The organism is Mesorhizobium sp. M7A.F.Ca.CA.001.04.2.1 (assembly GCF_003998485.1).
GTDB classification, from domain to species: domain Bacteria; phylum Pseudomonadota; class Alphaproteobacteria; order Rhizobiales; family Rhizobiaceae; genus Mesorhizobium; species Mesorhizobium ciceri.
In genome coordinates this window covers 1-57,550 of record NZ_RZQT01000008.1, presented here as the reverse complement: position 1 = coordinate 57,550, position 57,550 = coordinate 1, and the positions used below count along the sequence as shown (strand labels likewise).

Here is a 57,550-nt window from a genome sequence, read left to right as displayed (position 1 = left end):
CGTGCAAGGATCGCTGGCCTAAGCCATCCGGCCAACAAGTAAGTCCCGACAGGGCACCTTTTTTCGCAGCCGGACGAAACTCCGTTCGGAAATGTGCCGGCTCGCGCGGCGTAGGAGCCTGCTCAGGTTCAGATGTCATGAAGGCACCTAACGCCCGATCTGCCGCGCAACTTCGGTCCCATATTCATTGCCGACGGGGTATCTGAGGGCGACGTTTTTTTGCGGGTTTTTCCTGGTCGGCGCTTTGGAGGTGATGCTGGCGCCGATTGTCACAGGCTACTTCACTATCTGTTCCTTGACCGATGAGATCTTTTGCACTGCGGCGCTCCCCGTCTTTGTTGTGGGTCACCTTCTGACCCAAGCCCCAACGTACACACGCGGGAGTGTCCTACAAGCCGTCGGTTTCGACAGATCGGATGGATTGGGCAGGCGAGCCCAAAAGCCGCGAGCTTAGAGTGGTTATAAATCGTAGTTGTAGCTGTGTAACAAACTGTGTAACAAAAAGCGCGAAAAGATTAGTATTTTCAGTATCATATGGGTGAAAAGGAATCCCTCCCTCTCCGCCATTCAATCCCGAGAAAACCGGACATTTCCTGGGCCGCCTGCCGCATATCCGCAGCAGGACAAAGCCGCCCAAGCCGGGACACTCTGGCCTTCGCGGAGGCCGTAAAGCTTCGGCGATGGGCAGGCCCATCCGGCATCTCCGCACATCGCTTCTGTCCGCAAGCGCAGCCATGCCGCTTTACCAGCCGCTTTAGCCCAAATGGGGAAGAGGCCCGGCCCACGATCTCGTAACGGTTGGTTCGCCGAACCCAGTTAGGAGACCACGATGCGCAAAGCCTCTCTCGCCATCGCAGCTTTCTTCAGCCTTGCCACTGTTGCATAGGCATGCGTGTCGATGGACGGCAACGTCGTCGTGAACAACTGCAATTATCGCGTCATCGGAAATTACAAAGGCTCGGATGGCAGTTGGGGTGGCTTCGGACCCATCCGCGCGGGCGGCCGTGAGGCAATTTCCAAAAGGCGCGATGCCGGCTGGGACATCAGCTATTGCAACTACGATTCCTGGGTGGCAGGCACATGTCGGCCGAAGGATCCCAGGCAGATGTAAGCTTTCAAGCACGTCCCTTCGCGCGCTTGGCCCTTTGCCGACGATGTGGCCGGCATCGTACGCCTGCCACTCTGTCGGCGCACGATAAATCCGTTACTGCTCCTTCTTGAACAGGTCCTGGAAGATCAGCTGGCCCCAAGTGCGGCCGCGTGCGTGCACCAGCGTGCCGCCCTCGTTGAGCTTCCCCAGCTTGACCGGTGCGAACCCGAGTTGTCTGGCCAAGGCCGCCACGGGAGCGATCGCGTCCTCGTCGTCGCTCGACAGAAAGACGACCCGGTGCCCGCCCTCGACGATCGGATCGGCAGCCAGGGTGGCCGCAATCAGGTGATTGAAGCCTTTGACGAGCTTGGCGCCGGTGAACGCCTTCGCGACGAAGGCGGAGGACGGCAGACCGTCCAGCTCTTCGGGGACTGGAAACACGTTCGTCGCGTCGATGATCGTCTTGCCTTCCCAGCTTGGCAGCGCCTTCGCGACATCCGGGTGCGATTCAAAGCGGACAGCCAAAAAGATGATGTCCGCCTTGACGGCGTCCGCCAGTGTTTTCGGGATGATCGTGGGTCCGATCGCGGCCGCGTCGGATGCAAAGCTTTCCGGGTCGCGCGTGGTTGCCACGGACACTTCGAGGCCCTTGCGGGCAAATGCCTTGGCAAGAGCCTGGCCGATCTTGCCGAAGCCGATAATTGCGTAGCTCATGTATACTCTCCTTCAGTTTACCAGGCCCTGCGGGCTCGGGATATCGAATGGAATGAACGGCGGGGCGTAGCGGGTCAGATTTGCGCCAAGCCCCCGTCGACGGCGACCTCGCTGGCAGTCATGAAGCTGCTGTCGGGCGACGCGAGAAACGCAGCCGCCGCCCCGATCTCCGCTGGATCGGCCATACGCTGAAGCGGATTCATCGAGGCGAAGACCTTCAAGCCCTCCTCGCCTATCGCTGCCTTCGCGAGTTCGGTCGCCGTCGGCCCGGGCGACAGCACGTTTACCCGGATGCCGGTGCCTTTCAAGTCTTCCGCCCAGGTCCGCGCGAGGTTGCGCACGGCCGCCTTGCTCGCGCTATAGACGCTGAATGCGGGCGCGCCCGTGGTGCCGGCGCTCGATCCGGTCAGGATAATCGAACCGCCCTCGCCCATCAGCGGCAGCGCCTTCTGGACCGTGAAGATCGTACCCTTCACATTGGTGTTGAAGGTTTCGTCAATGTGCTCGGCGGTGAGCTTGCCGAGCGGAAGCAGGCTTCCCACCCCGGCGTTGGCGAAGATGATGTCGAGGCTTCCGCGCTCGGCCTTCACCGCCGCGTAGAGCCGATCAAGGTCGGCCTCATCCGAGACCGAGCCCTTCACCGCGCGGGCATTGGGCCCGAGCTCGGCCACAGCGGCGTCTAGCGCTTCCTGCCGGCGGCCGAAGATGAAGACGAAGGCGCCCTCCTCGATGAAGCGCTTTGCAGCGGCGAGGCCGATGCCGGTGGCACCACCCGTTATAACCGCAACCTTACCGTCCAGTTTTCCCATGACTTAATCCTTCCAGGCTCTGTCTTTGGTCGTTCGGGGACGCCCCGAGAACCTCTAGATGGGCCCGCCGGGGTCGCGCGGTGAGTGCGGAAGCGCGCACATCGGTGGTGCAGAATCGATCCGCTTTCAGGATTGACGCCAGCCCGCGACGATCCGTGTCCGCCGTTCGGAATAGCGTCGCCCTTGTCGACACAAGCCACGATATCCCGCCCCTACTGCTGTAGGATGTGTTAGATACGGGCTTTGGAAGGCGCACCGCGCGGTGCCGGATTGCACCATGATCGACTGGGATGACGTTCGCTACTTTCTAGCCGTCGCACGCGGAGGCTCGGTGCGGGCTGCCGGCGCGCGGCTCGGGGTGAATCACTCGACCGTGCTGCGACGCATCGCACAGCTTGAGGAACGCCTCGGGGCGCAAATGTTCGAAAAGCTGCCTTCGGGCTACCGCCTGACCGCTGCGGGCGAGGAGGTCCTCGAGCTCGCGAACCAGATGGAAGCGTCGTCGCACCAGCTGGAGACGCGCGTCTTCGGGCGCGACCAGAGCGTACGCGGACTTCTGCGGGTGACGCTGGCACCGCCCCTCGCGACGCACCTGCTCATGCCGGACTTCGCCGATTTCGCGCACCTGCATCCAGACATCGAGATGGAAATCCTGTCGTCCGGCGAACTGGCAAATCTGACCAACCGAGAGGCCGACGTGGCGATCCGCGTCGTCTACGACCGCAAAACCCTGCCGCTCAATCTTCACGGCCTGAAGGGAGCGGAGGTGTTTGGCGGCGTCTACATGTCCCGCGACCGCCTGGCCGCGTGGCGTGCGGGCGCACCTGATCCCATCCGGTGGATCGTCATAAGCGTTCATGGAATTCCAGAGTGGGCCAGCGCGGGTGAGGTTGGCACCACGGGAGTTCCATTCAGGATCACGGACGCCGAAGCGCAGATCGTTGCCGTACGGCAAGGTCTCGGGATCACGACACTGCCGTGCTTCGTCGGAGATGCCGACCCCCTGCTGGTGAGGGTGCCGGGCACCGACCTGCACCTGTACGGAACGCTCTGGCTTCTCACACATGGGGAGACACGCAAGACGAAGCGCGTGCGGCTCTTCACTGAGTTCGTATCCCGCAGGCTCGCCGCCCACGCTCCGCTTCTCGCGGGACTGTTCATATCGCGCGACTGACGCCCGGCGGGTCGCCCGCGACGCTTGCAGTGGATAGGTGCCTGCAAGCGGACAGCGGCATCTATTGCGGTTGCAAATGCTCGGCCATGAAGTCGATGCACGCCTCAGTCTGGGCCTGATCTGTCGACCGGCCGGCCAGAAAACGTTGAACTAATCGGTCCCTGGGGGGCATGGGCGGTGGAGGAATGGGCGGCGGCGGCACAGGAGGTTTCGGAACGGATGCCTTCTCCGAAGATCCCTCTGCTTCACGGCGCGTGACCAGTCGCTGATCTGACCTCAGGCCGCCTCACCCGACCGGTGCTCGGCAATCGCACTCAGAAAAACCTGGCCGAATTCCTTGAGCTTTGCCGCCCCAACCCCATTCACTTCGGCGAAGGCGTCGAGATCGTGCGGGCGGCGCTCGGCCATGTCGATCAGCGTACGATCCGAGAACACCACATAGGCCGGCACCTGGCGCTCCTTGGCGAGCCGCAGGCGCAAGGATTTGAGCGCGGCCAGTAGCCCGGTGTCCACAGCCGATTGCCCGAGATCCTGCCCGGAGCGCATCTTGCCGCGCAAGGCGCGGCTGCGTACCTCGACACGATAATGGAACGGCACCTCGCCACGGCCAAGCGCATGACCCTTTTCGGCGATGGCGAGGCCGCCATGACCGGCCGGATCCGGCATCAGGAACCCGCCGGCGACGAGTTGCCGGATCAGCGATAGCCAGAAATCCTTCTTGTGCGCCAGACCGCTGCCGAAACTCGTGAGCCTCTGGTGGTTCCTGGCAAGCACCTTCTCGGTTTCATGGCCGAGCAGGATGTCGATGATATGGCCGGCACCGAAACGCTCACCGCTCTGGGCGATCGCCGTCAGGATGATCCGACCCTCGGCTCCGCCATCGGCGCGCGGTGCCTGGTCGAGGCAGGTGTCGCAATTGCCGCAAGGCTGCGCTTCCTCGCCGAAATAGCCGAGCAGCACCTGGCGGCGGCACTGCGCCGTCTCGCAATAGCCTATCAGCGTGTCGAGCCGGCCATGCGAGCGCCTCTTGTGCTCGGGCGGCGCATCCTCGTCGTCGATGAACATCCTGCGCATGCGGATATCGCCCAGGCCGAACAGCATATGCGCCTCGGCGTCCCGCCCATCGCGGCCGGCGCGGCCTATCTCCTGGTAGTAGGCCTCCAGGCTGCCCGGCATGTCGGTGTGGAAGACATAGGCGACGTCAGGCTTGTCGATGCCCATGCCGAAGGCGATGGTCGCCACCATGACGACGCCGGACAAGGTCATGAAGCTGTTCTGGTTGGCGTCACGCGCCTCCTTGCTCATGCCGGCATGATAGGCGAGCGCGGTGACACCGTTCTTCTCGAGGAAGGCCGCCATCTCCTCCGTCTTCTTGCGCGACAGGCAATAGACGATGCCGCTTCGGCCGGGATGGCGCTCGACGAAGCGCAGCAATTGCCGCTTGCTGTCCTGCTTGGCCTCGATGGCAAGCTTGATGTTCGGCCTGTCGAAGCCCAGCACCAGGGTCTCGACGCGCTCGGCAAACAGCCGGGATTCGATGTCGGTGCGCGTGCCTTCGTCCGCCGTCGCCGTCAGCGCGATGACCGGCACGCTGGGAAAGATGCCGCGCAGACGCGACAGGTCCTCGTATTCGCGCCGGAACGCCGGCCCCCATTGCGAAATGCAATGCGCCTCGTCGACGGCGATCAGGCTGATATCGAGCCTGGCCAGCGCCTCGAGCATGCGCTCAGTCATCAACCGCTCCGGCGCGAGATAGAGCAGGCGCGTCTGGCCCGAGGCGACGCGACGCCATGCGGCGATATTGGCATCGCGGTCGATCGAGGAATTGATCGTATCGGCGGCCACGCCGGCCAGCCGCAAGGCGGCGACCTGATCCTGCATCAGCGCCACCAGCGGCGAGACGACAATGGTGAGCCCGCCCAGGACAAGCGCCGGCACCTGGTAGCAAAGCGATTTGCCCGCACCAGTCGGCATCACAGCCAGCACATGACGCCCGGCCAGCAGCGCGTCCATGACATCGGCCTGCCCGGGGCGAAAATCATCGAAGCCGAACACGTCCTTGAGCACGCGCCGCTTGGGATCCAGCTCTTCTGTCGCGAGGGCCGCCGGTGCCTGCATCACCGCGCGTCCACGGTCGGCGTGCTTATTGGCATGTCATAGCCGAACTCGGCGCAGAAACGTTGGACGCGGGCGAGAAATGCCGGGGGCAGGCCGCCGAGATAGGTCCTGAATTCTTCATTCCGTTCCCATTTTCTCAACGAAGCCACCCGGATCAGATTGTCCGGGTCCTCGCTGAAACGAATGCGCGGTGTCAGTCCGAATGACTGCGCGATTCTGTCCTGCTGCGCATCGGGCGCGCCGATCATGTCTTCGTAGCGGACGAAAAGGATCTGCCGGTGCGGTTGTGCCTTCTTCAGCCGGATCAGCGCGTCGTATTCGGTCAGCCAGCGTTGCGGCGTGACGTGGAACCGACGCTGGTTGCGTGTTTGCGGATGCGAACTTGTCAGCGTGTCGAATGGATGGCGCATGCAATAGATCAAGCCGATGGAGGTCGGTAGCTTCGCCAGATGCGCAAAACCGCGCGCATCGCGCTTGACGACGAGGTTCGATTCCGGCCGGTCCAACATGTCCAGCATTGCGTATCGCGCTTCGGGCGGATGGACGAAAATGTCCTCGAAACACCTCATCAGCCGCTGTGTCAGCGTCGTCCCGCTGCGTGCGCAGCCCGAAATGAAAATTCTGTTGGCGGGCGTCGCGCGTGCATATCTGCGTCTTTGCATGCGCTGTCTCAGAGACAGCGGCACGAACCGCAGGAACTCAAGCCTGTGAGCGCCCTTCATCCGCAATTCCGCTGGGCCGCGCGGCGCGGAACGCGCCGCTTGGGGTCCATGGCCAAGATGCTCGTCGCCGATATCAGCATCAGGCGGACACCGGGCTGGAATTTCGTAGACTGGAGAGGATGTGGAAACCGGTCAAGACGACTCTCTGGCGTGACGCTTTGGAGTAGCGCAGCCGTCATCCAACCACAACGCCCCCTTTGCAGGAACCTGTCGTTGATGCGGCCATCGGCGCCTGCCAGCCGGATGCCGTGCACATCCGAAAGCGGCTTCCCCTAGGACACCTGCACCCCCGCTGGATTCCGCCACGCACCACGATGTAAGCTCCGTCCGGCAAGCCAGGGAGGGCGTGATGCTGCAGACCAGACAGAATGTTCTCGGCGAGCGGTTCCACCTGCAGCGCGCCGCCTTCGAGGCGCAGCCTTTCCCCAACTTTGACGTTCGCAAGGATCGCCTCAAACGCCTGCTCGCGCTGACCGAGCGGCATGAAGCCGACATCTGCACCGCCATAGACACCGACTTTGGCGGCCGTTCCGCGCATGAGACGCGTCTTGCGGAACTGTTCGTCGTACGCGCCGGCATCCGCCACGCGCTGTCGCACCTCAGGGGCTGGATGCGCGAACGCCGCGTTGCCACCACCATGCCGTTCCTGCCCGGCAGAAATCGCCTCATCCCGCAGCCGCTCGGTGTCATCGGCATCGTGTCGCCCTGGAATTATCCTTTCCAGCTCGCCGTCGCGCCGGTCATCGCGGCACTCGCGGCCGGCAACCGCGTGCTCATCAAACCTTCCGAATTGACGCCGGCATTTTCCGCGCTGCTGGCCAAACTCGTTGCCGAGCATTTCGCAGCCGATGAGCTCAGCGTCATCAGCGGCGATGCGGAGATGGGAAAGGCCTTCGTGTCGATGCCTTTCGATCATTTGCTGTTCACCGGCTCGACCGCGGTTGGACGCCAGGTCGCGATCGCCGCGGCCGCCAATCTGACCCCGGTCACGCTCGAACTGGGCGGCAAGTCGCCGGCAATCTTCGATCCGTCATGCGACCTCGACGCGGCAGTATCGAGCATTGCCTACGGTAAGCTGTTGAATGCCGGGCAGACCTGTATCGCGCCGGATTACCTTCTGGTGCCGAAGGGGCAAGCAGGCACGGTCGCTGCCAGGCTCGCAACGGCGATCGCGAAGCTCTACCCGACCCTGCGCGACAACCCCGACTATACCGCCATCATCAGCGATCGGCACCACCAGCGCCTGCGCGACATGGTCACTGAAGCGCGTGACGCCGGCGCCGATATCACCGAAATCAACCCGGCCCACGAGGAACTCGGCGCCACCAGCCGGAAACTACCGCCGACCCTGGTCCGCAATGCCGGCTCCAACCTGCGGCTGATGCGCGAAGAGATCTTTGGGCCGGTGCTGCCCATCGTAGAATACACCGGGATCGACGAGGCGATCGCCCATGTGAACGGGGCCGACCGCCCGCTGGCACTCTACTGGTTCGGCCGCGACAGCGGCAACCGTCAACGCATCCTGCACGAGACAATTGCCGGCGGCGTCACCGTCAACGACTGCATGCTGCATCTGGTACAGGAAAACCAGCCCTTCGGCGGCGTCGGCGCCAGCGGCATGGGCGCCTATCACGGCGAATGGGGATTTCGCACCTTCAGCAAGGAGAAACCGGTTTTCATGCAGTCGCGGCTGAGCGCGGGAAGCCTGCTGCGCCCGCCCTACGGCAAGACGTTCGAACGGCTTTTCAGCCTCCTGCGGCACATCACCTGACCGACCGAGCTACGCAGCCCCGGTGCATTAAGACTATCTTCACCACGGTGCGGCAGGGTCCTCATCCTGCGGTGATGTCTTGAGTACCGCGGCGCCACAAGCGCCCAGGCAACAGACCCGCGCCTCCTTTGAGGTGCGGGTCATTCCACACACGACTCGATCTTCTACCCGCCTGCCAGCCACCTACCACCCGAAACACCGCGCTATGCATATGGCCGGACGCCGACGCTAGCAGGAAACGCGGCGGCGTCGCCAATATCGCTCACTTAACCCGGCGGCTGCCTGGATACGTGCCGCGATCGCGGCGGCGCGAGATGACCAAATTCGTTGACGAGTGCGCCTCCTTGATATCAAGGAATCCTGTGGAGTGTCGATCGCAGCGCTGTGTTGCTAGGGGTCCGGAATGCGAGTGGCTATTTTAGGTGGGGGGCTTCAAGGCTGCTGCGCAGCTCTAGCTTTGGGCGAGCGAGGCATGGACGTAGTCCTTTTCGATAGAAACGATGCGATTCTCAGTCGAACAGCTGTCGCGAACGAGGGGAAGATCCATCTTGGATACATGTATGCGGGTGACCCGTCCCTATCGACAGCTCGGATCATGATGAAGGGTGCTCTCGCCTTCGCACCGTTCATGCATCGGCACCTAGGCATAGAGACGCACGCCTTAGCAACCTCGGTTCCCGCGGCTTACGTCGTCCATCGAGACAGCCAACATTCGGCCCAAGCGGTTGAGGATTATCTCCGGGACGTTCATGAGTTGATTGTGAAAGCATCAACTGGACGCGAGTTCGACTACTTCGGATTGGATATTTCAGCGCCTCCGCGAGCATGGACCAGCAGCGAGCGGGATACAAGATTCAACCCGGACGCAGCGCTTGCAGCTTTCGACACGCCGGAAGTCGCCATCAATCCGGTAGCGTTGGCATCGGTCCTTAGGAGAGCAATTGCCGACCATCGCCGCATCGAAGTGCGTCACGGACATCAGGTTTCAAAGGTTGACAGCGTCGATGATAGGTTGTGCGTTACGAGTGAGAAGGCTGGTTTCGTTCAAGTAGATGCTTTCGATCACGTAGTGAACGCTCTTTGGGACGGGCGTTTGGCGATTGATGCGACAATGGGGCTGAAACCGACACGGCCTTGGCTTCATCGCTTAAAATACGGAATCAGCTTCACCTTGCCGGACGGACTTGAGCGTCCTCCCAGTGCGACCTTTGTCTCTGGACCATTCGGGGAAGTGGTCAGTTATCCTGATCGGCTGACATATCTTACCTGGTACCCGGAATGCATCCATGGGTATTCAACCGAGGTGACGCCGCCGGTCTGGGATACCTTTCCGCCAGAGCCGCTCCGCACAAAAATCCTCACACGAACAATTGCCGCCATGACGGAGATCGTCCCCTCGCTAGCCGCAGTCGATGCGGCGAACTTGCCGGATGCCTTGGTCAAAGGTGGACTTATCGTTGCTTGGGGCGAAACGGACATCTACGATACCAACAGCGAACTGCATCAACGATATCAGATTGGAATTACTTCGAAGGACAAATATCACTCAATAGATCCAGGCAAACTCACCATGGCACCATATTTTGCCGACCAGTGTGCGACCAGGATAGCGGGTGACGTCTGAACACCTCAAAGGATCGCGAATGAAACGTTTGACGCCGACAATTACGGTAGGGATGCCCGTATATAACGGTACGAAATACATCGAGGGAGCACTCAAATGTCTTCAGCAACAGACTTTCCGTGACTTCGAGGTCATAATTTCAGTCGACGGAAACGACCTCGCAACGGCCGAGAAATGCCGGCCATTCCTCGACGACAATCGGTTTAGAATGATTGTCCATCAAGAACGGCTCGACTGGTTTGGAAATCTTAACTGGTTGCTGAAACAGCCACTCGGCGAGTTCTTCTGCTATCGTCAGCACGACGACACAACCACAGCGGACTTCTTCGAAAGATTGGTTCGTACCGCCTGGGAAAAGCCAGATGCGGCGGCCGTTTACGCCGACTGTAAATGGATGGGTGGACGGACCGGTATGGATATAGCCGCGTCGATCGAGGGGGACACACTTCACCGCCTCCGGCAGCACATTGAGCAAAAGGAGCCTATGGCCGTGCGGGGTCTGCTCCGTCGCGACGCCATCAGGCAGGCCGGGCTCATTCGAGCCGATGAGTATCGTGGGCTTTCCGAAATATTTGTATGGTTGGCAAAGGTCTTGCGGTGGGGCAGTTTCATTCGGATTCCGGAGACGCTCTACTATCGCCTGGACCATGAAGAAAACTATCACAAACAGTGGTTTGAATGGCCCGATGAGCGCAAACGCGGGTCCTGGACCACGTTATACACCGGGCTTCTTGAGGCTGTAATGCCGGTCTGTAGCACCGCTGAAGAGCGTTTCTTTTTCCACCAGTTTATCCTTGATCGGATTGCTGTTATCAGGCCAAATCAGAGCTATCACTATTTGGCACATTCACCTCACGCAGGTGGCTCGCTTATGATCGAATGCCTTCAACGCCTTGCGACCGAAGGGAGCATGCATCTTTTGGAACTCCCTGCCATCCTGCAATCCAATGAATACGATCGGGCGCTCTCTGCTGAGATCAAAACGCTAAGAGAAAAGAACTCCAAACTGGAAGCCGATCTTTTAGCCTTCCGGCGTGAACAGATGAGGCCAAGAGAAAAAATTCGCCGTTTCTTTGGAATCCGCTAACCGGGCAACCGAAACCCAAGAGAGCAGCACGAGCGGGCACGCGTGGCGCTGGCGCGCTCAGACGAGGAAATCGGCCCGGTGCGGCGTAAAGCTGTCGACCAGCCGCCCCGCTTCCAGCGCCTTGACACCGTGCATCAGGCCCGACGGCACGATGAAGCTCCCGCCCGTCCCAACGATTTCGCTCCGGCCGTCGATGGTCACCTCGAAGCGGCCTTCGGCGACGTAGCTTGCCTGGACATGCGGGTGCGAATGCAGGGCGCCGACGCCACCCTTGTCGAAGCCGAATTCGACCAGCATCAGCTCGTCGGTGTGCAGGAGAACGCGTCGCCTGTTGCCGTCCGGCGTTGTCGTCCAGGCGCCCTCGCCGGCATGCGCGAAAATCTTCGGCTTCGTCATCGTTGTCTCCTCAGAGCAATTCCAGGAAAAGTGTGAAACGGTTTTCCGTCCGGAATTGCGTTAAAACAATGAGATAGCGCGGTTCAGCGTTTCCGCGAAACGACGAACCACGCTAGCGCGCCAGCCAGCCGCCATCCACCGGCACCACCGCGCCATGCATATAGTTGGACGCCGGCGCCAGCAGGAAGACGGCGGCGTCGCCAATGTCGCCCGCCTCGCCCCAGCGGCCGGCCGGGATACGCGCCAAGATGGCGGCGCTGCGGTCGGGATCGGCGCGCAGCGCCTGCGTGTTGTTGGTTTCGATATAGCCTGGCGCGATAGCGTTGACGTTGATGCCTTTTTGCGCCCATTCGCAGGCAAGCAGCCGGGTGATGCCCAGCACGCCATGCTTCGAGGCGGTGTAGGACGCCACGCGAATGCCGCCCTGGAAGCTCAGCACCGAGGCAATGTTGACGATCTTGCCTTTCCGCTCAGCGGCCAAGGCACGCATGGCAAAGCTTTGGCAGAGCAAAAAAACCGCCTTCAGATTGACATCCATGACGTCGTCCCAATCGGCCTCGCTGAGATCGACGGCATCGGCGCGCCGGATGATGCCGGCATTGTTGACCAGCCCGTCGAGCGGGCCGCTTTCGTCCCAGACGCGGTCGAGCAAGGGGCCGGCGGCTGACGTGTCGGCAAGATCGGCGCTCACCGCCTCGAATTGCCCGCCCATCGTTGCGATCTTTCTGGCCGTATCGTCCATCGACGAGCGACCGACGCCGATCACCGTGCCGCCGGCGCGTGCGATCGATACGGCGATGCCCTGGCCGATGCCGGTGTTGGCGCCGGTGACCAGGATACGTTTTCCGGCAAGGCTGAAGGGGTCGCTCACCGCAGATCGCCCAACGCCACCGGGTCGACATCGGTGTAGTCGACATTGTCGCCGGCCATCGCCCAGATGAACGCATAATTGGAAGTGCCGGCGCCGGAGTGGATCGACCAGCCCGGCGACAGCACGGCCTCTTCGTTGGCCATGACGATATGGCGCGTTTCGTCCGGCTCGCCCATGAAGTGGAAGACGCGCGCCGTCTCGGCCAGGTCGAAATAGAGATAGGCCTCCATGCGCCGGTCATGCACATGGCAAGGCATGGTGTTCCAGATAGAGCCCGGCGCCAGCTGGGTCATACCGACCACCAGCTGGCAGGTCTTTGCGCCATCGGCATGGATGAACTGGAAGATCGAACGCTCGTTGCAGGCATCCTTGCTGCCAAGATCGAGGCGCTTTGCATCGCCGATGCGGATCAGCCGGCTGGGATGAGCCAGATGCGCCGGCGCGCTGAGCAGATAGAACTTCGCCGGCGCCCCCTCGTCCGCTGAGGCGAAGGACACATCCTGTGTGCCCATGCCGAGATAGAGCATGTCGCGCGCCTGCAATTCGAAGGACTGGCCGCCGGTCGTGATGACGCCCACGCCACCGATGTTGACGGCGATCAACTCGCGCCGGTCGAGGAAACCTTTGGTGCCGGTCGGCTTGATCGCCTCCAGTTGGAGCGGCGAGCCTATCGGCACGGCGCCGCCGACGATCATGCGGTCGTAGTGGGTGTAGGTCAGGCTGATGCGGCCGGACTGGAACAGGCCGTCAATGTGGAAATTGTGACGGAGTTCATCGGTTCCCATCGCCGCGGCGGCAACCGGGTCTATGGCAAAGCGGGATGTGTAATCGGTATGGCTCTGGCTCATTTTCGTCCTGACTTGAAATGGGTCATTCGCCGGCGGCGGCCCTGACCGAACTGGCATAGAAAGCCTGACGCGCATGCAGGCGCTCGCGGTAGCGCTGCTGGCTGGCTGTGAGGTGCGCGCGCATTGCCTCGCGCGCCGCTTCGGCATCGCCCGATGTGATCGCATTGAGGATCACCAGATGTTCGCGCTGCAGCCCGCGCTGGTAGCTGTCGGATTGCGCCAGTTCGGTCGACCAGGGCGAGGTCACGTCGCACGGAATGGCGCGCCGGCCGAGCACGTCGAGCATCTCGACATAGAATGGGTTGTTGGTCGCGCTGGCGATGGCGCGGTGGAAAGCGAGGTCGGCCGGGCCGGTCGGCTCGCTGGCAAGCAGCAGCCGCTCGAATTCGAAGAAGGCTTCCTGGATCGCCGCCTCCTGCGCGGCGTTGCGGCGAATAGCGGCGATCCCGGCCGACTCGATCTCGATTGCCAGGCGTACCTCGAGCACGTTGAGCGCGATCGAATCCTTGGCTCCCATGTCGGCGGCAAGCGCTCCGAACATCGTCGAGATATGCTCGGTGACGAAGACGCCGGCGCCTTGACGCGACTCGACCAGGCCGTCGGCGGCAAGCTTGGCCAGCGCCTCGCGGATGACGGTGCGGCTGACGCCGAAGGTCTCGGTCAGCTGGCCCTCGGTCGGCAATTTGTGGCCAGGCAGGATTTCGCCCGCCTGCAGCTGCTTGCGGATCGCCGCAACGACGGTCTCCGACAGCTTGGGTTTTCTCTCGACCCTGAGATCGGCGGATGCAGCGGACACGTGATGGTCTCCTAAAGCAATTCCAGGAAAAATGTGAAACGGTTTCCGTCCGGAATTGCGTCAAAACAAAGGGTTAGAGCAGTTCGCCGTTCCCGTGAACTGCTCTAGTGGAACAGGTGCGGCAACCACAACGAAATTTCCGGCACGTAGGTGACAAGCATCAACACAGCGAAAGCCGCCCCATAGAATGGCCAGATCGAACGCATCGCCGTCCAGATCGGGATCCGGCCGATCGCACAGCTGACGAACAGCACTGCCCCCACCGGTGGTGTGCACAAGCCGATGCCGAGATTGAGAATGAGGATCACGCCGAAATGCACCGGATCGACGCCGTAGGCCATGACCACCGGCAGGAAGATCGGCGTGGTGATGATGATCAGCGGCGACATGTCCATGAACGTGCCGAGGATGAGAAGTACGACGTTGATCAACAGCAGGATGACCAGCCTGTTGTCGGATACGGACTGCAGGAAGGCGACCAGAGCGGCCGGCACCCGGAGATAGGCCAGCAGCCAGCCAAAGGCGGCGGCGCAGCCGATGATCATCAGCACCATTGCGGTTGTGCGCACGGCAGCGGTGGTCGCGGTGACGAAGTCGTTCCAGCTCATTGAGCGATAGATCAGCAGGGTCACCAGGAAAGCATAGACGATGGCGATGCAGGAGCTTTCGGTGGCGGTGAAGACGCCGGAGCGAACGCCGCCGAAGATGATGCCGATCAGGATCAGCCCGGGAATTGCGGCAACGAGCAATTGCAGCGCCCTGCCGAAGCCGGCGAACGGCTCGGTCGGATAGGCGCGGCGGCTGGCGACCCAATAGGCCGTGACCATCAGAGATAGCGCCAGCAGCAGGCCCGGTATGATGCCGGCGGTGAACAGATCGGCGATCGAGATCCGGCCGCCGGCCGAAATCGAATAAATGATCATGTTGTGCGAAGGCGGTATCAGCAGCGCAATGATGGCGCCGACTGAAGTGATGTTGACAGCATAATCGACGCCGTAGCCGCGCGCCTTCATCTGCGGGATCATCAGCCCGCCGACCGCCGAGGCATCGGCCACCGCCGAGCCGGAAATGCCGCCGAACATGGTCGAGGCGGCGATGTTGACCTGGCCGAGCCCGCCTCTCAGGTGGCCGACCAACGCCCCGGCGAGCGCAACAAGGCGAGCGGCAATGCCGCCGCGCACCATCAGGTCACCGGCGAAGATGAAGAACGGGATGGCCATCAGCGAAAACACGCTGACACCGGAGTTGAGGCGCTGGAACACCACCAGCGGCGGCAGCCCCAGCACCAGAACCGTGGCGAAGCTGGCGACACCGAGGCAGAAGGCGATCGGTGTGCCGATGATCAGAAGAAAGACGAAGGTGCCGAACAGAACCGTCAATGCCATCTAGAGACCCTCCTCGCCCGTGGCGTATTGATCGGCATCGACCGGCAGTCCGGCAAAGCGCCCGGCAAGCCGCTCGAGCGAAAACAGGCAGACAAGCGCGCCGCCCAGGATGACCGGCAGGAAACTGACGCCGCCCGGGAAAGCGAGAGACGGCATCACCGTGTTCCATGTCAGCCGGGTGAGCTGGGCGCCGTAGACGATCATGCCGAGACCGAAGGCGAGCACGACGACATCCGAAATGCTGCGCAGTACCGCCTTTGCGGCGGGCGGCAGGAAATAGAGCAGCACATCGAAGCCCAGATGCGTGCGTTCGCGGACACCGACGGCCGCGCCCAAAAAGATGAACCACCCCATCAAAATCACCGAGAAGGGTTCCGTCCAGCTTGGCGAACTGTTGAGCACATAGCGTGAGAACACCTGCCAGAAGATGATCACGGTCATCAGCGTCAGGCCGATGCCGCTGACCCACAGCGCAAGCCTCGCCAGCATTGACAGCAGCCGTTCTATTGCCAGCCAGAATGGTTTCATATGCGCGCTTCCCCCTGGACGGTGGCGCGCAAGCTCGCGCCACCATTGCCGCGAACGGATTATTTGGTCGCCTGGATGCGCGCGGCGAGATCTTTCAACTCGGGGGTCGAGAGATATTTCTCGTAGACCGGCTTCATCGCATCGATCAGCGGCTGCTTGTCGATCTCACTGACCTTGACGCCGGCTTTCTCGACGATGTCGCGCGACTTCTTCTCCTGCGCGTCCCACAATTCACGCATCTTGACGACGCTGTCCTTGGCCGCCTGCCGCACGATCGCCTGGTCTTCCGGGGCGAGCTTGTCCCAGCTCGCCTTCGACATCACCAGAACCTCGGGCACGATCTGGTGCTGGTCGAGCGTGTAGTGCTTGGCGACCTCGAAATGCTTGGCGGATTCGAAGCTCGGCCAGTTGTTCTCGGCGCCGTCGATGACGCCTGTCTGCAAAGCCGAATAGACCTCGCCATAGGCCATCGGCGTGGCGTTGGCGCCCAACGCATTGACCATGTCGACGAACACGTCGGACTGGATGACGCGGAACTTCATGCCCTTCATGTCGGCCATCGAGGTGATGTCCTTCTTGGTGTTGTAGAAGGAGCGTGCCCCGGAATCGTAGAAGGCGAGACCGACAAGGTCGTGAGTCTCAAAGGCTTTCAGGATCTCGTCCCCGATCGGCCCGTCCATGACATGGCGCATATGCTCGACGGAGCGGAACATGTAGGGCAGCGACGGCACCGCGGTTTGCGGAACGATGCCGTTGAACGGCCCCATCGAGACGCGGTTGAGATCGATGACGCCGGTTTGCGTCTGCTCGATCGTGTCCTTCTCCTCGCCGAGCTGCGCCGAATGATAGACCTCGACCGAATAGCGGCCATTGGTGCGCTGCTTGATCAGCTCGCCCATATATTTGACCGCTTCGACGGTTGGATAGCCGTCGGGATGGGTATCGGACGACCGCAGCACGGTTTCGGCGTTGGCGATGCCGACCAGCAACGAGCCGAAAACGAATGTTACTGCCGTCAATTTCGAAAGATGCAACATGACTTCCTCCCTATGAAACCAAAACGCCCGGCTCAGAGCCGGTAGGCCTTTTTCGCAAGTGTATAAGCAAGCTCCCGCGCCAGCTCATGCGCCTCGTCCTCGCGCAGCCGATGCTCGGCGACGAGACGCGCCAGGAACGCGCAGTCGACCCGCCGCGCCACATCGTGGCGCGCCGGGATCGAGGGAAAGGCACGGGTGTCATCGTTGAAGCCGACGGTGTTGTAGAAGCCGGCGGTCTCGGTGGTCATCTCGCGGAAGCGCCGCATGCCTTCCGGGCTGTCGTGGAACCACCAGGCCGGCCCGAGCTTCAGCGCCGGGTAGACACCGGCGAGTGGCGCCAGTTCGCGCGCATAGCTTGTTTCGTCGAGCGTGAAGAGAACGATTGTGAGGTCGCGCTCAAGTCCGACGCAGTCGAGCAGTGGCTTCAGCGCCGTGACATAGTCGGTCCGGGTCGGGATATCGAAACCCTTGTCGCGGCCGAATTTTTGGAAAACAGCCGACGAATGATTGCGCCAGGAGCCGGGATGGATCTGCAGCACCAGCCCGTCGTCGAGGCTCATCTTGGCCATCTCGGTCAGCATCTGGGCGCGGAACAGTTTCCGTTCGCGCTCGTCGTCGGAGCCACGGCGAACGCGATTGAACAGCTCCTGCGCTGCAGCATCCGAAAGATTGGCGGTCTCGGCCGTCGGATGGCCATGGTCGGACGAGGTCGCGCCGAAGCTTTTGAAGAAGGCGCGCCGCTGGCGATGCGCATCGAGATAGCCTGCCCAGCTGCCGGTGTCGCAGCCGGTGATCTCGCCGAGCCGGTCGAGATTGGTTGAAAACCCCTCGAAGTCGGGATCGACGACGGCGTCGGGGCGATAAGCGGTGACCACACGGCCCTGCCAGCCGCTGTCGCGGATCATCTGGTGCCATTTGAGATCGTCGAGCGCGCCTTCGGTGGTCGCGATGACCTCGATGTTGAAGCGCTCGAACAGGGCGCGCGGGCGGAAATTCTCCCACTGCAGCAGCGTCGCGATGGCGTCGTAGTGGCGGTCGGCGGTCGCTGCGGTCAGCGGCTCGTCGATGCCGAACAGATCGGCAAGCACATGATCGAACCACAGCCGGGTCGGTGTGCCCCGAAACAGATAATAGTGCTCGGCAAAACGACGCCAGATCGTCCGGCCGTCTGTCTCGACAGGCGCGCCGTCCAGCGTCGCCACGCCGAGATCCTCAAGGCGGATGCCTTGGCTGAACAGCATGCGGAAAATGTAGTGGTCCGGAACGATGAGCAGTTGCGCCGGATCCGTAAAAGGCTCGTTCAGCGCATACCAACGCGGATCCGTGTGGCCATGCGGGCTGACCAGGGGCAGGTCCTTGATCCCGGCATAGAGATCGCGGGCAACCGAGCGCGAATGCGCATCGGCGGGAAACAGCAGATCCGCATCGGTCAGTGGCACGGCAATCCTCCCAGGGCCGCTATCGGTAGGGGCGGCAAGAAATAATGTCAACATACAAAAATTAGATTGTTGTATGATGACTTTTCGGCCCATTGTGTGGCGGGAAATCGAATGTTACGCCGCTTTGCCGATCCCTGCCGAGGCCACTCATGTCATCCGACCAGACCAGTCGCACCACGACGACCGAACGCCTTTCCACGAAGACGGTGCGCGCACTGCCGGCTTCGATCGCGACGCCTTCGTATGACCGCAGCCGCATCGTCCCGGGCATCGTGCATCTTGGCGTCGGCGCCTTCCATCGCGCCCACCAGGCCGCCTATGTCGACGATTGCCTGGCGGCCGGCGAGACGGATTGGGGCATAACAGGCGTTTCGCTGCGCAGCGCCGACACGCGCGACGCACTCACGCCGCAGGATGGGCTCTACACGCTGGCGATCAGAAGCAGTGGAACCGAAAAACTTCAGGTCATCGGCTCGATTACCGCGATGCTGGTTGCGCCGGAGGATCCGGGCGCGGTGCTGGCCGCGCTGACCGATCCGCGCACCCGCATCGTCACACTTACGATCACCGAAAAGGCCTATCTGAGGGCGGCTGGCGGCGGATTGGACGCTGCTCATCCCGATATCGCCCATGATCTGGCCAATCCGCAGATGCCGAAGACAGCGCATGGTTTCCTGACCGAGGCGCTTGCCCGGCGACGCGCCGCCGGCACGCCGCCCTTTACCGTGCTCTGTTGCGACAATCTGCCGGCCAACGGCGCCACGCTGCATCGGCTGTTGGTTGAATTCGCCCAGTTGCGAGATGCCGGGCTCGCCCAATCGAGTGATGTCGGAATTGCCGATCACATCGCCCATCAGGTCGCCTTTCCTTCAAGCATGGTCGACCGCATCGTGCCGGCAACCACCGATGCCGATCGGGCGCGGATCGCTGAAGAACTCGGTGCCGAGGACGCTTGGCCTGTCATGACCGAGCCGTTCTGCCAATGGGTGGTCGAAGACAATTTCCCAGCGGGCCGCCCGGACTGGGAACAGTTCGGCGTCACCATGGTTCGCGACGTCGGCCCGTTCGAGGACATGAAGCTCAGGCTGCTCAACGGCTCGCATTCGGCCATCGCCTATCTTGGCCTGCTCAGCGGTCATGCCACCGTCGACCGCGCCTTCGCCGACCCGGCGATCCGGCAATTCGTCGATGCATTGTGGGCGGAAGCCATCCCGACCCTGCCCGAGGATGCCGGGCTCGACCCGAGCGCTTACACCGCGGAGCTCGCTGAGCGTTTTTCCAACACTGCACTTGCCCACCGTACGGCTCAGATCGCCAATGACGGCAGCCAGAAATTGCCGCAGCGCATCGTCGCTTCCGCCATTGAATGTCTAGAAGCCGGTACCGAGCTGGTCCATCTCACGTTGGTGGTGGCTGCCTGGATCGCTGCTTGCGCCGCACGAGGAAAAACCTTGCCGGAGGGCCATTTCACCGACCCACTCGACGCGGCGTTGACGGCACTTTTGGGCGAGCAACTGCCGGCGAACGAAACCGTGACCGCGGTGTTCGACCTCGCCGGCTTCGCCAGGGACCATGCCGAGCGCCAGACCTTGATCGAGCTCGTGGCCGTGCATCTCGTCCACCTGCGACGAGACGGCCCGACATTGGCTTTCGCAGCCTTGGGCATTTGAACAAAAAAGCGAGGCAAGGCCCCGCTTTTTACTCTTTCATCGAACCGAATTTCAAGCCGGCAGGATGGCGCCTTCCAGCGTGGTGAGCTGGCTAAGGAACTGTTCCGCCTTGCTGCGAGCCTCGTCGTCCTTGGCATCAGTGGCGTCTTCTTTGGCTTCCTGGATGCGGCGCGCGAGATCGGCGCGGTCGACATCCTTCACCGCGACAGCCGATTCCGCCAGCAGCGTGCAGCCGGCCGGAACGATGTCGGCGAAGCCGCCGAACACCACATAGCGTTCTTCGCCGCCCGCTGCGGTCTTTACGGTGACGACACCCGGCTTGATCGTGGTCATGACCGGCGCGTGATGCGCCATCACGGTCATCTCGCCTTCGGCTCCCGGAATGACGACGGATTCAACCTGCTCGGAAACAAGCAGGCGCTCCGGCGAGACCAGTTCGAACTTGAAAGCTTCAGCCATGATCAATTTAGCGAATAGCGAATAGCGAGCAGCGAGTAGTCAGAAGAAGAATTCGCCGGCCCATATTCCCTATTCGCTACTCCCTATTCGCTATTCGCTTGATTACGCCGCTTCAGCCGCGAGGCGCTGTGCTTTCTCGACCGCTTCCTCGATGCCGCCGACCATGTAGAAGGCAGCTTCCGGAAGGTGATCGTAGTCGCCGTTGCAGAGGCCCTTGAAGCCCTTGATGGTGTCGGCGAGGTCGACCAGCTTGCCCGGGGCGCCGGTGAACACTTCGGCGACGAAGAAGGGCTGCGACAGGAAGCGCTCGATCTTGCGGGCGCGGGCCACGGTCTGCTTGTCTTCTTCCGACAGCTCGTCCATGCCCAGGATGGCGATGATGTCCTGCAGCGACTTGTAGCGCTGGAGGATCGACTGCACCTGGCGGGCGACGCCATAATGCTCGTCGCCGACGACCAGCGGGTCGAGCATGCGCGAGGTCGAATCCAGCGGATCGACGGCCGGATAGATGCCCTTTTCGGCGATGGCGCGGTTCAGCGTCGTGGTCGCGTCAAGGTGGGCGAACGAGGTCGCCGGCGCCGGATCGGTCAAGTCGTCGGCGGGCACGTAAATGGCCTGCACGGAGGTGATCGAGCCCTTGGTGGTGGTGGTGATGCGTTCCTGCAGCGCGCCCATGTCCGTGGCGAGCGTCGGCTGATAGCCCACGGCCGAAGGAATACGGCCGAGCAGAGCCGACACTTCCGAACCCGCCTGCGTGAAGCGGAAGATGTTGTCGACGAAGAACAACACGTCCTGGCCCTGGTCGCGGAAATACTCCGCAACCGTCAGGCCAGTCAGGCCGACGCGGGCGCGCGCGCCCGGCGGCTCGTTCATCTGGCCGTAGACGAGCGCGGCCTTGGAGCCTTCGCCGCCGCCCTTCTTGTTGACGCCGGATTCGATGAACTCGTGATAGAGATCGTTGCCTTCGCGGGTGCGCTCGCCGACGCCGGCGAACACCGAATAGCCGCCATGCGCCTTGGCGATGTTGTTGATCAGTTCCTGGATCAGCACGGTCTTGCCGACGCCGGCGCCGCCGAACAGGCCGATCTTGCCGCCCTTGGCGTAGGGAGCCAAGAGGTCGAGCACCTTGATGCCGGTGATCAGGATCTGTGCTTCCGTCGACTGCTCGACATACGTCGGAGCCGGCTGGTGGATGGAGCGCATTTCGATCGCGTCGACCGGGCCTTCTTCGTCGACCGGCTCGCCGATGACGTTGATGATGCGGCCGAGCATGCCCGGGCCGACCGGCACGGTGATCGGCGCGCCGGTGTCACGCACTTCCTGGCCGCGAACCAGACCTTCGGTCGAGTCCATGGCGATGCAGCGCACGGTGTTTTCACCCAGGTGCTGGGCGACTTCGAGCACCAGACGGTTGCCGACATTGGTCGTCTCGAGCGCGTTCAGGATCGCCGGCAGGTGATCGCCGAACTGCACGTCGACGACGGCGCCGATGACCTGGCGGACCTTGCCGACAACGCCGGTTGCCTTGCTGGCCACTGCCGATGTCTTGGCAGCTGCGGTCTTCGCCGGTGCTGCTGCCTTGGCCGGGGCCGCCTTCGCGGCTGCTGCTGGAGCCTTTGCCGCCTTCGCGGGGGCTGCTGCCTTCGCGGCTGCGGCCTTGGGGGCTGCCTTCTGGGGGGTCGCTGCTTTCGCCATCGTCTTTACCCTTTTTCGTCCTTTGTTTCTCACGCGGTCCGGTCGCGGGCAAAAAACCCGCGGACCGCGCCTAGAGCGCCTCGGCGCCCGAAATGATTTCGATCAGTTCCTTGGTGATCTGCGCCTGCCGCTGGCGGTTATAGGTGATCGACAGTTTGTTGATCATCTCGCCGGCGTTGCGCGTCGCATTGTCCATGGCGCTCATCTTGGCGCCCATCTCGCCGGCCGCGTTTTCGAGCAGTGCCCGGAAAACCTGCACCGAGATGTTGCGCGGAATGAGATCGGAGAGGATTTCGCCCGGCTCCGGTTCGTATTCATAGACAGCGTTGCCGCCATCCGTCACTTCCGCCTGAGCCGAAGCAACGCCCGCCGGAATGATCTGCTGCGCGGTCGGGATCTGGCTGATCACCGACTTGAACTGCGAATAGAACAGCGTGCAGATGTCGAAGCCGCCCTCGTTGAAGAGATGGATGACCTTCTTGGCTATGGCATCGGCATTGACGAAACCGAGTGTCTTGACCTCGCGCAGATCGACGCGATCGATGATCAGCGACGCGTAGTCGCGGCGCAGGATGTCGAAACCCTTCTTGCCGACGCAGATGATCTTGACCTGCTTGCCGTCGGCCAAAAGCTTGCGGATGTGGTCGCGGGCAAGACGGGCGATCTGCGAATTGAAGCCGCCGCACAGGCCGCGCTCGGCGGTGCAGACGACGAGCAGATGCACATCATCCTTGCCGGTGCCGGTCATCAGCGCCGGGGCATCGCCACCGCCGCCGATCGCCTGGGTGATGTTGGCCAGCACGGAACCCATGCGCTCCGAATAGGGGCGCGCCGCTTCCGCAGCCTCTTGCGCACGGCGCAGCTTCGCCGCAGCGACCATCTGCATCGCCTTGGTGATCTTCTGCGTCGCCTTGACCGAGGCGATACGGTTACGAAGGTCTTTTAATGAAGGCATGCTTCAAACCTGATCCCGTCTTGTCGCTTCGCTCAGGCGAAGGTCTTGGCGAAAGCGTCGATCTCGGCCTTCAGCTTGGCGCGCAGATCGTCCGACAGTGCCTTTTCCTTGCGGATGGCGTCGAGAACGTCCTTGCCGGCCGCACGCATGTGGCTGAGCAGGCCATGCTCGAACTTGCCGACCTGGTTGACCGGCAGCTTGTCGAGATAACCGTTGACGCCGGCGAAGATCACCGCGACCTGCTCTTCCGTCTTCAGCGGCGAGAACTGCGGCTGCTTCAGGAGTTCGGTCAGGCGCGATCCGCGGTTGAGCAGGCGCTGCGTGGCAGCGTCGAGATCCGAGCCGAACTGCGCGAAGGCCGCCATTTCGCGGTACTGCGCGAGCTCGCCCTTAATCGAGCCGGCAACCTGCTTCATCGCCTTGATCTGCGCGGCCGAGCCGACGCGCGACACCGATAGACCGACGTTCACCGCAGGACGGATGCCCTGGAAGAACAGGTTGGTTTCGAGGAAGATCTGGCCGTCGGTGATCGAGATCACGTTGGTCGGGATGTAGGCCGACACGTCGTTGGCCTGCGTCTCGATGATCGGCAGAGCGGTCAGCGACCCGCCGCCCAGATCGTCGTTGAGCTTGGCGGCGCGCTCGAGCAGGCGCGAGTGCAGGTAGAACACGTCGCCCGGATAGGCTTCGCGGCCCGGCGGGCGGCGCAGCAGCAGCGACATCTGGCGATAGGCGACGGCCTGCTTCGACAGATCGTCATAGCTGATCAGCGCGTGCATGCCGTTGTCGCGGAAATATTCACCCATGGTGCAGCCGGCGAACGGCGCCAGGAACTGCATCGGCGCCGGGTCGGAAGCGGTGGCGGCGATGATGATCGAGTATTCGAGCGCGCCGCGCTCTTCCAGCACCTTGACGAACTGCGCGACGGTCGAGCGCTTCTGGCCGACGGCGACGTAGACGCAGTAGAGCTTTTCCTTCTCGGGGCCGTTGTCGTGCACCGACTTCTGGTTGAGCATCGTGTCGAGGATGATGGCGGTCTTGCCGGTCTGGCGATCGCCGATGACCAGCTCGCGCTGGCCGCGACCGACTGGGATCAGCGCATCGATGGCCTTGAGGCCGGTCGACATCGGCTCGTTCACCGATTTGCGCGGAATGATGCCGGGCGCCTTGACGTCGACGCGCTTGCGCTCGACTGCCTTGATCGGACCCTTGCCATCGATCGGATTGCCGAGCGCGTCGACGACGCGACCGAGCAGGCCTGGACCGACGGGAACGTCGACGATGGCGCCGGTGCGCTTGACGATGTCGCCTTCCTTGATGTCGCGGTCGGCGCCGAAGATGACGACGCCGACATTGTCGGCTTCGAGGTTGAGCGCCATGCCGCGGATGCCGCCGGGGAATTCGACCATCTCGCCGGCCTGAACATTGTCGAGGCCGTAGACACGAGCGATACCGTCACCGACGGACAGCACCTGTCCAACTTCGGAGACCTCGGCCTCCTTGCCGAAATTCTTGATCTGGTCTTTCAGAATTGCGGAAATTTCCGCGGCGCGGATGTCCATCAGCCGACCTCTTTCAGTGCAAGCTTGAGCGAATTGAGTTTGGTTTTGAGCGACGTATCGATCTGGCGCGAGCCCATCTTGACCACCAGCCCGCCGAGCAGCGACGGATCGACGGTGACGGAGATAGCCACATCCTTGCCGGCAACGCTCTTCAGCGCCGCCTTGAGTTCGGTCTGCTGGACAGCCGTCAGCGCGTGAGCCGACGTCACTTCAGCAGCGGTCTCGCCACGGTGTTCGGCTGATATCTGGCGGAACGCCCTGATCATGCCGGGAATGGCGAACAGCCGGCGGTTGCGGGCGACGACGCGCAGGAAATTTCCGGTAAGGCCGGTGATCCCGGCCTTGTCAGCGATCGCCGCGATGGCCTTCGCCTGGTCCTCGCTGGAGAACACCGGGCTGTTGATCAGCCGGGTGAGATCAGCGCTGCCCGCGAGCATGATTTCGAAACTGTTGAGGTCGGCTTCGACCTTGGCCACGGAATTTGCCTGCAGGGCGAGTTCGAACAGCGAACCCGCATAGCGTTCTGCGACACCTGAGATTGGCGATGACGATTGAGCCACGGACCGTCTTTTCTCTTGTCTGACAGGCCGTAGATTGTTGGCGCGAGCAAAAACTCTGGCTAAATCTTTGACCTTACTGCATTTTTTCGAGCACGGAGGCGCGGCTTCCGCTATCCCCGGCCGAAAGTCGATTGCCGTCTAGCACAGGCATTTTAAGACCGCAATGCGTCGTTCCGCATGGTTTTCAGGCACTATTGTCGCATCCGGCGAAAGTCGCCCGTCTTCGATCGCGGAATACCCAATGATTCAGGGCAGAAAGCCGAAGGCGAAGGCGAGCGGCAACGCCGCCAGGACCAATTCCAGCACAATGGAAACCCAATTGAAAGGCGTGTTGGCGCCATCAGACATCATCGACAGCAGCCGGCCGAAGGCAGTGAACAGCCAGGAGAAGCCAAGCGCCATGTAGATCAGCGGCTGCGCCAGCAGGATACAGCACAGGCCGACACCGAGATAAAAGCCGGACATCCTGCCGCGCCCCTCGGCGATCGCCGCAGCCTTCTCTGGCTTGACCTGCAGGCGCAGGGCACGGAAGGCGAGACCCGGCGCCAGGAAGAACAAAAGCCCGAGCAGCACCGTTAAGACGGCGCTCGACCAAGCCAGCCATTCGCCCTGGCTCGTCGGCCATGGAAGCGCAAAATCCATCTTGTCCCCTCGAAATGCCTGTTTTGAAATTCCGGGCATTCTAACGGAGGAAAGCCCCCGCGCCAGATGGGTCCAGGTACTTTAGGCAGCGCGCATCAACCGAGCGCGAATTCCACAGCCGCCTCGGCATGGATGCGCGTCGTGTCGAAGACCGGGATGTCGAAATCCTGCTGGCCGATGAGCATGGTGATCTCGGTGCAGCCCATGATGACGCTGTCGGCCGCCTCTTCGCGGCGCAGGCGTTCTGTCTCGGCGATATAGGCCGCCTTGGATGTTTCGGTGACGATGCCCTGGCACAGTTCCTCGTAGATGACACGGTGCACCATGTCGCGCCCGGCCGCATCAGGCACCACGGGGTCCAAGCCAAATCTGTCAGCGAGCCGGCCTTTGTAGAAATCCTGCTCCATGGTGAAGCGCGTCGCCAGCAGCGCCGGACGCTGCATTCCGGCACGCTTGACCGCCACTGCGGTGGCATCGGCGATGTGGATCAGAGGGATCGACACCGACGCCTGCACCTGATCGGCCAGTTTGTGCATGGTGTTGGTGCACAAAAGCAGACCTTCCGCGCCGCCGGCCTCAAGCTTGCGCGCCGCTTCTACGAGGAGCACGCCGGCACCGTCCCAATCGCCGTGATGCTGCCGCTCGGCGATCTCGGCGAAGTCGAAGGACCACAGCAGGAGTTTGGCAGAATGCAAGCCGCCCAGCCGATCGCGCACGATCTCGTTGAGCAGGCGATAGTAGATGGCGGTGGATTCCCAGCTCATGCCGCCGAGAAGGCCAAGGGTTTTCATGATGGCTGTTCCTTTCCCAGGGCAATTCCTATATTATGACCACATGAGACCACAAGGAGAGCCGCTATGAAAACGATGCAGGTTCGAGAAGCCAAAGCCGGGTTCTCGGCGCTCGTCGAAGCCGCGGAAAACGGTGAGCCAACCATCATTACGAAGCACGGCAAGCCAGCTGCGGCGATCGTTTCTGTCGAGGACATGCAGAAGCTTTACCCCGTCAAGCGCCGCAACTTCGGAGAGTTTCTTTTGACATATCCCGGAGGGATCGAGCTCGAGAGGAATCCATCACCGTCGCGGGATATCGATCTTTGAGCCGCTATCTTATCGATACGTCTATTTTATCCGCCTTCGCACCTGGAAGGCCCGCCCTAGCAAGAGAGGTCTCCACTTGGATCACAACCCAAGGTGAAAAGCAGACGCTGTTCGTCCCTGCCATAGCAATTACTGAAATCGAGAAAGGGATATGCAAGCTCTATCGCGCGGGGGCTACAAAACGAGCGGAGAGTCTCACCGATTGGCTCAACAATGTCATTGAAGGATTCGCAGATCAAATCCTGGCGGTCGACGCCGATGTGGCGCGAAGAGCAGGCCAGATGGAGGAAGCGGCCTCTGCCCAAGGGAAGAATCCGGGTCTTGCGGACATACTGATCGCCGCTACAGCGGCAATCAACGAACTTACTGTGATCACAGCCAACATCAGGCATTTCGAAGCGCTAGACGTCTGGTGCTGGAACATACTTCAAGACCCGCCAGCACCAGACTAATGCACTCCAAAGTCACAAAAAACTCTGCGGGTCGATATCGACCTGCACCCGAACCGAACCGCGCTGCTTCGGCCCGTTGGCCAGCATCGCACGAATAAACCCTTGCATGTCGGCGCGCCGCTCGCCCTGGATCAGCAGCCGGAAGCGGTGGCGCCCACCGAGCAGTGACAGCGGCGCCTCGGCCGGCCCCAGCACAAACAGGTCCGTCGCCTCGGGCGCGGCGCGGCGCAGGCCGCGTGCATGGCCTTCGGCTTCGGCCCGCGTCACCGCGCTGACGATGACACCGGCCAGCCGGCCGAACGGCGGCAGGGCGGCCCGTTCGCGCTCGGCGATCTCGCGCTCGTAAAAAGCCTCGGCGTCGCCCGAGACGATCGCCCGCATCACCGGGTGGTCGGGCTGAAAAGTCTGCAGCAGGCCAAGGCTCTTCTTGCCGGTGCGGCCGGCGCGGCCGGTGACCTGGCTGAGCAGCTGGAACGTGCGCTCGGCGGCGCGCGGATCGCCATTGGCAAGTCCGAGATCGGCATCGACGACGCCGACCAAAGTCATGTTGGGAAAGTTGTGGCCCTTGGCGACGAGCTGCGTGCCGATGACGATGTCGGCTTCGCCATCGGCGATCGCTTCCAGCTCCAGCCGCAGCCGCCGCACGCCGCCCATCAGGTCGGACGACAAGACGATGGTGCGCGCGTCGGGAAAATGCGTAACGACCTCTTCGGCGATCCGCTCGACGCCCGGTCCGCAGGCGACCAGATGATCGAGCGTGCCGCATTCCGGGCAGGCTTCGGGGCGGCGCTCATTGTGCCCGCAATGATGGCAGACCAGTTGGCCGCGAAAGCGATGCTCGACCAGCCAGGCCGAGCAGACCGGGCAGCCGAAGCGATGGCCGCAGACCCGGCACAGCGTCAGTGGCGCATAGCCGCGCCGGTTGAGGAACAGCAGCGATTGCTCCTGCCTCTCCAGCGTCTGGTGCATCTGGTCGAGCAGAACCGGCGACAGGAAACCGCCACGCGCCGGCGGCGCACGCCGCATGTCGACCGCCTTCAGATGCGGAAGTGCTGCCTCGGCGAAGCGAGCGGAAAGCACCGCCCTGTTATATTTACCTTGGCTGGCATTGACCCGGCTTTCGACCGACGGCGTCGCCGACGCCAGCACCACGGGGAAGCTGCCGATATGGCCGCGCACCACCGCCATGTCGCGCGCATTGTAGAAGACGCGGTCCTCCTGCTTGTAGGCAGGGTCGTGCTCCTCGTCGACGACGATAAGGCCGAGCTCCTTGAACGGCAGGAACAGCGCCGAGCGCGCGCCGGCGACGACCCGCACGCCGCCCTCCGCCACTTGCCGCCAAACCCGCTCGCGCATCCGCGGCGGCAGGTCGGAATGCCATTCGCCCGGCTTGGCGCCGAAGCGCTGCTGGAAGCGCTCGAGAAAGGCATGCGTCAGCGCGATTTCCGGCAGCAGGATCAGAACCTGCCTCCCCTGGTCGAGCGCAGCCGCCACCGCCTCGAAATAGACCTCGGTCTTACCCGAACCGGTGACGCCGTCGAGCAACGCGACGTTGAACACGCCGGCTGCGACATTGGCGCGCAGCATCTGCGCCGCGGCGCCCTGGTCCGGCATCAGTTCCGGAATAGCGTAGCCGGGATCGGGCGCGGCCACCACCGGGCGCGGCGGGATCATCACGGTCTCGAACACGCCTTGCGCCCTCAGGCCGTCGATCACCGTAGACGACACGCCGGCGGCGTGGGCGAGGCCGGAGCGCGTCCAGGCAAGGCCGCCTTCGGCCGTCTCCAGCACGCGCTGCCTGGCGCCCGTCATCCGGTCAGGTGCGAGAAGCGTGCGCTGCAACCCCTCGATCCACGGTTCGGGGTCGAAAGCCTCCGGCGCCCTGAGCAGCATGCGCGCCACCATGCCGGGCGGCGATAGCGTGTACTGCGCCACCCAGTCGACGAAACGGCGCATCGCGCGGTCGATCGGCGGGCAGTCGAAGACCTGTTCGATAGGACGCAGCTTTTTCGCGTCGACCTTCTCGACCGCGCCGTCCCAGACGATGCCGGCGACCTGGCGCGGCCCGAGCGGCACACGCACGATCGAGCCCGGCACCACGCGCATGCCGGCCGGCACGGCGTAGGTGTAGGGGCGTTCGGCGGGCATCGGCACCAGCACCGGTGCGGCTGCTACAAAGGGCGAATCTTCGATCATGAGGCGTGACCTTGCCCTGACTTTGGTCTAGATCAAAGGCCGACCCCAAATGTGCATGGCATGCACATGAAAATCTTCAGGAGACCCGCCATGAAATTTTTTGTCGACACCGCCGACGTCAAGGATATCCGTGAGCTGAACGATCTGGGGCTGCTCGACGGCGTCACCACCAATCCGTCGCTGATCCTCAAATCCGGCGGCAAGATCGCCGAGGTCACCAAACAGATTTGCGACATCGTCAAGGGTCCGGTCTCGGCTGAAGTCACCGCCACCGAATATTCCGAGATGATGCAGCAGGCCAAGGTTCTGGCCAAGATCGCCGACAATGTCTGCATCAAGGTGCCGCTGACGCTGGACGGCCTCAAGGCCTGCAAGACGATCCGCACCGAGATGAACCGCCTGGTCAATGTCACGCTGTGCTTTTCGGCCAACCAGGCGCTGCTTGCGGCCAAGGCCGGCGCCTCGTTCATCTCGCCCTTCGTCGGCCGCATCGACGACATCGGCATCGACGGCATGGAGCTGATCCAGGAAATCCGGCAGATCTATGATAATTACGATTTCCAGACCGAGATCCTCGTCGCCTCGGTGCGCACCGTGAACCACGTCAAGCAGGCGGCACTGATCGGCGCCGACGTCGTGACCGCGCCGCCGGCGACCCTGAAGGCCCTGGTCAACCATCCGCTGACCGACAAGGGCCTCGCCGCCTTCCTCGCCGACTGGGCCAAGACCGGCCAATCGATTGGCTGAGATGGCGATCGGCTGAAGCCAATGCGCTTGCAGTGAAAAAAGACCGGGCAACCGGTCTTTTTTATGTGCTGCGGGTGGGGTGACTTTCCATGTCTTTGTTTTTGCGTGCCTTGCACTAGCTCTTTTGGCTTTACTGCATCGCAGCATTGCATCCAGCTGAAATCGAGAGCGACAAGTTCAAAACAGGATATTTGATCGAGTTCACCAGATCGACACGCTGCTGAAGCATACCCTGGATATCACGCTAGAGAGATGCCCTTCGACGAACTTAAAAAACGATGACTTGGTCGAACCCTTTGTAAAGGTGCTGGCTGTAGCTTCGATGTTTTAGCTACTGGGTCGAACATGAGCCTTCTAATCTCAATCGCCTTTTCTGTTCTTGCATCAATAGGACTCGCTTTCGCAAAGGCATTTTCAATCTACGGCCTCATTCGGGACAAACGTTATTCGTGGGTGAGTTTCATAGTGATTTCGGTCGTGTGGCTTGGCGCAACGGTGCTGAGTGCCAACCGGACGTGTGGTCAATGGGGGTGTAGCTGGGGTCTTCACTTCGGTTGGATTCTTGCCCTGTTGCCTCAAGGCTTCGTGACGAATGTTGCGTTAGGTGAGAAGCTATTTGTGATTGCGTTGCTTACATATTTGGGACTGTGCATCTATTTCTTCGGGCATGTCATTGGCTGGTTATCCTATGTGGTCGTCAGCATTGGAAAGGCCGTCACTAACCGCTAGTGTAGATGCTTAAGGTTTAGGCTGGGATAGGTGATGGAATTCACGAGCTTGACCCGCAGCTGAAGCATCCCCTGAAGCATGATCCCATAACGGCCGGGGTCGCTCAGTCCGCGCCGTCATCCTCAGGCACGGTCGCCGGCTGGCGCCGGCCCATGATGATTTCGCGTTTGCCGACATGGTTGGGTGCGCCGACCAATCCTTCCTTTTCCATACGCTCGACCAGGGATGCGGCGCGGTTGTAGCCGATGCCGAGGCGGCGCTGGATGTAGGAGGTCGAACACTTCTTGTCGCGCACCACCACCTTGACCGCCTCGTCGTAGATCGCATCGCTGTCTTCGGCTGCAACCGATCCCTTGTCGAAGACCGCGCCCTGGTCCTCGTCGATTTCTTCCTCATCCTCGTCGGCGGTCACGGTTTCCAGATATTCAGGCCGGCCCTGCGCCTTGAGATGCGCCACGACGTGCTCGACCTCCGCGTCGGAGACAAACGGCCCATGCACGCGCGAAATGCGCCCGCCACCCATCATGTGCAGCATGTCGCCCTGGCCGAGCAGCTGCTCGGCGCCCTGCTCGCCCAGGATGGTGCGGCTGTCGATCTTCGACGTCACCTGGAAGGAAATCCGGGTCGGGAAATTGGCCTTGATCGTGCCCGTGATGACGTCGACCGAGGGACGCTGCGTTGCCATGATCAGGTGGATGCCGGCAGCACGCGCCATCTGCGCCAAACGCTGGATGGCGCCTTCGATCTCCTTGCCGGCGACCATCATCAGGTCGGCCATCTCGTCGACGATGACGACGATGTAGGGCATCGGCGCCAGGTCTACTTCCTGCTGTTCGAAAAGCGGTTCGCCGGTGCCCTTTTCGAAGCCGGTCTGCACCGTCATGACGACGGTTTCGCCCTTGTCGCGGGCTTGGGCGGCGCGCTCGTTGTAGCCGTCGATGTTGCGCACACCGAGCCGCGCCATCTTGCGATACCGGTCCTCCATTTCGCGCACCGCCCATTTGAGCGCCGTGACGGCTTTCTTGGGATCCGTGACGACGGGCGTCAGAAGATGCGGGATGCCGTCATAGACAGAGAGTTCGAGCATTTTGGGATCGACCATGATCAGCCGGCATTCTTCCGGCTTCAGCCGGTAGAGCAACGACAGGATCATGGTGTTGATGGCAACCGACTTGCCGGAGCCGGTGGTTCCGGCAACGAGCAAATGCGGCATCTTCGCCAGTTCGGCGATGACAGGCTCGCCGCCGATCGTCTTACCGAGACACAGCGCCAGCTTGCAGCTCGTCTTGCGGAAGCCCTCGGATTCGATCAGTTCCCGGAAATAGACGGTTTCGCGCATCTCGTTCGGAAGCTCGATGCCGATGACGTTGCGGCCGGGCACGACGGCGACGCGCGCCGAAATCGCCGACATGGAGCGGGCGATATCGTCGGCAAGCCCGATGACGCGAGAAGATTTGACGCCCGGCGCCGGCTCGAATTCATAGAGCGTGACGACCGGGCCGGGACGAACATGAATGATCTCGCCACGCACGCCGAAGTCTTCGAGCACGCTTTCCAGGAGATCCGCGTTCTGCTCGAGCCGCTCCTGCGACATGTAGAAGCCTTGTCCCTCCGGTGGCTGCTGCAACAGCTCTTCCGAGGGAAGCTCATAGGGATCGCCCGCGGTTGACAGCACGACCTTTCCAGCCCCAGGCAAGCGTGCAGAGCGGGCGCCAACGGCCTTGGCAGGGACGTTCGCACTTGGCGCGGCTGGCGCGGAAACGGCGACGCTTTTGGCGGCTGGAATTGCGACAGGCTGGACCGGCGACGGCGCATTGCTCGCCGGCACGTCAGGTTGGGCGACGGCCTGGTTCGAATTGGCCGGCCAAACATCCGGCAACGGCTTCAAGGCCTGGCCCGGCAGGCAGTCGATGACACGAAACAAGGCGGTGGCATCGGTCCCTGTCGTCGGACGGATGTCGATCGGCATGGTGGTGACTGGCGCTGCGGCGAGCGGCGCAGGCGACGCTGAACCGGTTTGCCGGGCCGGCGGCGAAACGTCGACCAGATAGGGTGCCATAGCCTCGAAGAAGGCATGATCCGAAAGATATGGCCAGCGCAGCCTTTCGGTTTTGATCGGGGCGCCCGGAGCAACGGACGCACGCGCGGATGCCCGTCCCGTTGCGACCGTCCTCGGCGGCACCGGCGCAACGGCTGGCACCCTCTCCCTGGCGCGCACGGACGGGACAAAAGCAGCAGCCGGCGGCAGTGGCCCTTGCGTGGCGTGCCCGGTCTGCGGCTGGGAGGCAGGGCTTTTCACCGACGCCGGCAATGCCAGGAGCGAGGGCGCGGAGGACGCCCTGCCGACCATGGGTTGCGCAACGGCTTGCTGTGTCGGGCGCGTCGCGCCGTGTTCGACGACACGCTCGTGCTGCGGATGATGCTTCCTGGCCTCATAATCCGGCGTGCGTGTAAAACGCACGTTGGGTGCAAGGAAGAAATATTCCTGCCAGGCAGGGCTCTCGATATCGCCGATTTTCGAAGGCGTGTCGTCCGAGCCACTCCGCGGCTCCATATAGGGCCGCTTGTTGCCGCCGAGATCGACCATAGGCGCGGAATAGCCGGCCTGGCGTGTGGCGGGCTGCCGACCGTCCGGCTCCTTGCGAGCCATACGATCAAGGGCGCCTGCGGCGGAAGAACTTCGCTGATCACCCCTGTCGCCGATGCTCTCGAAGCGCTTCCCCTCGGGATCATCAGGCGGTGCGGCCGTCGACAAATTGACCCGGGAAAAACGCTTGGCTTCCATTCTCAAGACTCACTGTGAAATGTCTGCCGAGCAATAGGGAGCGAGTGGTTAACAGTTGCTTCCCGGATGGGTCGCCGACGATCCTGAGCGCCAAAATCTTCGTGGCAGTCTGCGAGCGACGTGGCACGATCGTCGCCTCGCCGGTGGCGCGATCTACTCGCTGTGCCGTAGCAGGCCGATGGGTCTCTTCGGCCAATCTCTGTTCAGAATCTGGCTCTGTTCAGGAATCTGGTCATGATCCCACGATCATCCCGTCATGCCTGGGGCGCCAGACCGTTTTCGTGAAGCAGATGAGGTGCGCTAGCCGGTCTTGCCGTGCCGGACAAGGTCCTGGGCAATGGACAGCTGCAGCGCTTCCGCCAACTCTCGCGCAGCGCGATTCTCGGCGTCGATCTGCGCCCGGTATGCGGCGAATTCCTGACGCGGCCTGTCGAAGGACGAGGTGATCGAACGCTTGCCGGATGCGATCACCACGCCGGTCTTCGCATCGGCCAGCGTATAGCTGCCGGTCAGCGTCACGGAACCGGCGGTCGGCTCGTCTTCGTCGGTTCCGACCTGCACAAGTGCCGCGGACTCGACCGCTTCGGTCACGCCGAGATTGAGCGAATAGGCCGGCGAGGCCGGCTCGCCGGCGCCTCGTCCAAACCCGAAAATGAGATTGTTGCGCACCTGTTGGCCGTAACGCGTATTGACCGGCTTGATGCCGATCAACGCCAGTTCGGCACTGGCACTGGCCTGCGAACCCGACAGTGGCGCGCTCGAATAGAGCGGCCGCACCGTGCAGGCCGAGACAAGCGCGAGCGAACCTATCAGGCCGGCAAGCGCCATGCGGCGCAGCAAATGGCTCAACTCTGTCTTTTCCCGATCAGGCAACGACATTGACGATCCTCTGCGGCACGATGATCACCTTGCGCGGAGCCTTCCCTTCGAGTGCTTTCTGCACGAAGTCGAGAGCCAATACCGCTTTTTCGACCGCACCTTGGTCCGCGTCGCGGGCAATTGTCAAATCCCCCCGCTTCTTGCCGTTGACCTGTACCGGATAGGTGACTTCGTTGTCGACGACCAGCGCCGGATCGAAGACCGGCCACGGCCGTTCGGCAACGAGATCGGTGCCGCCGAGCGTTGCCCAGCACTCCTCGGCCAGATGCGGCATGACCGGCGCGATCAGATGCACGAGAATCTCCACCGCCTGCCGGCAGGCGCCTTTCAGCGCTGCATCGGCCTTGCCTTCGGCCACCTCGTTAAGCGGCGTGGTCAGCGCGTTGGCCAGTTCGTAGATGCGGGCGATGGCGCGGTTGAAAGCGAGCTTCTCGATATCCTCTCCGACCGCCTTGAGGATCTTGTGCGCGGCCTTGGAAACCACCGCGGCCTCGCCGCTGCTGGCCGCCACGGGCTTGATGCCGGCCAGTGTTTCCGCCGCCGTCGACACCAGGCGCCAGATGCGCTGGATGAAGCGATGCGCGCCGGCGGCGCCATCGTCGGTCCACTCGACATCGCGCTCGGGAGGCGAATCCGACAGCATGAACCAGCGCGCCGTATCGGCGCCGTAGCCATCGGTGATGTCTTCCGGGCTCACCGTGTTCTTCTTCGACTTCGACATCTTTTCCAGCGGGCCGATGGAGACGGTCTCGCCGGTGGCGATCTCGATGGCGCTGCGCTTGCCGTCGACGTCCTCCAGCCGAACTTCGGTGGGCGCCAGCCAGCGGCCGTTCGATGCCGAGCCAACGCGATAGGTTTCGTGCACCACCATGCCTTGCGTGAACAGGCCCTTGAACGGCTCGGCCAGATCGACATGGCCGGCCTCGCGCATGGCGCGGGTGAAGAAGCGCGAATAGAGCAGATGCAGGATCGCGTGCTCGATCCCGCCAATATACTGGTCGACCGGCAGCCATTCGTTGGCCGCCTTGGGATCGGTCGGTTCATGTGCCCACGGCGCGGTGAAGCGGGCAAAATACCACGACGAATCGACGAACGTGTCCATCGTGTCGGTTTCGCGCCGCGCATCCCTGCCGCATTGCGGACATTTCACATGCCGCCATGTCGGATGACGGTCGAGCGGATTGCCCGGGCGGTCGAAATCGACATCGTCGGGCAGCTTCACCGGCAGGTCCGCCTTCGGCACCGGCACCACGCCGCAAGCCTCGCAATGGACCATCGGGATAGGGCAGCCCCAGTAGCGCTGGCGCGAAATGCCCCAGTCGCGCAGGCGGAAATTCACCTTGCGCTCGGCCATCGGCCGGTTGCCGATCGTCTTCTGCTCCAGCAGTTTGGCGACTTCGTCGAAAGCCTGATCCGGCTTCATGCCGTTGAGAAAGCGCGAATTGATCATCACGCCGTCATCGACATAGGCTTCATCGATGATCTGGAACGTCGCCGGATTCTCGCCTTCCGGCATCACCACCGGAATCACCGGCAGGCCGTATTTGTTGGCGAAGTCGAGGTCGCGCTGGTCGCCGGACGGGCAGCCGAAAATGGCGCCGGTGCCGTATTCCATCAGCACGAAATTGGCGACATAGACAGGCAGCGTCCAGTTGTCGTCAAACGGATGGACGACGCGGAGGCCGGTGTCAAAACCCTTCTTCTCAGCTGTCTCCAGCGCCGCGACCGAGGTGCCCATATGGCCGATATCCTCGATAAACTTCGCCAGCGCCGGATTGTGCGCAGCGGCCTTCTTGGCCAACGGATGATCGGCGGCGACAGCCATGAAGGAAGCGCCGAAGATGGTGTCGGGCCTTGTCGTATAGACTTCCAGCTCATGCTCGCCATCGGAGGCGTCGGCCAGAGGCCAACGGATCAGCAGGCCTTCCGAGCGGCCGATCCAGTTCTGCTGCATCAGCTTCACTTTTTCCGGCCATTCGTCGAGGCCTTCGAGCGAATCCAGCAGATCCTGGGCGAAGTCGGTGATCCTGAAGAACCACTGCGTCAGTTCGCGCTGTTCGACCAGCGCGCCCGAGCGCCAGCCGCGCCCGTCGATGACCTGCTCGTTGGCAAGCACCGTCATGTCCTCCGGATCCCAGTTGACCTTGGAGGATTTGCGCGTCACCAGCCCCTTCTCGACAAAGTCGAGGAACAGCATCTGCTGGCGGTGGTAGTAATCGACGTCGCAGGTGGCGAATTCGCGCGCCCAGTCCAGCGACAGCCCCATGACCTTGAGCTGCTCGCGCATGGTGGCGATGTTCTGGTAGGTCCACTCCTTGGGGTGGACCTTATTCTGCATCGCCGCGTTTTCGGCCGGCATGCCGAAGGCGTCCCAGCCCATCGGGTGCAGCACGTTGAAGCCCTTGGCCCGCTTGTAGCGCGCCACCACGTCGCCCATCGTGTAATTGCGGGTATGACCGATATGGATGCGCCCCGACGGATAGGGGAACATCTCCAGCACGTAGTATTTCGGGCGCGGATCGTCATTGTGCGCTTCGAACAGCTTCTTGGCGTCCCAGGCCTTCTGCCATTTGGGCTCTGACGCGCGCGGATTGTATCGTTCGGTTGCCATGGGACGTTTTTCACTTAAAAGCATGCGCGAACTGCGGGCGATGGCTCGGCAGTTCAGGGAATGTGGTCCGGGTGTTCACCATGGTTTGGCAAACCCGTCAACCATATGGGTACCGCGTCTGACAAAAACGCCGGTCAAAACAGCAGGATTTGCATATGGGTGACGCCGTTCAGCAATTTTTCGCGGTCAAGGCGAAGATCGCCGCCGCCGAACGCGAGGCCGGCCGCGAAGCCGGCGCCGTGACCCTGGTCGCGGTCTCAAAGACCTTTGATGCCGCCGACATCGGCCCGGTCATCGAAGCCGGCCAGCGCGTCTTCGGCGAGAACCGGGTGCAGGAGGCGCAAGCCAAATGGCCTGATCTGAAGGACGCATTTCCCGACATCGAACTGCATCTGATCGGCCCGCTGCAATCCAACAAGGCTAGGGAAGCGGTAGCACTGTTCGACGTCATCGAGACGGTCGATCGCGAGAAGATCGCCGCCGAACTCGCCAAGGAGATCGCCAAACAGGGCCGCGCGCCAAAACTCTATGTCCAGGTCAACACCGGCTCCGAGCCGCAGAAGGCCGGCATCGAGCCCCGCGACGCCGTGGCCTTCGTCGCCCGCTGCCGCGACGTGCACGGCCTCGCTATCGAAGGCCTGATGTGCATCCCGCCGGCCGATGAGAACCCCGGTCCCCACTTCGCGCTGCTGGAGAAGCTTAGCAAGGAAGCCGACGTCGCCAAACTCTCGATGGGCATGTCCGGCGACTACGAAACAGCAATCGCCTTCGGCGCCACCAGCGTCCGCGTCGGCTCGGCGATCTTCGGCACTCGCTGAGACGCAACGGCCTTTGGGCCAATCCGACAGGCTCGTTGCTCCAGGACTGGAAACGAAACGTACCGTTCCTATTTGCTTTGCGTCATCACAAACTCTCTGGAGCCGCCACTATGCGCTACAACCAGCTTGGAAATACGGGGATGTTCGTCTCCGAACTGTGCCTCGGCACCATGACCTTCGGCGCCGCCGGTCAGAATGCCCAATGGGGCCTGATCGCCAGCCTCGACCAGAAGGGCGTCAACGAGATCGTTGCCCATTCGCTTGCCGCCGGCGTCAATTTCTTCGATACGGCCGACGTCTACTCCTTTGGCGAATCCGAACGGTTGCTCGGCCAGTCGCTCAGGGATCTCAAGATCAATAGGCAGAATGTGGTCATCGCCACCAAGGCGCATGGCGCCATGGGTGAAGGCCCCAACCAGCGCGGCTCGTCACGCGGCCACATCATGGATTCGATCGATGCCAGCTTGGAGCGGCTGCAGCTCGACCATATCGATCTCTATCAGTTGCACGGCACCGACACGGTGACGCCGATCGACGAGACGCTGCGAGCGCTCGACGATCTGGTTGCCAGCGGTAAGGTCCGCTATGTCGGCGTCTCCAACTGGGCGGCATGGCGCATCGCCAAGGCGCTCGGCATCGCCGAGCGCAAGGGTTTCGCCCGTTTCGAGACCGTGCAGTCCTATTATTCGATCGCCGGCCGCGATCTCGAGCGCGAAATCGTGCCGCTGCTCAACGAGGAAAAACTCGGCCTGATGGTGTGGTCGCCGATGGCCGGCGGCCTGCTCTCCGGCAAATATGGCCCCGGCGCACCCGGCAATGGCGAAGGCCGCCGCGCGTCCTTCAACTTCCCGCCGGTCAATGAGGACCGCGCCTGGGCGGCCGTTGCCGTCATGCGCGACATAGCCAAAAAACATGATGTGAGCGTCGCCACGGTGGCGCTCGGCTATGTCCTGGCCAAGCCCTTCGTGATGAGCGTCATCATCGGCGCCAGCCGCATGGACCAGCTTGAACAGAACCTCGCAGCGACTGAAGTGAAGCTCGACACCGACGATCTCGCCCGCCTCGACGAGGTCAGCGCGCTGCCGTCCGAATATCCAGGCTGGATGCTGGAGCGCCAGGCAGCGGGCCGCCGTCCGGCGGCGTTCACGCCGAAAGCATAAATACAGCCCACGCTGACATCTCGGGAGCCGTGGCTCCGGAGATGTCAGGTCAGCCGGACGCTCTCGACCAGAAAATCGAGAAAGGCGCGCACCCGCGCCGGCAGATGCCGGCCCTGGCCGACATAGACGGCGTGGGTCGGCTCCTCGTCACCCGGATTGAATGCCTCCAACAGCGGCACCAGCCTGCCGGCCGCTATGTCTTCCGCCACATGCCAGCGCGCCAGCCGGGCGATGCCCGCGCCCGCCAGTGCCATGAGCCGCATCGCCTCACCATCGCTGACCAGCGTGTTGCCGGTGATGGGAATCATGATGGCGCGGCCTTCCGCGTCGAGGAACGGCCAGCCATCGAGGTGCCTGACGAAGCCGAAGCCCATGCGGTTGTGCCTGTCGAGATCGGCTGGCGTCAGCGGTATGCCGTGCGTCTCGAGGTAAGAAGGTGCTGCAACAACGACCACCGGGCTTTGCCCGAGCTTGCGCGCCACCAGCCGTGACCCACTCAATGGCCCGGCACGGATGGCAACATCGGCGCGCTCCGCCATCAGGTCGACGACGCTGTCGGTCAGCACCAGATCGACCGAAATCTCGGGGTAGCGTTCCAGGAACCGAGGCAGAAGCGGGACCAGCCGATGCACCCCGAAGGGCACGTAGCTGTTAATACGCACACGTCCGCGCGGTGAAGCACCCGCCGCTGCCTCCTGCTCGGCTGCCGCCATGTCGGCAAGGATGCGCAGGCCGCTCTCGTAGAATGCTGTGCCTTCCGGCGTCAGTTGCAGCTTTCGCGTCGAGCGGCTGACCAGCCGCGCGCCAAGCCGGGCCTCCAGCCGCGCGATCAGCTTGCTCACCGCCGACGGCGTCATGCGCAACGCGCGTGCCGCGGAGGAGAAACTGCCTTCCTCGACGACGCGCACGAACACTTCGATCTCGCCGGAGCGATTGACGTCGGGCCTGGCCATTTATGAATCTATTTCACAGAAAATATGCCCAAGGCAAGTCTGGTTCACAATGCAGGGAAGCACGATCTCAGGGGTCGGGGCGCGGGACGGCGCTCTTCGCCATCGAAGTGGAAACCGCCATGCCTCTTGCTCTCTACGCCCTCGCCGCCGGTGCCTTCGGCATCGGCGTCACCGAATTTGTTATCATGGGTCTGCTGCTCGATGTCAGCAAGGATCTCGGCGTTTCGATTTCGGCTGCCGGCCAGCTCATTTCGGGCTATGCGCTTGGCGTCGTCATCGGCGCGCCCTTGCTGACCATCGCCACCGGCAACTGGCCGCGCAAGACCGTGCTTCTGGCGCTGATGGCGATCTTCACGCTCGGCAATCTCGCCTGCGCGTTGGCGCCCGACTACTGGACGCTGATGGGCGCCCGCATCATCACCGCCTTTGCCCACGGCACTTTCTTCGGCGTCGGCTCGGTGGTCGCCACCGGCTTGGTCGCGCCCAACAGACAAGCCTCGGCGATCGCGCTGATGTTCACCGGCCTGACCATCGCCAACATCCTCGGCGTGCCCTTCGGCACATGGCTCGGCCAGGCCTTCGGCTGGCGCGCGACCTTCTGGGCCGTGACAGTGGTCGGTGTGGCCGCCTTCGCCGTCATCCTGGCTCTGGTGCCACGCAGCCGGACGGCGCCCGAAAAGAGCGACCTGCGCGCCGATCTCGCCGTTTTGCGCCGCACCCCCGTCCTGCTCGGCCTCGCCACCACCGTGCTCGGCTATGCCGGCGTCTTCGCCGTCTTCACTTATATCGCTCCGTTGCTGACCGAGATCAGCGGCTTCAAGGAAGCAGCCGTGTCGCCGATCCTGCTCGTCTTCGGCGGCGGTCTCATCGCCGGCAATTTGCTTGGCGGCAAGGTCGCCGACCGCTGGCTTGTGCCGGCCGTGCTGGGCAGTCTGGTGGTGCTGGCCCTGGTGCTCGCAACGATGACCTTCGCCATCCACAGCCAGGTGATGGCCGTCATCTATGTCGGCCTGCTCGGTGCCGCCGCCTTTGCTACCGTGGCGCCGCTGCAGATGTGGGTGCTGGACAAGGCGCAAGGTGCCGGCCAGAGCCTCGCCTCGTCCTTCAACATCGCCGCTTTCAATCTCGGCAACGCCGCAGGCGCCTGGCTTGGCGGCGCGGTGATTGCCCAAGGGCTTGGCCTGGGTGCCCTGACCTGGGTCGCCGCCTTGCTGCCGCTCACGGCGCTCGGCGTGGCCGGACTGGCGCTGCGTCTCGATCGTACCCCGGCGCTCGGCGCACCTGCCTCCATCCGCTCGTGACTACCCTCGGCAAACCCTTCCGACACCCTTCATACCACCAGGAGTAAAAAGATGGATTATCGACGTCTCGGTGCATCGGGCTTGAAAGTGCCCGCACTCTCATTCGGCGCGGGAACCTTTGGCGGTTCCGGCCCGCTGTTCGGCGCCTGGGGCAACAGCGACGCCAGGGAAGCGCGGCGGCTGATCGACATCTGCCTGGAGGCTGGTGTCAATTTGTTCGACACGGCCGACGTCTATTCGAACGGCGCTTCTGAACAGGTGCTTGGCGACGCGATAAAAGGCCGTCGCGATGCCGTGCTGATTTCGACCAAGACCGCGCTGCCGATGGGCGATGGGCCGGGCGATTACGGCTCGTCACGTTCGCGGCTGATCAGATCCGTGGATGATGCGCTGAGGCGCCTCGGCACCGACTACATCGACCTTTTGCAGCTACACGCCTTCGATGCCGGCACGCCGATCGAGGAGGTGCTGTCGACGCTGGACAACCTGATCCGTGCCGGCAAGCTGCGCTATGTCGGCGTCTCCAACTTCTCCGGATGGCAAGTGATGAAGTCGTTGGCGCAAGCCGACAGCCAAGGCTATCCGCGCTATGTCGCCCATCAGGTCTACTATTCGCTGGTCGGCCGCGACTATGAGTGGGAGCTGATGCCGCTCGGCCTCGACCAGGGTGTCGGTGCATTGGTGTGGAGCCCGCTTGGCTGGGGCCGCCTGACCGGCAAGATCCGCCGTGGCCAGCTCCTGCCGGAACAGAGCCGGCTGCACGACACGGCAAGCTTCGGTCCGCCGGTCGAGGACGAGCATCTCTATCGAGTGATGGATGCCCTCGATGTCGTGGCCGAGGAAACCGGCAAGACCGTGCCGCAGATCGCCATCAACTGGCTGCTGCAGCGCCCGACCGTATCGTCGGTCATCATCGGCGCCCGCAACGAGGAGCAGTTGCGCCAGAACCTCGGTGCCGTCGGCTGGACCTTGACGCCGGAGCAGATAAGGCAGCTCGACGCGGCAAGCGAAGTCACCGCGCCCTACCCGTACTTCCCGTATCGGCGGCAGGAAGGCTTTGCCCGGTTGAACCCGCCGGTGGTTTGAGCGCATCGGGCCGTCATGGCGCAAGGTTCGCGGCCAGCGCCCCCCTCTGGCCTGCCGGACATCTCCCCCTCAAGGGGGGAGATCGGATGTCGCGGCGACTTTCGCCAATCGCAGGCGTAACAAGGGGCGGCGTTGTCGGTGGAGCTGCCAATCTGCCCACTTGAGGGGGAGATGTCCGCAGGACAGAGGGGGGCGTCGTAGAACGCCGACCTCAAGAAGCCGTTGCTGCGAAACTTGCCCCTAGTGCAGCACAAACTCCCCATCCACCTTGCGCCATTCATTCGGCGCGATCAGCTTCTGGTGGGTGTAGCTGATCGAATGCAGCGGCCCGTCCAGCTTGGCCTTCCAGAATTCGATGAACTTGATCAGCACCGGAAACTTCGGCGCGAGATCGTAGTCCTGCCAGATGAAGCTCTGCAGCAGATGCGGGTGATCGGGAAAGTGATAAAGAATCTTGGCAGTGGTCAAGCCATAGCCTTTGAGCATCAGGTCCATTTCGGCATGGTCGCGCATGACGGTCCCCAGGTTGATTCGCCTGTCCTCCCACGGCTGATTGTGCGCGCCGCTGATTAACCGTCTATTGATTTTTTCTTCATCTGAACCGGCTTTAGCTTGCGAAAACATGCAGTTAGCAGCGCACCTCTTCGAGTGCTGACAGCCCTGGAGAAGCTCCCTGCGGCATCCCGCCGCGCGAATCCAACGTCTAATGTTGCCGTAACGGCGGAACTGGTAATAATGCCGCCGAATTCGCGGCCGTGTCGCCGCGATCCCGCCGGCATTTCAAGCCGGCGATTGGTTCGGGAGGAAAGTCAGGAATGTCCGAGGTTCATGTCCATCGCGTCCAGCCGGCGTGGAAGAAAAACGCGCTGATCGACAATGACACCTACCTGAAATGGTATGCCGACAGCGTCAAGAACCCGGACAAATTCTGGGGCAAGCACGGCAAGCGCATCGACTGGTTCAAGCCGTTCACCAAGGTCAAGAACACCTCCTTCGACGGCAAGGTCTCGATCAAATGGTTCGAGGACGGACTGACCAACGTTTCCTACAACTGCATCGACCGGCATCTGAAGAAGCGAGGCAACCAGACCGCCATCATCTGGGAAGGCGACAATCCCTACGACGACAAGAAGGTCACCTATAACGAGCTCTACGAGCATGTCTGCCGGCTCGCCAATGTGATGAAGAAACACGGCGTCAAGAAAGGCGATCGAGTCACCATCTACATGCCGATGATCCCGGAAGCCGCCTATGCGATGCTGGCCTGCACGCGCATCGGCGCCGTCCATTCGATCGTCTTCGGCGGTTTCTCGCCGGATGCGCTGGCCGGCCGCATCGACGACTGCAAGTCGACCTTCGTTATCACGGCTGACGAAGGCCTGCGCGGCGGCAAGCCGATCCCTTTGAAGGAAAACACCGACAGGGCGATCGAGATCGCCGCGAAAGCCGGAACGAAAGTCGAAAAGGTGGTGGTCGTGCGCCGCACCGGCGGCAAGACCGGCTGGGTTTCAGGCCGCGACGTCTGGTATCACGACGAGATCGCGACGGTGAAAGCCGAATGCAAGCCCGAGAAGATGAAGGCCGAGGACCCGCTGTTCATTCTCTACACGTCGGGTTCGACCGGCAAGCCGAAGGGCGTGCTGCACACCACCGCCGGCTATCTCGTCTACGTCTCGATGACCCACCAATATGTCTTCGACTACCATGACGGCGACATCTACTGGTGTACCGCCGATGTCGGCTGGGTAACCGGCCACAGCTACATCGTCTACGGCCCGCTCGCCAACGGCGCCACCACGCTGATGTTCGAAGGCGTGCCGAACTATCCGTCGCAGTCGCGCTTCTGGGAAGTCATCGACAAGCACAAGGTCAATATCTTCTACACCGCGCCGACGGCGTTGCGCGCGCTGATGGGCGCCGGCGATGCGCACGTGAAGAAGACGTCGCGCAAGTCGCTGCGCGTGCTGGGTTCGGTCGGCGAGCCGATCAACCCGGAAGCCTGGGAGTGGTATTTCAACGTCGTCGGCAACGGCAAGGTGCCGATCGTCGACACCTGGTGGCAGACCGAGACCGGCGGCATCCTGATCACGCCGCTGCCAGGTGCGACCGACCTCAAGGCGGGTTCGGCGACGCGGCCTTTCTTCGGCATCAAGCCGCAGCTGGTCGACGGCGAGGGCAAGGTGCTGGAAGGTGCGGCCGACGGCAATCTGTGCATCACCGATTCCTGGCCGGGCCAGATGCGCACCGTCTATGGCGATCACGACCGCTTCGTGCAGACCTATTTTTCGACCTACAAGGGCAAGTACTTCACCGGTGACGGCTGCCGCCGCGACGCCGACGGCTATTACTGGATCACCGGCCGCGTCGACGACGTCATCAACGTCTCCGGCCACCGCATGGGCACGGCCGAAGTCGAATCGGCGCTGGTCAGCCATGAGAAGGTTTCCGAGGCCGCGGTCGTGGGCTATCCGCACGACATCAAGGGCCAGGGCATCTACAGCTACGTCACCTTGATGAAGGGTGCCGAACCGACCGAAGAGCTGCGCAAGGAGCTTGTTGCCCATGTCCGCAAGGAGATTGGCGCCATCGCTTCGCCCGACAAGATCCAGTTCGCGCCGGGCCTGCCGAAGACGCGTTCCGGCAAGATCATGCGTCGCATCCTGCGCAAGATCGCCGAGGACGATTTTTCTGCCCTGGGTGACACCTCGACGCTGGCCGACCCGGCCGTCGTCGATGATCTGGTCGCCAACCGGCAGAACAAGAAGAGCTGATGCAGGCCGCGCTGGGCACTGTCAGCGAACTCTGGCGCTATCCGGCGAGTTCGCTTGCCGGCGAGCGCCTGAAAACAATCTCGGTCGACGTCGAGAGCATCGACGGCGACCGCCTGTTCGGCCTTGTCGACGTGTCCGACAACGAGATCGCACGACCGGACCGCGACGCGAAATGGCACAAGGTGCCGCGCATCCGCACCCGGCTGTCGCCGACCCTGGAACTCGAGATTGCCGTTCCCGAGGGCGACTGGCTGGCCGCGCCAAGCATCGAGAGCGACCGCGCGGTGTCGGCCTATCTCGGCTTCGAGGCCTCGCTCCGTCCGTTTCGCCGCGAGAATACCGGGCCTGACTATGCCGGCCCGCTGACCGCGGAGCGCTACCGCAAGGCGCCGATTCATCTATTGACCACGGCTTCGCTGGCACGCCTGAAAGCATTGCACCCGGAAGGGGTCGCCGACCCGCGCCGCTTCCGCCCCAACATCGTTGTCGACATGGCGGCCATCGAAGGCTCGTTTCCCGAAACGGAATGGATCGGCCGCAAGCTTGCCGTCGGCGATCTCCTGCTGACCATCTCGGAACCCTGCCGCCGCTGCGGTTTCACCATCGTCGCCCAGGATGGCTTCGACCATGATCCGGCGATCCTGCGCAACCTGGTCCGTCACAACGCCCATAACCTCGGCGTCTATTGCACGGTCGACAGGCCGGCGCGCGTCGAAGTCGGCGACGCGATGCGCTTCCTGTAAGCTATCGATACAGATCCGCCCGTGTCGGCGGCAGGCCGCTTGGACCGCGCGCGCGCTTGGTGACGACGGTCTGGAAAATCTGTGCCGATGCGCGCTCGAAGGTGATCGAACAGCCCGTCAGGTAAAGCAGCCATAGCCGCGCCCTGGCCTCGCCCACCTCGGCGATTGCCTCATCGAAGCGGGCCTGCAGCCGCTCGGCCCACAGCCTGCAGGTGCGGGCATAGTGCTCGCGCAGGTTCTCGACATCGTAGACGAGAAAACCATGCGCCTCGAGATTGCCTGTTGTCATGCCGATGGTGTCGAGTTCGCCGCCGGGAAAGATATATTTGAGCAGCGCCTTGAACTCCGGCCCCTTGCGCAAGGTCTTCTTGATGTCGCCCTTGCTGCGCCGGGTGATGGCGTGGTGCAGATAGATGCCGCCCGGCTTCAGCAGGCGATGAATGGTCTTGAAATAAGTCGCATGGTTGGCGAGCCCGAGATGTTCGAACATGCCGATCGACGAGATCTTGTCGAAGCTGCCGGTGAGTTCCGCATAGGATTTGATCTCAATGGTGATGCGGTCCTCCAGCCCCTCGGCGCGAATGCGTTCGCGGGCCAGCTCGGTCTGCGCCTGCGACAGCGACACACCGTGGCCGACGACGCCGTAGTTCTTCGCCGCATGGATCAGCATGGCGCCCCAGCCGCAGCCGATGTCGAGCAGTCGTTCGCCCGGTTTCAGCCGGAGCTTGCGGCAGATGTGGTCGAGCTTGTCGACCTGCGCCTCGTCGATGCCATTGGCGAAATCCTTGAAATAGCCGCAGCTATAGACCATGCGCTCGTCGAGAAAGAGCCGGTAGAAGGCGTTCGAGATGTCATAGTGATGCTGGATCGCCTCCTGGCTCGAACCGCTGACATAGGGATTGCGCCCCGACAGATCGGTCCGCGCGCTCATCTGCTTGCGTGCCAAAAGCACGGAAGGCAGGTCGCGCAGGATCGCCATTTTCGGCAGCGACTTGAGCTTGGTTCTGAGCTTGCCTTGCGACGGCAGGGCATAAAAATCGAAGATCGTCCCGTCTTCGATGTCGATCGTCCTGGAAATCCACATCTCGATCAGCGTCGACAGGGACGGTCGCTTCACGATCTGCCAGACGATGTCCTGGTCGTTGATGGTGAGCACCGGACCAGTGGCGGGGCCGATCCGCTCCCCGGTCCACAGCCTGACCGCAAAACCCGGCTTCAATGTTTCGATCACCGTCCGAACGATGCGAGCGGCCTTTTCGGCTGCCTCCATGCGATTCCTCCGAATGCTGGCTCCGGGGCAGAAGCTTGCCCGGTCGGCCTGGCAATCGCAAGCCGGCCCGCACCAGGCCCGCCCGTTGGTTAATTTCAGACCTGCACCTTGTCTTTTGCTGCAATGCACCCCATCATGAGTATGTGTTCAACAAATCGAAAGGAGGTGATCCGATGTCGAGTGATTTCGTTTTCCAGAACGTGGCCTCAGCGGATTGCACTTTCGGGAAGCAGTCTTCCCGTTAAGGCGCGAAATGCGCGGCGGCTGACCTCATAGGTCATCGCCATGGGCCGCGCCACGGACGGAAACACGGAAGGCCGCCAGCTTCGAAAGAAGCGGCGGCCTTTTCCGTTTGCGGACCAGACTACTGGGTTAATGCGACCTTTTCGGTGTTGCGAATGATTTCCTGAAAGGCGTTGTCCAATTCGGCTCCGGTGGACACGTCGAAGAAATGCCTCTTGGCGCCGGAGGTATCTTTCGACGAACAATCCTTCAGCACCGCCTTTGCTTGGTCCCGCTCGGTTGTCGACATATCCTTGTCGTCCAGATCGAAGCCGATGGTGAAAATCTCGATGCCGTCGTTTTTCATGTTGTCGCACAGCGTTTCGGCGTTGCCGCGCGCAAGGCTGCCCTGCCTGTTGTAGCTGTCCCCAGCGCCGGCGAAGGCCGTATTGAACTGGCCATCGGTCATCAGGATCGCGACCTTGGCGATCTTCTTCGGATCGGCATCCGAGGCACCCTTGCCAAGACCGGCATTCCTGATCGCAGTGCGCCATTGCGGCGACAGCATATAATAGGTCCACTGAATGGCGATCGCGCCGGCCGTAAACCCATTGGCCCGGAAGTCCTCGATCGATTCAAGCAAGGCATCGGAATCGGCGGTCAGCGGGATCACTTTCGCATCAGGACACCTGTTCATGTCCCCGTCACCGAGATGATCGTCCCGGTTGACCAGGGCATAGTATTTCTTGCCGTTCCCGTCGGTGCGAACAGTATCCGGGCCGTCGGCGCTCATATCCGCGTTGCCGTTCTTGTCCTTGCGCTCGGTGGCGCAATTGTCGGGGCGTGGCATCGCCGCGCCGACAATGGAGATGTAGTCGCTGAACGACGGCAGCAGATTTTTGCCCGTCTTAGCGACGACAAGCGGACTGCCGGCGATGGGTGGGAGTTCAGAGCTGCTTTGCTTCTCGGCATAGATGTTTTCCGCCAGCTTGCCGGCGTTGACGCCAGATGCGTAAGGCACAATCGCGACGCGGATGCGGGGGTTCTGCGGATCCTGTTTCTGCAGCATCGTCTGGACGGCGTTTTTTGCAGCTGTTTTCAGATCGCCGATTTTGTCGACCTTGCCGCGCTTGGCCATCGACCCCGTTATGTCGAGCATCATCGCCACTTCAACGGTCTTGTCCGAATAGAGCGCCGTCGTGGAGGCGGCGACGCGTTTCATGTCGCCCGTGCCAAAAATCGGGAAATACAGCCCGACATCGACATGGGCGTCAGCCTGGACCGTCTTGGCGGTCCTGTTGACGATCAGCCTGTCGAGCACGATCTGGTCGGCCTGCAGAATGCCTGCCTGGCTGTTGGCGTCGAGAAAGGCCTGCACCGATTTGTTGGCATCGGCTTCCTTGATGGCGCCGGTCGTTAGGTCGCGTGCCGTCGATGTGACCGCGGCGTCGACGACGCCTTGGAGGCTCGATCTGGCATTGTAGAGCTGCGATACGTTGACCGAGAAGCCAACAGCCAGCGCCAAGACCGAGGCGCTGAGGCCGAACAGGATTGCGAAATTTCCACCGCGATCCCTGGCGAACCCGCCGACCGCGTGAACAAGACCCCCGTAATTCCGCATCCTACAGCCTCCATTCGCCTCGGCCTCGTCGCCGCGGACAGGGCAATGCAGGATTCCCGCCGGATGACGCCGCTGGCTGGTAGAAGGCCGGCCGCTTGTCGCCAAGTCATTATTTTTGTTCGGCTTCAAGCTCCGCAAAGGTGAATGACTGGTAAACAGAAAGGCGCGGCCGCGGCTGCGTTTACGAGCCGGTTACCATGCTCAAGACGAAGCAATCACGGAATCCCGATGACGTCCTGTTGCGGGACAGGGTCCGTGTGCCGAAGCGGGCCAGTTGTCCCGAGACTGCAGGGCGCGAAATGATCGGATCCAACGCCTCCGGCCGTCGAAAGACCAAAGCGCCATCACGTTTGAAAACCAGGGCCGCTTTTGGCCGCGCCTCAAGGGGTGTTGAGATTCAGGTAAGGCCAGGTCGAAAATGATGGCTTTCGAGAACCGGAGCGGAGCGGACATTTGGTCCGTGAGCATCGGAAGCTCAGAAAGCCGTCATTTGCAGACCGGCCTCACCTGAATCGACATACCTTTAGGCCAGCATCTGTGCGCCGACGGTCCTGTCGATACCGTGGTAGGGCGGGTTGAACAGATTGCCTTCCTGTTCATAGGTCCATACCTTGAACAGGCTGAGCCGGTGGGCGCCGAAACTATGCAGCAGCGGCACGTCGGTGGCGTCGCGGCCGCGGGCGATGACGATGCGGCCGATTCTTGGCGTGTTGTGGCGAGGATCGAACGTGTACCATTTGCCGTCGAGGAACACTTCCAGCCACGCCGAAAAGTCCATCGGCGCCGGATCGGCTGGCACGCCGATATCACCGAGATAGCCGTTCACATAGCGTGCCGGAATATTCATGCAGCGGCAAAGCGTGATCGCCAGATGAGCGAAGTCGCGGCAGACCCCGACGCGTTCCTCATGCGCCTGAGCCGCGGTGCGGGTCGAGCGCGCATAGCCATAGCCGAACGACAGCCGGTTGTGGACATAGTCGACGATCGCCTGCACGCGCGCCCAGCCGGACGGAATGTCGCCGAAGAGCTGCCAGGCCAGGCTGCTCAGATGATCCGTCTCGCAATAGCGGCTGCCCAGGAGATAACCGAGAACTTCGTCCGGCAGGTCCGCCACCGGCACTTCCCTGGCCAGCGTGTTTACCTCGTCCGTCTCGCCGCTGTCCTCGACGACCGCGTCGTACAGGATGCGAAAACCACCGGCGGGCGCTGTGAAGCGCCGGCAGGCATTGCCATGCAGATCGTGGTACAGCCTTGTCGGCACCGCGGGCGAGGTCAGCACCCGCGTCTGCCGCTTGATATCAGCCTGCCTGTCCCGATGGATCTCGAGCACTGAAATCACCGGCGTGGCGGCTACGCATTCGATGGCGATTTCATAGCCGAGCCGGATCAGCATCGTTGGTCCCCCCTTCGATCTTGTGAGAAGCAGTCCTTCCCAAACGCCCGGAGGATACCGTGGTTCCCTGGGCCGATCGAAAAGCCCACCCCGTGTCTTCCCCTGCCGCGGTCGAGACGTTAGGTTCGGCAACCCGCCAGCGCTCCCCGGACTCAAGGAAAATCATGTATTCAGGCAGAAAATTCGCGGCCTTCCTCTTCGACATGGACGGCACGCTCATCAATTCCATCGCCTCGGCGGAACGGGTGTGGAGCGATTGGGCACGTCGCCAGGGCCTCGACGTCGCCGCCTTCCTGCCGACGATCCATGGCGTACGCGCGATCGAGACCATCACCGGCCTGGCACTGCCGGGCGTCGACCCGGCACACGAGGCTGATCTGCTGCTGAAGGCCGAGGCGGCCGATCTCGAAGGCATTATCCAGATCGCCGGCGCCGTGGCATTTCTCGATTCGCTGCCGCCCGAACGCTGGGCGATCGTAACCTCCGCCCCACGTGAGCTGGCGCTGTTGCGCATGAAGGCCGCGGGCATCCCCGTCCCGGCCGTCATCGTCGCAGCGGAAGATGTCTCCCGCGGCAAGCCGGCGCCCGATTGCTTCCGGCTTGGCGCGGAACGGCTCGGCTTCGACGCGCGCGACTGCCTCGTGTTCGAGGATGCCCCGGCCGGCATAGCGGCAGCCGAAGCGGCGGGCGCGGCGGTCATGGTCATCAGCGCCACGCACAAGCACCCCTTGCCAACGCAACACGCCGCGATCGCGGGCTACGACATGGTGGGCATCACCGTCGACGAGCGTGGCTGGATCGCGCTCGAGCCGCAGCGCAACGCCGCCTAGGCCGCGTCTAGAAATCGCTGGTCAGGCCCTTTACCTCCCAGTCGCCGTAGCGGCCGGGCTCCTTGCCGCCGCGGCCGCCGATTTCCTTCGGCGCCGAGGCTTCCTTTTCCAGGTACTTTACACGCCTTGCTTCGGCTTCCGCGAGCGCACGTCTGGCTTCTGGCGTCAGCGCCTTTGGCTCCACATCATGGGCAAGCTCGGCATCGGTTTTACTGGCTTCGTCGTTCATGCGATATTTCCGGCGGATTGAAACGGGAACTGGTGTTTCCCATCATATAGCGATGAGACGAAGCGGATCGACCCCTTTTCGCTATCACCTGGACAGGAGCAGACGATGAACACACTTCGCACCGCCATGCTTCTTGCCGCGATGACCGCGCTGTTCATGGGCGTCGGCTTTTTGATCGGCGGAACCGGCGGCATGATGATCGCGCTGCTGATCGCCGCCGGCACCAATCTGTTCAGCTACTGGAATGCCGACAAGATGGTGCTGTCGATGAACCGTGCCGTCGAGGTCGACGAGAAGAACGCGCCCGAATATTACGCCATCGTCCAGTCGCTCGCCAAACAGGCCGGCCTGCCCATGCCGAAGACCTACCTGATCGACAATCCGCAGCCGAACGCCTTTGCCACCGGCCGCAACCCGCAGAACGCGGCGGTCGCTGCCTCCACCGGCCTGTTGCAGGCGCTGACGCCTGAAGAGGTCGCAGCCGTCATGGCGCACGAACTCGCCCATGTGCAGCACCGCGACACGCTGACCATGACGATCGTCGCCACCTTTGCCGGTGCCATTTCGATGCTCGGCAATTTCGCCTTCTTTTTCAGTGGCAATCGCGACAACAATCCGTTCGGCTTTGTCGGCGTGCTGGCGGCGATGATCGTAGCGCCCTTTGCCGCGATGGTCGTGCAGATGGCGGTCAGCCGCACCCGCGAATACGAGGCCGACCGACGTGGCGCCGAAATCTGTGGACACCCGCTCTGGCTGGCATCGGCGCTTGACAAGATCGCCCGCGGCGCCGAACGCATCCGCAACCCCGATGCCGAGCGCAATCCCGCGACCGCGCATCTCTTCATCATCAATCCCCTTCACGGCGAGCGCATGGACAGCCTGTTCTCCACCCACCCCGCCACTGAGAACCGCATTGCAGCCTTGCAGGCGATGGCGCGCGACATGGCCGGCAGCGAAACCCGGGCTGCACCGCGCCAGGCCCCAACGCCACGCCAGGCGGACGAACTGCGGCCATCCGGCCCGTGGGATCAGACAGCAAGGCCCGAGCAGCCGGCGGAGCCCGCCAAGCCCAAATCCAACCCATGGGGTCGCAATCCGACCGGGCCCAGGGGCCGGTGGTCGTGAGCGTGGCGGACAGAGGACCTCGACGCACGGTTTCAGGTGATCAGGAACACAGGGACGGCGGCGACTTCGTCGCCGGTCTCGCCGCGCGCAAGGCAGCGGCCCGCCTGCTTGCCGCCGTCATCGATGCCAGGACACCGCTTGACGGGCTGACCGATCACGAGAACGGCCACCCGCAATACAAGGCGCTCGATTTGCGCGATCGCGGCCTTGTCCGCGCCATTCTGGTCACCGCGCTGCGCTATCGCATGACCATATCGGGGCTCTTGGCGCGGCGCCTGGAAAAGCCGCTGCCGCCCAATGCCACGGCGCTGTCGCACATATTGCATGTGGCGGCCGCACAGATCCTGTTCCTCGATATTCCCGACAGCGCCGCCGTCGACATTGCGGTGACCCATGCCAAGTCCGATCCGCGCACGGTGCGGTTCTCCGGCCTCGTCAATGGCGTGCTGCGCACACTGGCACGGGCCAAGGAAACGGAATTGCCTGCCGCCCTTGCCGCCACCGACGAGGCGCCCAAATGGTTTTCCGACAGGCTGAAGACTACCTACGGCAACGAAAAGGCCAGACAGATCCTCGAAGCGCACCGCGTTGAGGCGCCGGTCGACTTCTCGGTCAAGGCCGATCCCGGACTCTGGGCCGAAAAACTCGGCGGCATCGTCCTGCCGACCGGCACGGTGCGGGTCGAGAATCTTGTCGGTCCTGTCACCGAATTGCCTGGCTTTGCCGAGGGCGCCTGGTGGGTCCAGGACGCCGCGGCCAGCCTGCCCGCCCGACTGTTCGGCGATGTCACGGGATTGCGGGTTGCCGATCTCTGCGCCGCGCCCGGCGGCAAGACCGCGCAGCTGATCGTTGCCGGCGCGAAGGTCACCGCCATCGACACGTCAAAAAACCGGCTTGCGCGGCTGACGCAGAATCTCGACCGCCTCGGCCTGTCCGCCGAGATCGTCCAGGCCGACCTGCTCAAATACGAGCCGAAGGAATTGTTCGACGCCGTTCTCCTCGACGCACCCTGCTCGTCGACCGGCACGGTGCGGCGGCATCCCGACGTGCCATGGACCAAGACTTCGGCCGATGTGGAAAAACTGGCCGACCTGCAGCGCAGGCTGCTCGCCCGCACTGTGACGCTGGTGAAGCCCGGCGGCAGGATCGTCTTTTCCAACTGTTCGCTCGATCCGCTCGAAGGCGAGGATCTCTGTCGCGCCTTTCTCGCCGGCACGCCTGAAATCACCAATGATCCGCTGCTGCAAGGCGAGATCGCCGGCATCGATCCATTCCTGACGCCGCAAGGCACGCTGCGCACCACGCCCGCCGACCTGGACCTCGGCGCACCGGAACGCTCGGGCCTCGACGGCTTCTTCGCCGCTCGCATGCGGCGAGCCGGCTAGGGCTTGAACTGCCGGATTTGCTGCCTTTTTTAGGCAGGACCGGCGGCAGAAGCAGGTGAACCGGCCCGGGCTCGTGGAATTCGCCTTCGCACGAATCGTGCAATCATGTAGACTCGGCGCCGGGGTAGAGGACGATCAGGAGGGGTTTTGGCACTGGCTGCCAGCAGCACGACGCGTCTGTGGACGCTTGTCGCGAAGGAGTTCTGGCGCAAAACGCGCCGGCGCCTGCGCGCCGGGCCTGTCTATCGCTGGCGCTATTCCGGCCGCACCCCGGAACGTGTGCTGATCGCACCGCCGGACCTGCGCCTCGCCGACCCGCAGATCGCACTCGAGATCTATTACGGCCGCTATCCCCTGTCGGGGCATCTGGTCGAGACCGGCGGCAAGTCGCCTTTCCAGATCAACGTGCCCAATCACGGCTGGCAGAAGACGCTGCACGGCTTTCGCTGGCTGCGCCATATGCGCGCCGCCGGCACGGAGCTTGCCGCTGCCAATGCCCGCGCCCTGGTCTCCGATTGGATCACCATGCATGGCAGCCATATTTCCGGCATCGCCTGGGAGCCCGGCACGACGGCCAAGCGCATCATCGCCTGGTTGCAGCACTCCTCGGTCGTATTGCAGGGCGCCGAGTTCCCTTTCTACCGCGCCTTCCTGAAGTCGGTTGCCATGCAGATCCGCTATCTCAGGTCGATGGCGCGCGAAATGCCCGACGGCAAGGACAGGCTGCGGGCCCGCATCGCGCTCGCCTTCGCTGCCTTGTCCCTGCCGGCGCCGGCATCGGCGCTGCGTGGCGCGACCCGCAACCTTGCCGAGGAACTCGACCGCCAGATCCTCGCCGATGGCGGGCACATTTCGCGCAATCCGATGGTCGTCCTGGAAATCCTCGCCGACCTTCTGCCGCTGCGCCAGACCTATGCCAACCAGGCGGAAACGCCGCCGCAGGCGCTGATCGGCGCCATCGACCGCATGCTGCCGGCGCTGCGCTTCTTCCGCCATCAGGATGGCAGCCTCGCCCGCTTCAACGGCATGGGCGCCACCATCCACGACCGCATCGCCACCATCCTGCGCCACGACGACACCGCTGGCGCGCCGCTGCTGCATGCGCCGCATTCCGGCTATGAGCGCCTGTCTATGGGCGGCACCACGGTCATCGCCGACACCGGCCCGCCGCCGCCGGTCGACGTGTCCAATGCCGCACATGCCAGCTGCCTTGCCTTCGAACTGTCGTCCGGGCGCCAGCACTACATCGTCAATGCCGGCATCGACACCTACGGCGCGGCTGAATTCCGGCCGCTGGCGCGCGCCACCGCCGCGCACTCGACCGCCACCATCAACGACACCTCGTCGGCGCGCTTCAGCCACTCGTTGCGCGTCAACGACCTGCTCGGTTCGCCGTTGATCGGCGGCCCGCAGCATGTGCAGTGCAAGCGCACCGATCAGAAAGGCGTTCAGGGTTTCATCGCCCGCCATGACGGCTATGTCGCGCGCTTTGGTTTCCTGCATGAGCGCGAGCTGAAGCTGTCGTCGAACGGCAATGTGCTGGCCGGCCGGGACCGCTTCCAGCGCCCCGGCAGTGCCGCGATCCGCAACAATGGCCGCGACTTCGTCACCGTCCGCTTCCACGTTCATCCCGATGTCAACCTTTTGCAGGACGAGCATGACCGCCTGGTGCTGGCCGCCGATCAGGCCGACACCTGGGTGTTCACATCGGCCGAAGTGGTGCCGGAGGTCGAGGAATCGATCTATTTCGCCGGTCTTGGCGGCCCGCGCCGCAGCCGCCAGATCGTGCTTGCCTTCAAGGCCTCGGAAATCGCCGAAGTCCACTGGCAGCTGACCCGCACCAGCATCGCCGGTTATCCGGAAAACAACTGACCTACCTGACCGCCGGTTTGATTTCCGGGCGGCATGTGCTACGGGCGCGGGCATCCACCACACCAGTCGTGAAAGGCCGCCAGCCCATGGCCGTCGCCGCCAAGAACATTCCCGCACCAGACCTGGTTCCCGTGCGCCGCGCCCTGCTCTCCGTTTTCGACAAAACCGGCCTCATCGATTTCGCCAAGGCGCTGGCAGCCGCAGGCGTCGAGCTGGTCTCGACCGGCGGCACGGCAAAGGCGATCTCTGACGCGGGCCTTCCGGTGCGCGACGTCTCCGAGCTCACCGGCTTTCCCGAGATCATGGATGGCCGCGTCAAGACCTTGCATCCCGGCGTGCATGGCGCGCTGCTTGGCGTGCGCGACGATCCGGAGCATTCAGCGGCAATGCGCAAATACGGCATCGAGCCGATCGATCTCGTCGTCTCCAATCTCTATCCGTTCGAGGAGGTCCGCCGCTCCGGCGCCGACTACGCATCGATCGTCGAGAACATCGACATTGGCGGCCCGGCCATGATCCGCGCCTCGGCCAAGAACCACGCCTATGTCGCCATCGTCACCGATCCCGGCGACTATGCCTCGGTGCTGAACGCGCTGGAGATGAACATCGGCTCGCTGTCGCTGGATTTCCGCAAGAAGCTGGCCGCCAAGGCCTTCGCCCGCACCGCCAGCTATGACGCGGCGATCTCCGGCTGGTTCGCCGAAGCGCTCGAGATCGAACACCCGACGTGGCGTGCCTTTGGCGGCAGGCTGGTCGAGGTGATGCGCTATGGCGAGAACCCGCATCAGAGCGCCGGCTTCTATATCGATGGCGACAAGCGGCCGGGCGTCGCCACGGCGCGTCAGTTGCAGGGCAAGCAGCTGTCCTACAACAACATCAACGACACCGACGCCGCCTTCGAGCTGGTCGGCGAGTTCGATCCGGCGCGTTCCGCCGCCGTCGCCATCATCAAGCACGCCAACCCGTGCGGCGTTGCCGAAGGCACCTCGCTGAAAGCCGCCTACGCCAAGGCGCTCGCCTGCGACCCGGTTTCGGCCTTCGGCGGCATCGTCGCGGTCAACCGCACCCTCGACGCCGAGGCGGCGGAAGAGATCGTAAAAACCTTCACCGAAGTCATCATAGCGCCCGGCGCCACTGACGAGGCAGCGGCCATCGTCGCGGCGAAGAAGAATTTGCGCCTGCTGGTCACCGGTGGGCTGCCGGATCCGCGCACGCCGGGCACGACGGTCAAATCCGTCGCCGGCGGTCTGCTCATCCAGGGCCGGGACAACGCTGTCGTCGACGACCTCGAACTGAAAGTGGTGACCAAGAGGGCGCCGA

General features: G+C 62.8%; 49 protein-coding genes. 20 read left to right on the top strand and 29 right to left on the bottom strand.

Annotated features, from left to right (window positions below):
* Window positions 1–1,204: 1,204 nt before the first annotated feature.
* Together EN955_RS04670 and EN955_RS04665 are read right to left on the bottom strand one after the other, a co-directional pair.
* Window positions 1,205–1,804, bottom strand: a complete 600-nt coding sequence (locus EN955_RS04670; RefSeq protein ID WP_013529054.1) for an NADPH-dependent F420 reductase — start codon at window positions 1,802–1,804, stop codon at window positions 1,205–1,207.
* Window positions 1,805–1,878: 74 nt separating this feature from the next.
* Window positions 1,879–2,613, bottom strand: a complete 735-nt coding sequence (locus EN955_RS04665) for an SDR family oxidoreductase (protein WP_024504244.1) — start codon at window positions 2,611–2,613, stop codon at window positions 1,879–1,881.
* A 277-nt stretch (window positions 2,614–2,890) separates the two neighbouring features.
* Between EN955_RS04665 and EN955_RS04660 the strand changes: the two genes are divergently transcribed.
* Window positions 2,891–3,787, top strand: a complete 897-nt coding sequence (locus tag EN955_RS04660) for a LysR family transcriptional regulator (RefSeq protein ID WP_024504243.1) — start codon at window positions 2,891–2,893, stop codon at window positions 3,785–3,787.
* A gap of 276 nt (window positions 3,788–4,063) precedes the next feature.
* Here EN955_RS04660 and recQ read toward each other — a convergent pair whose 3' ends face one another.
* Together recQ and EN955_RS04650 are read right to left on the bottom strand one after the other, a co-directional pair.
* Complete coding sequence (gene recQ, locus EN955_RS04655; protein WP_024504242.1) at window positions 4,064–5,905, bottom strand: DNA helicase RecQ; 1,842 nt, start codon at window positions 5,903–5,905, stop codon at window positions 4,064–4,066.
* Window positions 5,905–6,567: a sulfotransferase gene (locus tag EN955_RS04650; protein ID WP_245462019.1), complete on the bottom strand. Its 663-nt coding sequence runs from the start codon at window positions 6,565–6,567 to the stop codon at window positions 5,905–5,907. The genes recQ and EN955_RS04650 overlap by 1 nt, the downstream gene beginning before the upstream one ends.
* 409 nt (window positions 6,568–6,976) lie before the next feature.
* Here EN955_RS04650 and EN955_RS04645 point away from each other — a divergent pair, with 409 nt between their 5' ends.
* From EN955_RS04645 to EN955_RS04635, 3 genes are all read left to right on the top strand, one after another.
* Entirely contained in the window at window positions 6,977–8,398 is a 1,422-nt protein-coding gene (locus EN955_RS04645) for a coniferyl aldehyde dehydrogenase (RefSeq protein WP_024504240.1), read from the top strand.
* A gap of 403 nt (window positions 8,399–8,801) precedes the next feature.
* Window positions 8,802–10,022 carry an FAD-dependent oxidoreductase gene (locus tag EN955_RS04640; RefSeq protein ID WP_081714346.1) on the top strand — a complete coding sequence of 407 codons (1,221 nt, stop codon included), beginning with the start codon at window positions 8,802–8,804 and terminating at the stop codon, window positions 10,020–10,022.
* A gap of 19 nt (window positions 10,023–10,041) precedes the next feature.
* Entirely contained in the window at window positions 10,042–11,109 is a 1,068-nt protein-coding gene (locus EN955_RS04635) for a glycosyltransferase family 2 protein (RefSeq protein WP_081714345.1), read from the top strand.
* Between the two features lie 57 nt (window positions 11,110–11,166).
* Here the strand turns inward: EN955_RS04635 and EN955_RS04630 are convergent, their stop codons facing one another.
* The 8 genes from EN955_RS04630 to uxaC form a co-directional block, all read right to left on the bottom strand.
* On the bottom strand, window positions 11,167–11,505 hold the full coding sequence (locus EN955_RS04630; protein ID WP_024504237.1) for a cupin domain-containing protein: 339 nt from the start codon (window positions 11,503–11,505) through the stop codon (window positions 11,167–11,169).
* A gap of 112 nt (window positions 11,506–11,617) precedes the next feature.
* Complete coding sequence (gene kduD, locus EN955_RS04625; protein WP_024504236.1) at window positions 11,618–12,376, bottom strand: 2-dehydro-3-deoxy-D-gluconate 5-dehydrogenase KduD; 759 nt, start codon at window positions 12,374–12,376, stop codon at window positions 11,618–11,620.
* Window positions 12,373–13,224, bottom strand: coding sequence for a 5-dehydro-4-deoxy-D-glucuronate isomerase (gene kduI, locus EN955_RS04620; protein ID WP_024504235.1), 852 nt, complete (start codon window positions 13,222–13,224; stop codon window positions 12,373–12,375). Before kduI ends, kduD begins: the two co-directional genes overlap by 4 nt.
* Before the next feature lie 22 nt (window positions 13,225–13,246).
* A complete protein-coding gene (locus EN955_RS04615) occupies window positions 13,247–14,020 on the bottom strand; it encodes a FadR/GntR family transcriptional regulator (protein ID WP_024504234.1) in 774 nt (257 codons plus the stop codon).
* Window positions 14,021–14,124: 104 nt separating this feature from the next.
* Window positions 14,125–15,405 carry a TRAP transporter large permease gene (locus tag EN955_RS04610; protein WP_127218826.1) on the bottom strand — a complete coding sequence of 427 codons (1,281 nt, stop codon included), beginning with the start codon at window positions 15,403–15,405 and terminating at the stop codon, window positions 14,125–14,127.
* The gene (locus tag EN955_RS04605) at window positions 15,406–15,933 is read right to left on the bottom strand and encodes a TRAP transporter small permease (protein WP_024504232.1); all 528 of its coding nucleotides are present in this window, start codon (window positions 15,931–15,933) and stop codon (window positions 15,406–15,408) included.
* 59 nt (window positions 15,934–15,992) lie between these two features.
* A complete protein-coding gene (locus EN955_RS04600; protein WP_024504231.1) occupies window positions 15,993–16,970 on the bottom strand; it encodes a TRAP transporter substrate-binding protein in 978 nt (325 codons plus the stop codon).
* A gap of 32 nt (window positions 16,971–17,002) precedes the next feature.
* The gene (gene uxaC, locus EN955_RS04595; protein WP_050580485.1) at window positions 17,003–18,463 is read right to left on the bottom strand and encodes a glucuronate isomerase; all 1,461 of its coding nucleotides are present in this window, start codon (window positions 18,461–18,463) and stop codon (window positions 17,003–17,005) included.
* Between the two features lie 95 nt (window positions 18,464–18,558).
* Between uxaC and EN955_RS04590 the strand changes: the two genes are divergently transcribed.
* On the top strand, window positions 18,559–20,079 hold the full coding sequence (locus tag EN955_RS04590) for a mannitol dehydrogenase family protein (RefSeq protein WP_024504229.1): 1,521 nt from the start codon (window positions 18,559–18,561) through the stop codon (window positions 20,077–20,079).
* A gap of 51 nt (window positions 20,080–20,130) precedes the next feature.
* Here EN955_RS04590 and EN955_RS04585 read toward each other — a convergent pair whose 3' ends face one another.
* From EN955_RS04585 to EN955_RS04555, 7 genes are all read right to left on the bottom strand, one after another.
* Window positions 20,131–20,538, bottom strand: coding sequence for a F0F1 ATP synthase subunit epsilon (locus tag EN955_RS04585; protein WP_013529039.1), 408 nt, complete (start codon window positions 20,536–20,538; stop codon window positions 20,131–20,133).
* Between the two features lie 102 nt (window positions 20,539–20,640).
* Window positions 20,641–22,233 carry a F0F1 ATP synthase subunit beta gene (gene atpD / locus EN955_RS04580; protein WP_024504228.1) on the bottom strand — a complete coding sequence of 531 codons (1,593 nt, stop codon included), beginning with the start codon at window positions 22,231–22,233 and terminating at the stop codon, window positions 20,641–20,643.
* Window positions 22,234–22,303: 70 nt separating this feature from the next.
* Window positions 22,304–23,188: a F0F1 ATP synthase subunit gamma gene (locus tag EN955_RS04575; protein ID WP_013529037.1), complete on the bottom strand. Its 885-nt coding sequence runs from the start codon at window positions 23,186–23,188 to the stop codon at window positions 22,304–22,306.
* Between the two features lie 32 nt (window positions 23,189–23,220).
* Window positions 23,221–24,750, bottom strand: a complete 1,530-nt coding sequence (gene atpA / locus EN955_RS04570; RefSeq protein ID WP_013529036.1) for a F0F1 ATP synthase subunit alpha — start codon at window positions 24,748–24,750, stop codon at window positions 23,221–23,223.
* Window positions 24,750–25,310, bottom strand: coding sequence for a F0F1 ATP synthase subunit delta (locus EN955_RS04565; protein WP_013529035.1), 561 nt, complete (start codon window positions 25,308–25,310; stop codon window positions 24,750–24,752). The genes atpA and EN955_RS04565 overlap by 1 nt, the downstream gene beginning before the upstream one ends.
* Before the next feature lie 246 nt (window positions 25,311–25,556).
* A complete protein-coding gene (locus EN955_RS04560) occupies window positions 25,557–25,952 on the bottom strand; it encodes a DUF4345 family protein (RefSeq protein ID WP_024504227.1) in 396 nt (131 codons plus the stop codon).
* 95 nt (window positions 25,953–26,047) lie between these two features.
* Window positions 26,048–26,743 (bottom strand): aspartate/glutamate racemase family protein, encoded by a 696-nt coding sequence (locus EN955_RS04555; RefSeq protein WP_024504226.1) that lies wholly within the window; start codon window positions 26,741–26,743, stop codon window positions 26,048–26,050.
* Between the two features lie 66 nt (window positions 26,744–26,809).
* On the opposite strand from EN955_RS04555, the gene EN955_RS04550 reads away from it, so the two are divergent.
* Both EN955_RS04550 and EN955_RS04545 read left to right on the top strand, forming a co-directional pair.
* Window positions 26,810–27,052: a type II toxin-antitoxin system Phd/YefM family antitoxin gene (locus EN955_RS04550; RefSeq protein ID WP_024504225.1), complete on the top strand. Its 243-nt coding sequence runs from the start codon at window positions 26,810–26,812 to the stop codon at window positions 27,050–27,052.
* Complete coding sequence (locus tag EN955_RS04545; RefSeq protein WP_024504224.1) at window positions 27,049–27,504, top strand: type II toxin-antitoxin system VapC family toxin; 456 nt, start codon at window positions 27,049–27,051, stop codon at window positions 27,502–27,504. Before EN955_RS04550 ends, EN955_RS04545 begins: the two co-directional genes overlap by 4 nt.
* A 12-nt stretch (window positions 27,505–27,516) precedes the next feature.
* Here EN955_RS04545 and EN955_RS04540 read toward each other — a convergent pair whose 3' ends face one another.
* Window positions 27,517–29,700: a primosomal protein N' gene (locus EN955_RS04540; protein ID WP_024504223.1), complete on the bottom strand. Its 2,184-nt coding sequence runs from the start codon at window positions 29,698–29,700 to the stop codon at window positions 27,517–27,519.
* Between the two features lie 90 nt (window positions 29,701–29,790).
* On the opposite strand from EN955_RS04540, the gene fsa reads away from it, so the two are divergent.
* Both fsa and EN955_RS04530 read left to right on the top strand, forming a co-directional pair.
* Window positions 29,791–30,447: a fructose-6-phosphate aldolase gene (gene fsa / locus EN955_RS04535; RefSeq protein WP_024504222.1), complete on the top strand. Its 657-nt coding sequence runs from the start codon at window positions 29,791–29,793 to the stop codon at window positions 30,445–30,447.
* Window positions 30,448–30,792: 345 nt separating this feature from the next.
* Window positions 30,793–31,176, top strand: coding sequence for a hypothetical protein (locus EN955_RS04530; RefSeq protein WP_127218570.1), 384 nt, complete (start codon window positions 30,793–30,795; stop codon window positions 31,174–31,176).
* Between the two features lie 103 nt (window positions 31,177–31,279).
* On the opposite strand, the gene EN955_RS04525 is transcribed toward EN955_RS04530, so the two are convergent.
* The 3 genes from EN955_RS04525 to leuS all read right to left on the bottom strand — a co-directional run bounded on the left by EN955_RS04525 (window position 31,280) and on the right by leuS (window position 37,451).
* Complete coding sequence (locus EN955_RS04525; RefSeq protein WP_024504221.1) at window positions 31,280–33,961, bottom strand: DNA translocase FtsK; 2,682 nt, start codon at window positions 33,959–33,961, stop codon at window positions 31,280–31,282.
* A gap of 300 nt (window positions 33,962–34,261) precedes the next feature.
* Window positions 34,262–34,840, bottom strand: coding sequence for an LPS assembly lipoprotein LptE (gene lptE / locus EN955_RS04520; RefSeq protein ID WP_013529029.1), 579 nt, complete (start codon window positions 34,838–34,840; stop codon window positions 34,262–34,264).
* A complete protein-coding gene (leuS, locus tag EN955_RS04515; RefSeq protein ID WP_024504220.1) occupies window positions 34,827–37,451 on the bottom strand; it encodes a leucine--tRNA ligase in 2,625 nt (874 codons plus the stop codon). The genes lptE and leuS overlap by 14 nt, the downstream gene beginning before the upstream one ends.
* A 155-nt stretch (window positions 37,452–37,606) precedes the next feature.
* Between leuS and EN955_RS04510 the strand changes: the two genes are divergently transcribed.
* Window positions 37,607–38,269 (top strand): YggS family pyridoxal phosphate-dependent enzyme, encoded by a 663-nt coding sequence (locus EN955_RS04510; RefSeq protein ID WP_024504219.1) that lies wholly within the window; start codon window positions 37,607–37,609, stop codon window positions 38,267–38,269.
* Window positions 38,270–38,379: 110 nt separating this feature from the next.
* Entirely contained in the window at window positions 38,380–39,429 is a 1,050-nt protein-coding gene (locus EN955_RS04505; RefSeq protein ID WP_024504218.1) for an aldo/keto reductase, read from the top strand.
* Window positions 39,430–39,473: 44 nt separating this feature from the next.
* Here the strand turns inward: EN955_RS04505 and EN955_RS04500 are convergent, their stop codons facing one another.
* Window positions 39,474–40,382: a LysR substrate-binding domain-containing protein gene (locus EN955_RS04500; RefSeq protein WP_024504217.1), complete on the bottom strand. Its 909-nt coding sequence runs from the start codon at window positions 40,380–40,382 to the stop codon at window positions 39,474–39,476.
* A gap of 119 nt (window positions 40,383–40,501) precedes the next feature.
* Here EN955_RS04500 and EN955_RS04495 point away from each other — a divergent pair, with 119 nt between their 5' ends.
* Together EN955_RS04495 and EN955_RS04490 are read left to right on the top strand one after the other, a co-directional pair.
* Window positions 40,502–41,683, top strand: coding sequence for an MFS transporter (locus EN955_RS04495; protein ID WP_024504216.1), 1,182 nt, complete (start codon window positions 40,502–40,504; stop codon window positions 41,681–41,683).
* A 51-nt stretch (window positions 41,684–41,734) separates the two neighbouring features.
* The gene (locus tag EN955_RS04490) at window positions 41,735–42,769 is read left to right on the top strand and encodes an aldo/keto reductase (RefSeq protein WP_024504215.1); all 1,035 of its coding nucleotides are present in this window, start codon (window positions 41,735–41,737) and stop codon (window positions 42,767–42,769) included.
* A gap of 240 nt (window positions 42,770–43,009) precedes the next feature.
* Here EN955_RS04490 and EN955_RS04485 read toward each other — a convergent pair whose 3' ends face one another.
* Window positions 43,010–43,282: an usg protein gene (locus tag EN955_RS04485; protein WP_013529022.1), complete on the bottom strand. Its 273-nt coding sequence runs from the start codon at window positions 43,280–43,282 to the stop codon at window positions 43,010–43,012.
* Window positions 43,283–43,584: 302 nt separating this feature from the next.
* On the opposite strand from EN955_RS04485, the gene acs reads away from it, so the two are divergent.
* Both acs and EN955_RS04475 read left to right on the top strand, forming a co-directional pair.
* The gene (gene acs / locus EN955_RS04480) at window positions 43,585–45,540 is read left to right on the top strand and encodes an acetate--CoA ligase (RefSeq protein ID WP_024504214.1); all 1,956 of its coding nucleotides are present in this window, start codon (window positions 43,585–43,587) and stop codon (window positions 45,538–45,540) included.
* Window positions 45,540–46,283, top strand: a complete 744-nt coding sequence (locus tag EN955_RS04475) for an MOSC domain-containing protein (RefSeq protein ID WP_024504213.1) — start codon at window positions 45,540–45,542, stop codon at window positions 46,281–46,283. Before acs ends, EN955_RS04475 begins: the two co-directional genes overlap by 1 nt.
* 1 nt (window position 46,284) lies before the next feature.
* Here EN955_RS04475 and EN955_RS04470 read toward each other — a convergent pair whose 3' ends face one another.
* The 3 genes from EN955_RS04470 to EN955_RS04460 form a co-directional block, all read right to left on the bottom strand.
* Window positions 46,285–47,553 (bottom strand): cyclopropane-fatty-acyl-phospholipid synthase family protein, encoded by a 1,269-nt coding sequence (locus EN955_RS04470; protein WP_024504212.1) that lies wholly within the window; start codon window positions 47,551–47,553, stop codon window positions 46,285–46,287.
* 364 nt (window positions 47,554–47,917) lie between these two features.
* Window positions 47,918–49,396: a TadE/TadG family type IV pilus assembly protein gene (locus tag EN955_RS04465; protein WP_024504211.1), complete on the bottom strand. Its 1,479-nt coding sequence runs from the start codon at window positions 49,394–49,396 to the stop codon at window positions 47,918–47,920.
* A gap of 523 nt (window positions 49,397–49,919) precedes the next feature.
* Window positions 49,920–50,789 (bottom strand): transglutaminase family protein, encoded by an 870-nt coding sequence (locus tag EN955_RS04460; protein WP_013529017.1) that lies wholly within the window; start codon window positions 50,787–50,789, stop codon window positions 49,920–49,922.
* A gap of 164 nt (window positions 50,790–50,953) precedes the next feature.
* Between EN955_RS04460 and EN955_RS04455 the strand changes: the two genes are divergently transcribed.
* On the top strand, window positions 50,954–51,619 hold the full coding sequence (locus tag EN955_RS04455; protein WP_024504210.1) for an HAD-IA family hydrolase: 666 nt from the start codon (window positions 50,954–50,956) through the stop codon (window positions 51,617–51,619).
* 7 nt (window positions 51,620–51,626) lie between these two features.
* On the opposite strand, the gene EN955_RS04450 is transcribed toward EN955_RS04455, so the two are convergent.
* Window positions 51,627–51,848: a DUF1674 domain-containing protein gene (locus EN955_RS04450; RefSeq protein WP_024504209.1), complete on the bottom strand. Its 222-nt coding sequence runs from the start codon at window positions 51,846–51,848 to the stop codon at window positions 51,627–51,629.
* A 105-nt stretch (window positions 51,849–51,953) separates the two neighbouring features.
* On the opposite strand from EN955_RS04450, the gene htpX reads away from it, so the two are divergent.
* The 4 genes from htpX to purH all read left to right on the top strand — a co-directional run.
* The gene (gene htpX, locus EN955_RS04445; RefSeq protein WP_024504208.1) at window positions 51,954–52,973 is read left to right on the top strand and encodes a zinc metalloprotease HtpX; all 1,020 of its coding nucleotides are present in this window, start codon (window positions 51,954–51,956) and stop codon (window positions 52,971–52,973) included.
* Window positions 52,964–54,358 carry an RsmB/NOP family class I SAM-dependent RNA methyltransferase gene (locus EN955_RS04440; RefSeq protein WP_032899394.1) on the top strand — a complete coding sequence of 465 codons (1,395 nt, stop codon included), beginning with the start codon at window positions 52,964–52,966 and terminating at the stop codon, window positions 54,356–54,358. Before htpX ends, EN955_RS04440 begins: the two co-directional genes overlap by 10 nt.
* 147 nt (window positions 54,359–54,505) lie before the next feature.
* Complete coding sequence (locus tag EN955_RS04435) at window positions 54,506–56,230, top strand: heparinase II/III family protein (protein WP_013529012.1); 1,725 nt, start codon at window positions 54,506–54,508, stop codon at window positions 56,228–56,230.
* A gap of 86 nt (window positions 56,231–56,316) precedes the next feature.
* Window positions 56,317–57,550: bifunctional phosphoribosylaminoimidazolecarboxamide formyltransferase/IMP cyclohydrolase (gene purH, locus EN955_RS04430; RefSeq protein WP_127223399.1), on the top strand; the 1,234-nt coding region annotated here is incomplete at its 3' end.

Excerpts from the sequence above, each read along its gene's own strand:
- EN955_RS04670 (WP_013529054.1), bottom strand. The coding sequence starts at position 1,804 with ATGAGCTACGCAATTATCGGCTTCGGCAAGATCGGCCAGGCTCTTGCC.
- EN955_RS04665 (WP_024504244.1), bottom strand. The coding sequence starts at position 2,613 with ATGGGAAAACTGGACGGTAAGGTTGCGGTTATAACGGGTGGTGCCACC.
- EN955_RS04660 (WP_024504243.1), top strand. The coding sequence starts at position 2,891 with ATGATCGACTGGGATGACGTTCGCTACTTTCTAGCCGTCGCACGCGGA.
- recQ (WP_024504242.1), bottom strand. The coding sequence starts at position 5,905 with ATGCAGGCACCGGCGGCCCTCGCGACAGAAGAGCTGGATCCCAAGCGG.
- EN955_RS04650 (WP_245462019.1), bottom strand. The coding sequence starts at position 6,567 with ATGCAAAGACGCAGATATGCACGCGCGACGCCCGCCAACAGAATTTTC.
- EN955_RS04645 (WP_024504240.1), top strand. The coding sequence starts at position 6,977 with ATGCTGCAGACCAGACAGAATGTTCTCGGCGAGCGGTTCCACCTGCAG.
- EN955_RS04640 (WP_081714346.1), top strand. The coding sequence starts at position 8,802 with ATGCGAGTGGCTATTTTAGGTGGGGGGCTTCAAGGCTGCTGCGCAGCT.
- EN955_RS04635 (WP_081714345.1), top strand. The coding sequence starts at position 10,042 with ATGAAACGTTTGACGCCGACAATTACGGTAGGGATGCCCGTATATAAC.
- EN955_RS04630 (WP_024504237.1), bottom strand. The coding sequence starts at position 11,505 with ATGACGAAGCCGAAGATTTTCGCGCATGCCGGCGAGGGCGCCTGGACG.
- kduI (WP_024504235.1), bottom strand. The coding sequence starts at position 13,224 with ATGAGCCAGAGCCATACCGATTACACATCCCGCTTTGCCATAGACCCG.
- EN955_RS04610 (WP_127218826.1), bottom strand. The coding sequence starts at position 15,405 with ATGGCATTGACGGTTCTGTTCGGCACCTTCGTCTTTCTTCTGATCATC.
- EN955_RS04605 (WP_024504232.1), bottom strand. The coding sequence starts at position 15,933 with ATGAAACCATTCTGGCTGGCAATAGAACGGCTGCTGTCAATGCTGGCG.
- EN955_RS04600 (WP_024504231.1), bottom strand. The coding sequence starts at position 16,970 with ATGTTGCATCTTTCGAAATTGACGGCAGTAACATTCGTTTTCGGCTCG.
- uxaC (WP_050580485.1), bottom strand. The coding sequence starts at position 18,463 with ATGTTGACATTATTTCTTGCCGCCCCTACCGATAGCGGCCCTGGGAGG.
- EN955_RS04590 (WP_024504229.1), top strand. The coding sequence starts at position 18,559 with ATGTCATCCGACCAGACCAGTCGCACCACGACGACCGAACGCCTTTCC.
- EN955_RS04585 (WP_013529039.1), bottom strand. The coding sequence starts at position 20,538 with ATGGCTGAAGCTTTCAAGTTCGAACTGGTCTCGCCGGAGCGCCTGCTT.
- atpD (WP_024504228.1), bottom strand. The coding sequence starts at position 22,233 with ATGGCGAAAGCAGCGACCCCCCAGAAGGCAGCCCCCAAGGCCGCAGCC.
- EN955_RS04575 (WP_013529037.1), bottom strand. The coding sequence starts at position 23,188 with ATGCCTTCATTAAAAGACCTTCGTAACCGTATCGCCTCGGTCAAGGCG.
- atpA (WP_013529036.1), bottom strand. The coding sequence starts at position 24,750 with ATGGACATCCGCGCCGCGGAAATTTCCGCAATTCTGAAAGACCAGATC.
- EN955_RS04560 (WP_024504227.1), bottom strand. The coding sequence starts at position 25,952 with ATGGATTTTGCGCTTCCATGGCCGACGAGCCAGGGCGAATGGCTGGCT.
- EN955_RS04555 (WP_024504226.1), bottom strand. The coding sequence starts at position 26,743 with ATGAAAACCCTTGGCCTTCTCGGCGGCATGAGCTGGGAATCCACCGCC.
- EN955_RS04550 (WP_024504225.1), top strand. The coding sequence starts at position 26,810 with ATGAAAACGATGCAGGTTCGAGAAGCCAAAGCCGGGTTCTCGGCGCTC.
- EN955_RS04540 (WP_024504223.1), bottom strand. The coding sequence starts at position 29,700 with ATGATCGAAGATTCGCCCTTTGTAGCAGCCGCACCGGTGCTGGTGCCG.
- fsa (WP_024504222.1), top strand. The coding sequence starts at position 29,791 with ATGAAATTTTTTGTCGACACCGCCGACGTCAAGGATATCCGTGAGCTG.
- EN955_RS04530 (WP_127218570.1), top strand. The coding sequence starts at position 30,793 with ATGAGCCTTCTAATCTCAATCGCCTTTTCTGTTCTTGCATCAATAGGA.
- EN955_RS04525 (WP_024504221.1), bottom strand. The coding sequence starts at position 33,961 with ATGGAAGCCAAGCGTTTTTCCCGGGTCAATTTGTCGACGGCCGCACCG.
- lptE (WP_013529029.1), bottom strand. The coding sequence starts at position 34,840 with ATGTCGTTGCCTGATCGGGAAAAGACAGAGTTGAGCCATTTGCTGCGC.
- leuS (WP_024504220.1), bottom strand. The coding sequence starts at position 37,451 with ATGGCAACCGAACGATACAATCCGCGCGCGTCAGAGCCCAAATGGCAG.
- EN955_RS04510 (WP_024504219.1), top strand. The coding sequence starts at position 37,607 with ATGGGTGACGCCGTTCAGCAATTTTTCGCGGTCAAGGCGAAGATCGCC.
- EN955_RS04505 (WP_024504218.1), top strand. The coding sequence starts at position 38,380 with ATGCGCTACAACCAGCTTGGAAATACGGGGATGTTCGTCTCCGAACTG.
- EN955_RS04500 (WP_024504217.1), bottom strand. The coding sequence starts at position 40,382 with ATGGCCAGGCCCGACGTCAATCGCTCCGGCGAGATCGAAGTGTTCGTG.
- EN955_RS04495 (WP_024504216.1), top strand. The coding sequence starts at position 40,502 with ATGCCTCTTGCTCTCTACGCCCTCGCCGCCGGTGCCTTCGGCATCGGC.
- EN955_RS04490 (WP_024504215.1), top strand. The coding sequence starts at position 41,735 with ATGGATTATCGACGTCTCGGTGCATCGGGCTTGAAAGTGCCCGCACTC.
- EN955_RS04485 (WP_013529022.1), bottom strand. The coding sequence starts at position 43,282 with ATGCGCGACCATGCCGAAATGGACCTGATGCTCAAAGGCTATGGCTTG.
- acs (WP_024504214.1), top strand. The coding sequence starts at position 43,585 with ATGTCCGAGGTTCATGTCCATCGCGTCCAGCCGGCGTGGAAGAAAAAC.
- EN955_RS04475 (WP_024504213.1), top strand. The coding sequence starts at position 45,540 with ATGCAGGCCGCGCTGGGCACTGTCAGCGAACTCTGGCGCTATCCGGCG.
- EN955_RS04470 (WP_024504212.1), bottom strand. The coding sequence starts at position 47,553 with ATGGAGGCAGCCGAAAAGGCCGCTCGCATCGTTCGGACGGTGATCGAA.
- EN955_RS04465 (WP_024504211.1), bottom strand. The coding sequence starts at position 49,396 with ATGCGGAATTACGGGGGTCTTGTTCACGCGGTCGGCGGGTTCGCCAGG.
- EN955_RS04460 (WP_013529017.1), bottom strand. The coding sequence starts at position 50,789 with ATGCTGATCCGGCTCGGCTATGAAATCGCCATCGAATGCGTAGCCGCC.
- EN955_RS04455 (WP_024504210.1), top strand. The coding sequence starts at position 50,954 with ATGTATTCAGGCAGAAAATTCGCGGCCTTCCTCTTCGACATGGACGGC.
- EN955_RS04450 (WP_024504209.1), bottom strand. The coding sequence starts at position 51,848 with ATGAACGACGAAGCCAGTAAAACCGATGCCGAGCTTGCCCATGATGTG.
- htpX (WP_024504208.1), top strand. The coding sequence starts at position 51,954 with ATGAACACACTTCGCACCGCCATGCTTCTTGCCGCGATGACCGCGCTG.